The organism is Leisingera sp. ANG-DT (assembly GCF_000813785.1).
Lineage (GTDB): Bacteria > Pseudomonadota > Alphaproteobacteria > Rhodobacterales > Rhodobacteraceae > Leisingera.
In genome coordinates, this window is sequence record NZ_JWLE01000007.1 from 1 (window position 1) to 54873 (window position 54873).

Consider the following 54873-nt stretch of genomic DNA (forward strand, 5'->3'; position numbering starts at 1 on the left):
TGGCGCTGACGTCAGACAAGGCGTTGTGTGAGCCCATAGCGGCTGATGCCGTGGAACGGACAAATGTCTTAGTCGCATTATAAAGCGGTCATTCGGCCATCGTTCCGGCAGTGCTGCTGAATGGACTGTATTCATCTGACCGGGGTGCCCTCGTGCATTCGCGGGCTTGCTCAGAGTGACTTAGGTGCCGGGTCTTCCTCCAGAACCCGTCGCGCCACGCGGAAACACTCCAGTGCCTGCGGCACGCCGCAATAGATGCCGATCACGTGGATGATCGCTCGGATTTCATCCTGAGTGACGCCATTGTTAAGCGCTCCGCGGCAATGGATTTCCCATTCGTGCATCTTGCCCAGGGCGCCTATCATCGACAGGTTCATCATTGAGCGCGTCTTGGCGTCGATCACATCATCGCCCCAGCCAAAACCCCAGCACCAGGCCGTCATCGCTTCCTGAAAGGGGCGGGTGAAGTCATCGGCGGCGGCGAGGTTTTTTTCGACATACCCGGCCCCAAGCGTAGCCTTGCGCTGCGCGAGTCCCTTCAGGAACAGATCTTCGTCAAATGTGCTCATCTCTTATCCTTTCAACCGGATCGCGATATTCTTGGTCTGCACGTAGTTCCAAAGCGCCTCGCGGCCCTTTTCGCGGCCATAGCCGGATTTGCCGTAACCGCCAAAGGGGGTCTCAACGCCGCCTGCGTACCATTCGTTGACAAAAACCTGACCTGCGCGCAGTTGCCGTGCCGCGCGGGTTGCGCGGGCAAGATCGGCAGTGAAGACGCCGGCCACCAAGCCATAGTCGGTGCTATTGGCGATCTCGATGGCCTGCGCCTCGTCGCGGAAGGACAGGACAGACAGGACCGGGCCAAACACCTCTTGGCTGGCGATCTCCATGTCTCGTGTCACGCCCGACAGCACTGTGGGTTCTAGGAATGCGCCGGGGCGGTTGGGCTTGCGCCCGCCCGCGGCAACTTGTGCGCCTTGTGCTTCGGCGCGCGCAATCATCGAGACGGCGCGGTCACGCTGACCGTCGCTCACCATCGCACCCATGTTCGCGCCGAACCCGGGGCGGTCGATGCCAGGACCAACTGAAAGGGATTTGGCGACTGCCGCCGCCCGCTCGACCAGTTCGTCATGGCGGCTTTCGTGAACGATCACACGGGACATGGCCGAACAAACCTGGCCGGCGTTGAAATAAATTCCCCAGCGGATGTCATTCTCGAAGGCGTCCAGATCGGCATCTTCATGCACGATGGCTGCTGACTTGCCGCCCAGTTCCAGCACGCAGGGCACCACGTTCCGGGCGGCTGCGGATGCAATGGCAATGCCCGTCGGCACCGAGCCGGTAAACACGATCTGGTTCACGTCAGGGTGCCCGGCCAGCGCCGCACCCGCGTCGCGCCCCAGCCCGCAGACAACGTTCACGGCGCCGGGCGGGAAACCCGCCGCCTCAGCTGCCTGGGCCAGATAGGCATTGGTGAGCGGTGTCATTTCGGGTGATTTGATGACGCAGGCATTGCCGGTAGCCAGCGCGGCCGAGAGCGACCGGGCCGTCATCTCGACCGGATAATTCCATGGAATGATCTGCGCGGACACTCCGAACGGTTCGTATTCTGTCCAGTCCATATAGCCGGCGCCAAGGGGGATGGAGCGGCCTTCGACCGTGCTGGCCTGATTGCCGTAATACTCAAAATAGAGCGCAGCACCCTCGACCTCGACGTGGCTTTCCCAAAGGGGCTTGCCCTGCTCGAGTGTCAGAATGCGCGCGATTTCGTCCTTGTGGTCGAGCAGGTAACGGCCCATCGCCTGAACCATCCGGCCCCTTTCGATCGGGCGCATGGCGGTCAATGCGCCGGACAGATGAACCTGGCGCGCCGCTTGCACAGCGCGGTCCACGTCACCCGCATCAGCGAGGGCGTGCTCAGCGATCCGTTCGCCGGTCGCAGGGTCGGTCACGCTGATACGGCCCGCGCCGCCGTCGGCCCATGCGCCGTCTATATAGTTCTGCCAATAGGGTTTCACGTCAGTCATCAACGGCCTCCCGCATCCAGCGTTGAAGGTGCATCACAGAGTGTTCCGAATTGACACCGCAGGCGGGATCAACCACCAGCGGTCCGGGCACGTAACCGCGCGATTTCAGGCCGCGCTGCACACTTTCAACAAGGTGAATATCTTCCTCGACCGTGGTGGCGCGGTCCTGCTGCGCCATGCGGCGGACGGTTTCGTCGTCATAGCCGCCGGCAGAGTACCAGCCGCGCCAGACCACGACGTGATCTGCATCGACAGCCCGCCAATGGTAGGTGTTCAGCAGGTTGCCGGGATAGACCTGAAAGCTGAACATCGGCCACAGGAACCAGCTGGAATACTTGTCGTTGTTAGGGAACCCGCTGTCGATGCCGTAGGTCATCTGGCTCAGGTCATTGCATTCCGTCGTGTGGCGCAGGCAAAAGCCCTGCGGTTGGATATCGTAGGTTTCCGGCCGGATCACTCCAGTGGCGAAAGTCGGATGGTTCAGCGAGCAATGGTAGCACTCCGAGTAATTCTCGACCGAGACTTTCCAGTTGCAGTTCTCCGGGATTTCAACCCATTCCAATGGCTTCAGATCGGCCCAGTTGGGCACAAATGCCTCGATCTCGGCCCGCGCGTCCGGAAACCAGGCGTCCATCGGTTCGGCATCGGGATCAAGGTTGACGAAAACAAAGCCGAGGAAGACCTCTGTCCGAACCTCCGTCAGGCAAATTTCCGACGCGTCGAAGCCCGGCACGGATTTCGCGTTGGGTGCGGCGCGCAGCTTGCCGGTCAGCTCATAGGTCCATGCATGGTAGGGGCAAACTACGACGCGGGTGCTGCCGATCCCGCTGACAAGCTGATGCGCGCGATGCTGGCAGACATTGTAGAAGGTGCGGATTTCGCCATCGCGGCCCCTGATCGCAAAGAGGCTTTCATCACCCATCTCAAAGGCCACGTAGTCGCCGGGGTTTTCCAACTGGCTGGCGTGGCAGGCGAATTGCCAAGTGCGCGCCAGCAGCCCGGCCTTTTCGATCTCAAAAACCTGCGGGTCGGTGTAGTAACGCGCGTCCAGTGACCGGACTGGTGGTGTTTCGTCCTTCATTCCGGCTCCTCCATGTAAATGCCAAGCTGATGCCGGCGGCTGTGAAATGTCTCGACCCGGTCAACGATCTCGTCGCTGGCTACGGCAATCACGAAACTCAAAAGCGTTTCAAGAAATGCGATGGTTGAGACGGATGACGGGAAGAATTGCGGCGTGTCCACGGCGACGGCAAAGCCATGGTCTGCGGCCCTGATGATCGGGCTGGCCGGGCTGTCGCTGAGGCCGATGATGGTCATGCCCTGTTCGCGAGCCACCTTGATGGCGGCCATGACCTCGCTGCGGTAAGGGCGCATGGACATTGCAATCAACACGTCGCGGCTGTCGGCCCAGGCCAGATCATCTGTGGGGGTGGAGCCGGGGCGCGGGATGGCGTGGAACTGCACCATGCCGGTAGAGGCGAGGTAGGTGAAGTTGCGCGCGTTCGCATTGTTCACACCGACACCCAGCGTAAAGACCTGCCGGCTGGCCCAAATCGCCTCCGCCGCGGATTTCAGGGCCTCGGCGCCGATGCTTGCGAATGTGTCTTCCAGGTTGCGGATCGCACCTTCGGCCATGTCGGCATAGAGCCCGCCCAGATCGCCTGATTTGCGGATGTCCTGCAGCCAGCGCGCCCGGTCAGGAAAGCTGACGGCCCCATTGCGGATCGCCTCACGGAAGGGCGCGCGGAAATCCTCGTAGCCCTCAAAACCCACCTGCCGGGCCATGCGCACGAAGGTGTTGGGTTTGACGTTGGCTGCCTCGGCGATCTCCCGCACGGTTGAAACCCCCACATCATTGGGGTTTTCCAATACATAGCGCGCGGCTTTCTGCGCTTCGGGCGTCAGCGCGTCCCACACTTCGGCGAGGCGGTCCAATACACGGCGTGATACATTTGTGTCATTCATGATTGACAGTGATACATCTGTACTCTTAGCCTGTCCACATGTTTTGCGACTCCCGGACAAAGGAAGCGACCATGTCGGAAAAGCAGTTTCCCAGCCACGCCCGCGTGGTCATCGTAGGCGGTGGTGTGATGGGGGTCGGGCTTGCCTACCACCTCGCGCATGAGGGTTGGGGGCCAGAGGTAGTTTTGCTGGAAAAGGCTGAACTGACCTCGGGCAGCACCTGGCATGCAGCGGGGCAGATCACTCATTCCACCAGCAGTTTCGGGCTGGGGAAATGCGTCGATTACAATATCGGGCTCTATTCCGGCGCGCTGGAAGCGGAAACCGGTCAGGCTGTGACATGGCATGGGTGCGGGTCGTTCCGGCTGGCCTATACCGAGGATGAGATGGACTGGCTGCGCCACACGCTATCGGTCGGCCGGTCTTTGGGGTTCAACATCGAGCTTGCCAGCCCGGACCGCGTGGCGCAGCTGCACCCGTTTTATAACCTCGACGGCGTTTTGGGAGCGTTGCACACGCCCGATGATGGCCATGTGGACCCAACCAATGTGACAATGGCCATGGCAGCCGGCGCCCGCGCAAAAGGCGCGCGCATCATCCGCCGCTGCCGGGCCACGAATATCACTCAGGCGGCAAACGGCGAGTGGGTGGTTGAGACCGAGCAGGGCACGATCACCTGCGAACACGTTGTCAACGCAGGCGGCACTTATGCGCGGCAGATGGGCGAATGGTCGGGTCTGCAACTGCCAATGACGTCGATGACGCACCATTATTTCGTTACCGACGAAGTGCCGGAATTCCGCGATCTTGAGCAGGAATTGCCTGTGATCCGCGATGACCGAAAGGTCTCGGGCTACATCCGGATGGAACAGAAGAAGGGCCTGATCGGCATCTATGAAAAGGCCAACCCCAACACGGTGTGGGAGGATCACTGCCCTTGGGAGGCAGAGAACGAACTTTTCGCGCCGGACTATGATCGTGTCATGCCCTGGCTTGAGGAAAGCCTGAACCGGATGCCGATTTTCGCTGAACTTGGCATCAGCCGCGACGTCCATGGCGCCATCAGCCACCCGCCCGACGGTAACCCGCTGATAGGCCCCGCGCCTGGCGTGCGCAATTACTGGTGCTGTTGCGGCACCCAGATCGGCATCGGCTGGGGCCCGGGCCTGACACGCGAACTGGCGCGCTGGATGGTGCATGGCGCGGCGGATATCTCGATGCGCGACTATGACCCGCGCCGGTTTGGATCTTACGCTGACAAGGACTGGCAGGTCATTAAGGCCAAGGAGGACTACTGCCTGCGCCACGAAATCCCTTTCCCGCATTTCAACCGTCTTGCCGGGCGGCCGGTCAAGCCGTCACCGCTGCACGAGACGCTGAAGGCGAAGGGGGCAGTGTTTGAAGAAGTCTACGGTTTTGAGCGGCCGCGCTGGTTTGCCAAAGGCATCGAACAGCGCGATTACTATTCCTTCCGCCGCACGCCTGCAGACGGCATGGTCGCCGCAGAGATCAAGGCGGTGCGCGAGCGCGTTGGGATCATGGATGTCACGGCTTTCACCAAGGTGCTGATCGAGGGGCCGGAGGCCTACGCGCTGCTGGACCGGCTGACCGCAAACCGGATGCCGCAGAAGACAGGGTCGATCACGCTCACGCACATGCTGAACCGGCGCGGGCGGATCGAGTTGGAAACAACGATCGTGCGCATGGCGGAGGACCGGTTCTATCTCGTCTGCGCTGCGTTCTTTGAACAGCGCCTCCTGGATCATTTGGCTGCGCATCGCGATGGGGCGGATGTGACCATTACAGCCCTCTCGGACAGCTGGGGCGCGCTTTCGCTGAACGGGCCAAAGTCCCGCGATGTTTTAGCCGCTTGCACCGATACGCCGCTGGACAATGCATCCTTCCGCTGGCTCTCCGCGCAACAGATTACGGTTGCCGGGCACACTGTCTGGGCCTTCCGCATGTCCTACGCGGGCGAGCTGGGCTGGGAATTCCACATGCCCTTCGATGCGATGGAAGAGGTTTATGACGCGCTCTGGCAAGCGGGCCAGGCACATGGCATCGCTGACTATGGCAGCTTTGCCATGAATGTGATGCGCATGGAGAAAGGCTTTAAAGGCGCGGGTGAGCTGACCAATGAGGTCACCTTGGCTGAGGCAGACGTTTTGCGCTTTGTCCAGGCGGATAAAGATTTTCTTGGCAAGGACAAGACGCTGAACACCGGCCTGCCATGGATTTGCGCCTATCTGGAGATAGACCCCGACGGCGAGATCGACGGGCATGGCGGCGAGGCCGTTCTGCATGGCGGCAAAGTCGTCGGCTCAACCGCATCGGTTGTTTATGGCCACACGGCCGGAAAGATCCTCGCCTTTGCCTATATCAAGCCCCATGCGGCCGAACCCGGCACCGCATTGGAGGTGATCATCCACGGCCGGCCGCGCGCTGCTCGTGTACTGGGCGAACCGGCTTATGATCCGCAAGGCTTGCTCCCCCGCGCGAATGCTGTTCAGGAGCCCGCCGAATGAACCCGCTTGCCTCTCCAGCGCTCGCGCCTGCCGGTACTGGGCCGCGCATCACGCGGTTGCGTCTGTGGCATATGCCGCTGACCAGCCACACGGCCTACTACATGGCCGATGGCAAGACGTGCGACACGGTCGAAACTGTTGTGATCGCAGCCGACACCGATGCCGGTCTGACCGGCTGGGGTGAGGTTTGCCCGATCCCGCATTACTTGCCTGCCTATGCCCGCGGCGTGGCACCAGCCCTGCAGGAGCTGGCGCCGGTAATCCTTGGGGGTGATCCTATCGGTGCCGAGGCGCTCATGGCCAAGGCCGATGCCTATTTGCCAGGGCATGTTTATGCGAAATCCGCGCTGGACATCGCGCTATGGGATATTACCGGGCAAGCTGCGGGATTGCCGATCCATGCCCTGATGGGGGGGCGACGGCAGGACACTCTGCCGCTGTATCATTCCATCACCTGTGTCGATCCGGAAGAAATGGCCCGCATCGCTCGTGAGGCGCAGGCGACGGGGCTTAGCCAGTTCCAGGTCAAGCTCGGTGCATCGGGCGATTGGCAAACGGACGTCGAACGGCTGACAAAGGTACGTGAGGCGGTTGGGCCCGGCCCGCTGGTTTACGGTGATTGGAACTGCGGCGCGACCACGCTGGACGCGATCCGCACGGGCCGCGGGGTGGCGCATCTGGATGTTATGCTGGAACAGCCCTGCGCCACGCTGGAAGATTGCGCGCGGGTGCAATCGGCCACAGGTCTGCCGATGAAACTGGATGAACTGGCGCATGATACTGCCACGCTTCTGCAGGGGCACCGGCTGGGCATCATGGACGCAGTTGCGCTGAAGCTGTCAAAGTTCGGCGGGCTTTCGGCTGCGCGCCGCGCGCGCGACCTGTGCCTTCATCTTGGGGCAAAGATGTGCATCGAGTGCACCTGGGGCAGCGATATCGTCACTGCGGCAGCACTGCACATTGGGGCTGCAACCCCGCCCAGCCGTGTTCTGAACGTTTGCGACCTGTCGGGCTATGTCAGCCCGCGCCTCGCCCCCGGCGCGCCAACGCGCGCCGATGGCCGCATAACTCCGCCCGATGGCCCCGGTTTGGGCATCGCCATCGACCAAGACCGTCTCGGCACGCCCGACCTGATACTGGATTGACCACATGAACCGCCTTCACTCCCAAGCCGATTGGATCACCCGTGCGCGCGAGGTTCTTCCCGCCGCCGGTTTCGGTAACTTCGACGCTTCCACCGTGATTGCGAGGGGCGACGGGAGCCGTGTCTGGGACGAGGATGGCCGCGAATACGTGGATTACCTGATCGGCTCCGGCCCGATGCTTTTGGGCCATGGCCATCCGGAAGTCATGGAAGCGGTGCTGGAACAGCTGCCCCAGGGCATGACCTTTTTTGCCAACAATGCAAAAGGCATCGAACTGGCCGAGGCTATCGTCGAAGCAGTGCCCTGCTGTGAACAGGTCCGTTTTGTCACGTCTGGCAGCGAGGCGGACATGTATGCCATCCGCCTCGCCCGCGCTTATACCGGCAAGCCGAAGATCCTCAAATTCGAGGGCGGCTATCATGGCATGTCCGCTGAGGCGCAGATGAGCCTGGCCCCGGCCCGCGAGGTCAACTTCCCCTCGCCCGTGCCAGACAGCGCAGGTATCCCGCAAGGTGTGGCCGACGACATGCTGATCGCGCCGTTTAACGATTTGGAGGCGGTCGGGTCGCTTTTGGCCGAACATCAGGATATCGCCGCCATCATCGCAGAACCCTTGCAGCGTATCATCCCTGCCCAGCCCGGCTTCCTGCAAGGCTTGCGCGATTTGTGCGACAGGCACGGCGTGCTGCTGATTTTCGACGAGATTGTCACCGGCTTCCGCCTCGCCTATGGCGGCGCCCAGGAACGTTACGGCGTGACGCCGGATATCTGCACGCTCGGCAAGATCATCGGGGGCGGCTTTCCTTTGGCGGCGCTCGGTGCCAGCACCGAAATCATGTCGCATTTTGACAAGGCGGCCGTGGGGGCAGAGCGGTGGCTCATGCAGCTTGGCACGCTGTCGGGCAATCCGGTGGCTTCTGCCGCTGGCCTCAAAACGATGGAGATCCTGCGGCGTCCAGGACAGTATGAGCGGCTGCGCGAACTGGGGCAAACCCTGATGGACATGCAATCCGCCGCGCTCAACGAGCAGGGTATCGCCCACCGCATTTGCGGTGATCCGGCATTGTTCGACATCTTCTTCACAAATGCGGAGCCGATCGATTACCGAAGCGCAAAGCATAGCGATCCGGGGCTTAATGCGCACTGGAACAGCACATTGCGCGCCAACGGCGTCTTTAAGTCGCCTGGGAAACTTTATCCGTCTCTGGCCTTGAATTCCGGCGACTTGGAATTGACCAATTCAGCTTTCCAGCACGCAGCAAACGCTTTGTCAGAATATAAAAATATGGCGACGTAGCCTTCACGAACGCGACCGTCTTGCGCACGGACAACAGGCAAGGTCTGGTTCGGCATTTCCCTCTTCCAGAGCGGCGGCCTCTCGCCCCATTATCGAACGCTGCTACTTATGACCTTAGAACAGCAGCCTCTCACCATCGGGTTGGCGCTCCCGCGTGAGGCTGAGCAGGCGATTGCCGGAAAGCCAGTTCCACTAGGGCAAATACGCGGCCACAAAGCTAAGCTGTTTCCGTATTCACTGCGCTGAGTCGGACCTAACTCTGGTAATCTAGTGTTTTTTCGATCGTCGGGAGCAAAAATGCCGAAGCGATTGCACTACTAGACGCTTGTGATGAAGTTGACTGGATCGGATTGTGACGTATGCGAGTCTCTTGCAGCATGCGATCGCCAAAGACGACCTGAGCCGCCGCTCAGCTTGATCGTCAGCGAGAGGCACCGCGGAGGATGCGCAAGATAAGCGCCAGTGCGAAGAGCACCAGAAAAAGGAAGAACAGGATCTGTGCGATCCCAGCGGAGGCCGTTGCGATGCCGCCAAATCCAAAAATGCCGGCAACGATGGCCACGACCAAGAAGACGAGGGCCCAATAGAGCATGCCGTGTCCTTTCAGTTGCGAGTTGCTGTTGAGAAAACTATTGACGCCGCCAAAAGTTCCACGCCAGCGTCAGGAAATCGCGTAAATGGCCGCTTGCATGCCGCAGTAAGTCAGAACAACTGTCAGTGCGGTCGATTGCCCATAATGCAAGTACGACATTCAGGGCGTGTTTCGTGGCGTTGTTCCGATAGCGGCTTCACGAAGCCTTGGGCTGCCGCAGAGATTCAAAACTGAGAATGGATCGAACTGGCGTCCGATCTTCAAGGAGGCTGCATTAGATCAGCGGCCGCCGTTCTGGTGCGGCCAATTCGATCATTGCCATTTCCGCCAGCGCAGGCAGGTTTCTGACTTTCAGCATTCCATTTTGCCATTTTGCCATTTTGCTCTCCCGCAGTGTTTTCAGCATCTTATTGGTATGCACCAGAGACAGGCCAAGTGCATCTGCGAGGTCCTGCTGGCGATAGGGCAGCGGTACCGTGTCCTTAACATCCATGCCGACTGATCTGAGCCGTTCAAAAATCCTCACTAGTGCCCAGGCAATGCGCTGTGAGGCATCACGCTGACCCAGAGACGCAATGGTTTCACCCAGAAAATGCTCCTCCACTGCGGCAATCCAGGTCAGATCATACGCGCGCTCCGGATGGTGCTGGAAAAGCTCGTACAGCGCGGCCCGGCGGAACACGCACAACGTCATAGAGGTAGACGCTTCGACTGAATGCTTCATTTCTCCCATCAGGCTGGCCTGCAGCCCGGCAAAATCGCCGGGAAAAAGAAAATTGATGACCTGACGGCGGCCATTTTCCAGCGTTGTGTAGCGCGTACCCATGCCTTTGAGCACCGTGTAGAGTTGCGGGCTGTTCGAGCCTTCCAGAAGGATAGTCGTGCCTGCATCCACTGTCAGCTCGCCGGTTTTGAACTCTTGGGTAAAGGCGACTTCCTCACGCGACATTGGTGTGAACACGGGCCGCTTTCGCAACGGGCAGTTCTGGCAGGTTGTTGGCGGCATGGCCCTCTCCCTTCGTACCTATGTCATAGTTAAATGCGCCTGCGCCGAAAAAGTTCCAGTATGTCCCATTGTAGGGGGGCGAAAGCAATGGAAGAGCCCAGTCAAGACCGAGCACACATTTATCTTGTGGTGTCCAGAAATTACCTGATCACTTGCGATATCTGCGATACCATCTCGGATGTCGATCCGGTGGCTGAAATCAGCGTGCAAGAGGGGCATGAACACGCTCTTGTTACGATCACGCCTTTGCGGCGGATTGCAGTAGCTTTCGTGGAGGCGGGGTCCGAACAGGTGACTAAGCTCAAGATAGATCAGGCTGTTCAGGGCCGCGGCGGCCGGCTTGTCTTGATGGGAAATGCGGCCGAAGATGAACTGGACGGGCATTCCCCGCGCTTGAGGTGGCCGGTGCTTGCCCGGCCAGTTTCCACCCGGATGATACTGAAACAGCTGGCGCTGCCGCAGCACAGTATTCGAAGTAAACGGTGTTTTGCAGGCCTGAGATAGGGGTTGGACTGGCTGCGCGTGTGGGTCCAACTGGGCTGTTTTACTTTGCCAGCTCATCCATGGCGCGGCCGACCGTGAAGCCGTGAAGCATAGTCGACAGCAGGATGGTCAAACCGATTAGAGCCCATAGCTCAGGTTCATTGACAAACTCCAGATGCGCACCGGCATAACAAAGATAGTAGACTGAGCCGATCCCCCGGACTCCAAATACGGATACCACCAGACGGTCACGCTTACGCAGACGCGACCCGGCTAAAGAGATCCAGCCTGCTAGAGGGCGTATCACAAGGATGAGCAGAAATGCCAGCAGCAGGTGCGTCCATGTGAAGTCCTCCAGAACAACTGGAAGGACGTGACCAAGCGCGACCAGCAGCAGCGCTGTCAAAGCGTGTTCGATAGTTTCGCAGAAGTCGTGCAGCCTACGGTGAAACCGGTGTTCATTTTCGATCCGGCGCAGTGCCAGGCCCATAACGGTGACGGCTATGAACCCATAGCCTTCGACCAGTTCGGTTGAACCGTAGCACAGCAATACACCTGCTATCGCTACCACACCTGAACCCGTGTCGGCCAGAACTGCCGAACGGGGAAACAAAAACAGCACCTGCCCCAGTGCCCATCCGCCGCAGGCGCCCATCACAACACCAGCTGAGATCCGGTAGGCGACGTCAATCATCAGCCAATCGGCCAGCCAGGCCTGAGGGTTCAGCCCCTGAACGGCAACTATGAGACCGAGATAGACAAAAGGAAAAGCAAGCCCGTCATTGAGCGCCGCTTCCGTTGTCAGCGTAAAGCGCACCGGATGCTCGTTGCCTTCCATAGGCGGACCAACCTGCACGTCACCCGCAAGCACCGGGTCTGTCGGGGCCAGCACGGCCCCCAGAAGAATTGCCCCCGCAGCCGTCATGCCGCCCAATCCCCACCCCAGTAAGGCAACCGCCAGAATTGTGAGCGGCATCGCGATGAGGAGGAGTCTGGCTGTCGGAGCCCAATCTTTCCACGACCTCAAGCTGTCCAAGCGGAGGCCGGCAGCAAAAAGCGCCACTATCACGGTCAGCTCGCTGACGACTTCCCAAGGCTTCGGGTGAACGCGCGGATCAGGAAGCTCAGGCAGGCCCGGGACCAGCCAGTATGCCGCCATGCCCAACAGCATGAGAAGCGGCGCGGCGGCGGGTTCCCTTGTGGAAAAAAGGCGCGGCGACCAATGGGCGAGAATGATCACTACACCCACCGCCGCAAGCATGAGGTGATAGGGGGCTAAACCGAAGAATTCAGATCGATCCATGAGCACCATCGAGCAGAGTATACGGCCTTTGGCGCTGCTGAGTGCAGCAAAATAAACGGGCCAGCCGTTAACATGCCGAGGAGCGTGCGGCCTGGCCCGCCACTACGTCAACCTGTCAAAATTTTCGGATCAGGTCTTCAGGCTTCGGTTGCCTGCCGCGTTTCTTGCACCTCCTTTTTTAATTTAATGCTGAACCAGACCAGTTGGAAAAGCCCATTTCTTATCTAGTCTGCGCCCCCATTGCTCTCGCTCCCGGGCTTTCCTGCCTGGTCAGATGCTGTCCAGGATCCGGTCGACAGTCTGGCGGACTTCATCCTTGGTCTTGCCCAGTTTCTGCTGCAGCAGCCCTTCCAGCTGCTCGCGTTCGCCCTTCGCCTGCTCCAGCTCGTCATCAGTCAGGTCGCCATAGGCCTCGCGAAGTCGGCCTTTGAGTTCGGTCCATTTGCCGGTGAACCGGTCGTCATCCATGAGTCGTTCTCCTTTGAAAATCATTTGGAATCCGGGTCAGTCGCGGTGCGGCGCCCTTGGACAGAAAACGCGCCAGCGGCTGCTTGGTTCCGGTATCACGCCGTGTCCGTGTCCGTGTCCGTGTCGGAGGCGGCACCTAGAAGCATGGCAAAAGCCGAAAGCGACAACCAGGTTAGCCGGATATTGACGCCGCACGATACGCCGAAGACCTGATTGTAGGAGTCGAAGGTTTCAGTATGAACCGTGATCCCTGCGCTGGCGGTGAACCACAGCAGGCAAGCGGCAGCGGCTCCCCTTGGTGATCCAAGGCTGGTCGGCAGCCGGGCGGTTTTGGCCGTAGCCGCACAGAACTTATATCCCGAACGCACCGGTCAGCATCAGTACCGGCAAGCGGGCCAGCCCGAACAATTGCTCAAGCAAGAATCTGCAGGTCCAGCGGGCAAAGGCTGGCAGGGCGCGTCACCGTGCCCGCCACGATCAGCAGCATGATTGCGAACAGAGACAGCCCCAGTTTCAGGGCGGACAGCACCGCAATGCTGCGGGATTCCTTGCAGTCCAGAACCTCTCTCAGCCCGACCATCGCACTCCGGCGGCTGCGGATACCCGCTAAGCCGCCGACAGCAGCACATAGGTGTTCTCGGTAAACTGGTGATCGGGATCATAGTCCGGGAACGCCCGCCTTGCGTTGCGCTGAGGAGCCCTTATTCGCCGACCATCTCCATAACAGCATCAAGATGGGCGGTTTTGAACGGGCGGGTAAGCATGGGCAATGCCTTCAATTCTGGCTCGGCCGTATCCCCATTGACCAAGATGACCCGCCACTTCTTAGATAGCGCGTCGGTAAGCCAGTCCCGAGCAGCAGGGTTGCTGAGCGGGAAGGCAAAGAACACCAGTCGTGGCGGCGGCAATCCGTCTTCCAGAAAGCCAGTGCAATGCTCGACTTTACTTTCGGTCAAGATGGCGTTCAAACCACGGCGTGTCAGGTAATCGCTGATATCAACTGCTTCAAACGCGTTGTTGGTAAGGATCAGTACGGGTGCTTCCGCACCTTGAGTTTCGCTGCCCATATGGCCTCCATTTTTTGGAGGAACTTTGGCACCGTGCCAGGCGTCATGCATTAAACTGTGACATAGTTCTGGGCAAACCATGCCATTGAAACGTTTTATTTCCAAAGCCCCCTCCAAAAGGAGAAAACAAAAAATAGCTAGACAAAAACTAGCCAGATATTTGATATATATAAATAATTTGCTGTTTCTCCGGGGAACCGCGCCCAGTGACGGAGAAAATCCGAAGCAAATTTCAGTCCGATCGCCCTGAGAAGTCACTTGTCGTGTGACAATCCGATCTTGCAGCCGCTCCTTTCAGCTTTGGATCCGAAGGCCTAGCGAAGTGCGAAACGGCCGTTGGCAGCAATGGTAACGCAGTCTCGGCCCTGCGACATGGCGGAAACCAGGCGTATTTGAAGCGGGCATCCCGGATTGGTGGGGGCCAAACGCAACCCAGCGGGAGGTGTTCCTCTGCTTTCCTGCTGAACACTTGCAGAAACTGGGGGTAGACAACGCATCGTCATGGCGGGTGAACTGCCTTTATCCGCGCAACGCGGACCTGTCTTTTGCAGCGGGTGCGAATTTGATCGGGAGAATGCAAAAATTGGAACTCGTAGAGTGTTTTGCTGAACCAAGCAGGGAAAGCACCGTTGCCCCGCTAAGCAAACTGCGGTTGTTCTTGCATTGCGTGGCTGTATCGGCAGCGCTGTTCTTGGGAACTGTGGCCGGTCAAGCGGAGATAGCTCGTGAACCGGTGCAGACCGACAGCCTGATCGAAGTTGGTGATGCGGCCGTACGGGATGGTGAGATTCTGAGCAGAATTGAAAACCTGCTGGCTGAAATCAACGGCTATGGAAGCGTGAAAGTGTCAGTTTCCGAAGGTGTTGTTCGTGTTTCGGGTCAAGTAATCGACAATGCGGCGCAAGACCGGCTTACGCAGATCATCAACCGCGTGGCCGGTGTTGTGGCTATTGAGAATGAAACCGAAATCAGCGGCACCCTTGAAGAACGGCTGGCTCCGGCCATGGAGCGGATTGCTGCCCGCACACGCAATCTGCTGGCAAACGGTCCGATCTTCCTGGTCGCAATGGCGGCCTTTCTGCTGGTGGCTGCGGGCGGGTGGCTGCTGACGACGCGGATAGGCATCTGGACCCGGCTGGCACCCAACGCTTTCATTGCGGATGTCTACAGGGCGGTTGCACGCATCCTTTTCATCCTGACCGGACTGGTTCTGGCTCTGGATATCATGAACGCAACAGCGCTGATCGGGGCAGTTCTGGGTGCGGCAGGCGTGGTTGGCCTCGCGCTTGGCTTTGCAGTGCGCGACACGGTTGAGAATTTCATTGCCTCCATTCTTCTCAGTCTTCGCCAACCATTCCGGCCAAATGATTTCGTCGACATCCAAGGGGATCAAGGAACGGTGGCGCGGTTGACGTCGCGGGCGACCATCCTGATCTCACCCGATGGCAACCATATCCGCATTCCCAATGCCACAGTGTACAAGGGGCGTATCGTGAATTTTACCCGTGATCCCCATCGCCGGTTCTGTTTTGACCTAGGGGTAGATGCAGATGCCGACTTGGCCGCTGCGCTGGCCACCGCCGTTGCTGCGCTAGAGGCTCAGAAATTCGTGCTGAAGGAGCCGGAGGTCGGCGCCTGGATCAATGAAGTCGGAGACTCCAATGTGATCCTGACTTTCACCGGCTGGGTGAACCAGACGGAAGTGAATTTCGCCAAGGCGCGCGGTGAGGCGATCCGGGCTGCCAAGATGGCGCTGGAAAGCGCAGGATTTGGTCTGCCGGAGCCGATTTACCGGGTGCGGCTGGATGGGGCGAGCGCCACTGCGGCGGCAAAGCGAGACTCCGTTGAAGAAGAGCGGGCTCCTAAACCTGAATTGGCAGCATTGCCCGAGGCTGCCGATCCAGCGCGGGCAGAGCCGGCAATCGCGGATGCCGCGGAGCGGGAGCGTGAAGTGCTGGATGGCGGGGAAAACCTTTTAGACGATCAACAACAAGCGGAGTGAAGAGTTTTTGCACCCCTGCGGTGCCGGACAGCGGTCAAATCACCTTGTTTAAGGGGTCCTGCGCAGGTTCGTCCGCGGCCCCGGGCTGCGGGGCTAGCAGAACCCCCAGCCAAAGCAAAAGCGGCAGTGTGACAAATGCTCCGACCGGTCCCCAAAGCCACAGGCCAAATACAATTGCCAGGAATATCAGCAGCGGGTTTATTGCCATGCGCTGCCCAACAACAAGAGGTGTCACAATATTAGCCTCTGTCAGGTTGATCAGCAAAAACGCCAGTGGTGGCAAAACAGCAAACAACCCATGGAACTGAAGCATTCCGGCGATTGCCAGACTGACTGCAATCAGTAAAGGGCCAAGGTACAGGACGTAATTCAGCAAAGCTGCCGCCAGCCCCCAGATCAAAGCATATTCAACGCCGAGCGCAATTAGTGCAGCCGCGGTGACGGCACCCAGTCCGGTATTCACCAAAGTGATGGCAGCGAAATACTTGGCGACGACGGTGTCGGCGTGTTTCAATCGGATTTCCAGTGGCCCTGTCAGGCGGTACAGGTCATTGCGTGTCAGAGTGAAAAAAAACAACGTTCCAACAAATATGAACACTTGGGAGACGAAGCTGGGGGCCAGCCAGAGTGCATCCCCTACCGAAGGGATCGCAGTTTGTGGTTCCACGGCTTCGGCGCCTACGCTTTCCTCAATTTCCTGGCTGATTGTCTCGATTCCGCGCAGCAGAGACGATGCTTGGTCGATCAAAGCTCCCATCACGGACTTGATGCGGGGTAGCTCTTCGATGAGGACATTGATCAGCGGCTCAATCAGCAAAAGAATGACTGCTACGAACAGCGTAGAAAGGATTAAAAGCGACAGGGCGATCGCCAGCCGTGGCACTCCATACCGGGCCAGTTTGTCGGCGAGCGGCGAAACCACTACACCCAAGACTAGCGCAAAGCTCATCGGCGCGAGGACTTGCTGTGCCAGGTGCAGGGCTGCAGTGATGCCGATGATTGTCAGTATCATCAGCATCACACGAACCCCCCGGCCGCTGAGGACATTTTCTAGAATTCCGGACATTATTAGCTGGCAGCGGTGTGCAGTGATTTTTTGCTGGCAGATGGATCCAGCTTGGCGTTGGCTGTTTGATACAGTTTGTCCATCTCGTCGCGCAAAGCCTTTTCAGCTTTTGCCGCCAGCGCATCTCGATGCGCTCCTAGAACTTCATCCTCCCGGCGAGTGGAAGGCAGCAGGGCGCCGATCAGCGCACCAAGGCCAAGCGCAATCGCGCCGGCAGCAAGTGGGTTCTCTTCAAAAAAGGTCTGGCCTCTGGCCGCGGCTTTGGATGCGTGTGCCTCAAGCTTCTCCTGCGCCTGCAGAGCTGCCCCGCGGGCGTTGAGCACACGTTTCCGGGCGGCCTCAGGCAAGCCGTCCAGTCCTGCGTTCAAAGTCTCGCGCATATTGGTCGAGCGGAAGCTTTCTTTACTCATCCCGGTCATCTCCTTTTTCATAGCAGCATCCGCGGCGGCGACGCGGTTATCAAAACCGGCAAAGGAGTCCTCCAGCGGAACTGCTGTTGGATTGGCGACGGGGCTAGTCGGACGGCGGCCGGTCCCCGCAAACATCAGGGCAAGCCCCGCGCCGGTCAGCACCAGTGCCGCTGGGTTGCGTTTGGCTGCGGCCACTGCCTGCTGACTAAGCTGGCCGCCGTACCCGTGAGCCGTGGCCTTGAGCTGCTTGGTCACCGATTGCGGAGCGAGCATATCTGTCACTCCCGACAGCGAGGCAGCCAGTTTGCGGCGGTCTGCATCCACCTTTTTTTCGAGGTTGTCAATTTCCGGCATTTCCAGCCTCCCTGATACTGGCAGCGTCCTGCTTGATACTGCGAATGGTGCGCGACGGCAGAAGCGCCTTGCTGCTGAGGCGGGACTTGCCCGCCAGAAGCAAGCACACAGCCGCGGTCAGAAGAGCGCCGCCTACTACAAGGGCGGCAAGGCCTGGGGATAGCCCGGCGGCGGTAATCCAAGCGACAAGTGCCGCAGCAAGGACGTGCAAACCTGCCAGAGCGGCAATGGCAGCGGCAGTCATGAAGGCGAGCCCGGTTCCAGCCTGCGCGGCCTTCTCCTTTAATTCACCTTTGGCTAGCTCCGATTCGCTGCGCAACAGGGCAACGAAGTTACGGAGAGTGCCAAGGAACAGCTCTGGGGCCGCGCGTAAATCAGGATGCGTCATGGCCACTCCCTTCACGCGCCGGACTCAGCATTCCTTCCTGAGCAAATGAGGCGGCATCCGCCGGTGCACGCGACTTCAGAAAGCGGGTGGCCGCGAACCCGGCAAGGGATGCGGCACTGAGAAACAGCAGTGGGTTATTGCGAGCAAATGAACCGATATCCCGTACCGTCTGTTCGAAGTCCATTGAGCGGACACGGTGCGCGGTATCCTCCAGATGGCCCGCAATCATCTGCGCCGCCTGCGCCTGAACGGTGCCCGGTTCAAATGCATCTGCGGCGGCATCCGCGGCATCTGCAGTCGACTGCACCTCTCGCGCAGCGTGCTCTTTTGCGGCGCCGGCGGTGTTGCGGACGGTGTCTGCAACTGCATCCTTTGCCTTGCGGCCCAGATCCGCGGCCTGCGCGCGAGCCTGCCTTTCCAATTCAGAAGTATCGGTCATGTCATCAGCCTTTCCGGTATCGGGGATACAAAGAGGACGCGTGCGCTGGCGTTGTTTGCTCTCTTGGAACAAACGGGGCCCGGCCTGTAACTGCCGGACCGCTTCAGGCCAATGCCGGCTGGTCAAATCTTTGCGGCAGAGGATTTCGGGCCTGCAATAAGCCAGATGATAAAGCCCACGACGGGCAGAATGAGAATCACAAGGGTCCAGAGGATTTTGGCTGCGGTGGAGGCGCCGGAGGACAAGATTTGAATGATTGCGTAGATATCTGCGGCCAGCACAAGCAGGCCAATCAGCCCATATTCCATGATAGTCTCCCTTCAGTTTCCTGTTCTGATCAGAAAACGCACAGGGAAGAAAAATGGTTCCCTTACACCGGGTAATTTTCCTTGTCGCGCTACCGGCGATGCCGTTTTCAGACCGCTTGGAAAAACCAAAAGCCGCGCCATAAAGCGCGGCTTTCATTTACTGTTTTGAACCGTTGTCTTAGAAACGGCTGCGCATGGCCAAACCAAGCAATACGCCGGCCCCCAGAGCACCAGCGATGGCAAGGCCAGGATTTTCTTTTACAAATGCCCGCCCCTGTGAAGCCACACGCTGAAGTTCACCAGAACTGTACTGCAGCCCGGCACCAATTTGCTCTTGCGCCTGCTGGACAGTCTCTGCGGCCTGTTCTTTCACGCGACCGGTCAGGTTGCCGTTTGCCGCTTCTGCTGTGGCTCCGGTGCCCTCAGGTGAATGCTTTTTTGCTTCGGCTGTGTTGGTCATGTGTTGATATCCTTTTTTTAGCTGCCGTTCTGCAGTCCGCGGGAGCTCTGCCGCGTCAGCGCTTGATAAAACGAACAATGATCGAGAGAGCGAAGAGCACCAGGAAGATCACAAACAGGATCTGAGCGATCCCGGCGGAGGCTCCGGCGATGCCGCTGAAACCAAGAATTGCGGCCACAAGCGCGATTACTAGAAATGTGATTGCCCAGCCAAGCATGACTCTTCTCCTTCAATGTTTACGCGCTGCTGTGCGCCATCTTTAACATCAACGGCTTTGCGGGCGATTGGTTCCGGATTTCCTTGCCGCCGGTGCTGTAATAGCTCCGCTGGATCAGGAGAAAGCGCGGCTGCCAAGCTGCGTTTCAGGTATTCCAGCACCTGATCAGCTGCCGCTGCGGATCTCTTTTTCAGGTTTTTGGAACTTGATTTCGGGGAAAGGTAACCGACACATCCTCTATGCCGAATTCGATGCTTTCAACTCCGGCGTCAAATTCGAGAAGCTGGCCGCCTTCGTCCAAGGCGACGATGTCTGGAAGGCGGGTTTCTTAGACTCTGGCCGATGCCGCTCGTGCAGATGCCGAATACCAGCAAAGGGATGCCCGCATCGAAGGCAATTGAAGCAGGAGGATTCTTGACACAGTTTTTTAGGCTGCAAGCCTCATTCAATGCGGCCGCGGACGGAAGGGGACCTGAACAGCGGCCAAATACGGTGGAGACCTGCTTGTCTCGGTTAGGCAAAACTGGGTGACACAAGAGAAAATGACCCCCGCCGCAGCAATGTCGGGAGCCCAGTGGAACGACCAAGTTGGGGAAAAGTCGTGCAGCGCTTTAAGGCTGCCAGCAGTTGTAAGACGCACAATGCCGGGTTCGGTTCCGAAAAAGTCCTTGAACGCAAACATATTTCCTTATCGACTAGCCCAGCAAAAAAGGCATTGGCCAGCCCCCGCTCTCGAAAACATGTGCATCGGCTGAAAACTCATTCAATTTCTTCAGGGCATGGATGGGGAGCGTAGCGTTGTCCCCATTTGGTAATGCCCAGAAATGAAAACAGGCCCGGGCCACGATTGCGTGGCCCGCAAACTAATCGGGTCAGAAACCGGCAGAGTCCTCAGTTGACTGGGCCATTGGACAGAATTCCCGCAGTTACACTGTCTGTGAGTTCCAGCGCCTCGTCATCTTGAAGGCTAAGCAAATCAGCAAGCGATGCACGCGCGCGTCCAACCCGGCTTTTAATCGTCCCGACAGCGACACCGCAGGTTTCAGCAGCTTCTTCATAGGAAAACCCGCCTGCACCGACCAAGATCAACGCCTCGCGCTGAGTGTCCGGAAGTTTTTCGAATGCCTGCATGAAATCCCGCATGTTAAGGCGGCCATCGTGATCGGGTTTTGAAGCCAACGCCAAGGCCAGCGATCCGTCAGCATCCTCAACCTCGCGCTTGCGCTTGCGGCGCAGCGAATAGAAAGTGTTACGCAGAATGGTAAACAACCAGGCCCGCATGTTCGAGCCGGCATTGAACTTCTCGATATTACTCCAAGCTTTGATCAGAGTGTCCTGCACAAGATCATCTGCAGTTGCCGAGTTCCTGGTGAGACTGAGCGCAAAGGCACGCAGCGCGCCCAGATGCTCAGTCAACTCATCTCGCGGATCAGCTGTCATTGGATGTCCTTCTTGTGAAGTTCAGCTTTGCGCAGCTGCTCAAGCAGATCAGTGAACCGCTCCGGCAACGGTTCCGCCGCCAGCTCGTCAAAGGCATGCTTTAGGCTGCGGTCGATATGGTCCGCTTCACGGGGGACGCGGTGGATGTTCTTTTGCTTCGCCATTGTTCCCTCTGCTCGACGCTCACAGGTTCTCAACGCGTCAAGCAGCGAAATGGTTCCTGCGATGCTGAAAAGAGGATTAGCCCGGACAATTGCTCACCTCATGCAGAAATCAGTTGGCGCGTCGCTGTCATCATCTGACCCGGAAAGTTAGTTCATGTCGGGCCGGTCATCTGCGCCACGGTGTGCCATCAAGCGGCTGACGGACAAAAGCAGTGCTGCCAACCCTGCAGTAAGAAAGGCCATCACTGTGAAGCCGAGCCCTGCTGCCATTCCAACCGCTCCAGAAACCCAGATGCTGGCAGCCGTGGTGATACCGCCGACACGTTTGTCGCCCTTGATGATCGCCCCTGCGCCAATGAAGCCTATCGCACCCATCAAGCCCTGGGTCACGCGGGTCGGATCTGAAGACAGGCCCTCGGCCTGCATCTGACGGCCAAATTCCAGACCTACGATGATGAAAGCCGCTGCACCAAGTGAAACCATCATGTAAGTGCGGATGCCTACCCTGCGGTGGCGCAATTCCCTGTCCAGTCCCAGCAGTGCGCCGCCGGCCAGGGCAACGGTCAATCGCAATGCCCAGTCCAGCTGTGTTGAATGGCTTGCTGCGCTCGCGAAAAAGTCCACTCTGCCTACCCTCCCGGCACCACTGCTTTTCCCTGCGCGGCTGCAGGGATCTGCACGACAAACACTTGAACCGGCAAAGAGTTCCCTAGCCTGGCATATCTTCGGGTGAGCTGCCAGGAAACAATTCGGGGGCTTTTCCACAGACCGCAATCGCGCATCCATGCTTCGTCTTCCAAATTTCAACACTTGTTCTTCAGTGGTAATCAGGAGCGAACCTGAGCGTTTCCAACTTTAGCCAATCAATTTAGGAACCGTTCAAGAAGCTCGTGCGTTTCTCCGTTGCATCCCCATTCGGGGCAGAAATGTAAGGAGCAATAAGATGACTCAACTGATCCGAACCGCCGCCCTCGTTTCGGCCATGGCGACGGCAGCTGTGGCCGGCCCCAAAGTCTCCGAAATCGACGTAACAGCAGATCTGAGCGCGATCGAAAACCACTCAGCCGCCGCAGTTTGGACCAGCCTGGAAACCGACCTGGAGACGGCGCTCGCTGAGCGTCTGATCGGACAGATCGCGGATGCTGATACTGAGGGCGCGGAAATTCATGTCGAGATTGACTCGGTTCTGCTGGCCAGCAACTTCGAACAGGCGCTTGGTGTCGGCGAATGGGTGCTGAAGGGCGATGTGGATATCGACATGCCTGATGCATCCAAGGACATGCGATACGATCTCACGGTCTCCGCGGATCAGCTTAATGCCTACTACCCTGAGGGCACCGATCCTGCGACTGTTACCGTTGACAGCGAAGCGTTCTATTCCGCCATCATCGGTGCCTTTGCCGGTAACGTGGCATCCAAACTGAAATAAGGAAAACGTTATGCGCATCATTCTCGCGTTCTTTGCGCTGGTCGGTCTGGCCGCATGTGAAACTGCCGAGGGCTTCGGCAGGGATGTTTCGAACCTCGGCAATGAGATCACCGAAGAATCTCAGGAAGCGCAGTAAAGCCTTACTTGCTCTTCCAAAACTGAATGGCTCGGCTCATTTGGGTGCCGGGCCATTTTTTCGTCCGCAGCAAAGCACCTGCGGGCCATCCTGACTGCTGGCGGTTCAAACGATGTCTTCGGTCGCCCCGGGCAAAGGTTGCTGCAAATCCGACATCCTGTCCTGATCATGCAACACTAGTAGACCGCGGCGCGCTTCCGGGCGCCGCACGTTGTTGCGGCGGATCTCATTTTGCCACCATGGAGCTGCTGTTGCCGGGTTCAGCGCTTCAAGCGGCAGATCCTCTTGCCACCAGTGCCGCGCCAGCGCATGCCACAGCTGTCTGACCCTGTCCTTCTGCGGTATCCGCAGAGCCGCTTCGGTATCCCATCGCATTGAGCGCCCATTCAAATTGGCTGAACCAACCATAGCAAAGCACCCGTCAGTGATTAATACCTTGCTGTGGAGATAGATCATGGGGGATCCCGTCAATACAGAGGGCGCATCGCGGGCCGCCATGCGCGGCTGAACCGGGCTGGCAATACAGGCGCGTGTGCCAAAGGCTGTGCTGATCTCCTGCAGTGCTTCGGCCTGCAATGCCATGCCATAACGCGCATCCAATTCACGGCTGCCCTCAAAAGCAACCTCCTCGGGCAGCGCAGGCAAAATCAGGATCAAGGACAAATCCGGGTTGCGGCGCGCCGCATCGGCCAGCCCGCGGGCAATTACGCTGGAGCGCAGGTATTGGGTTTCCAGGTAGACCAGATGCCGGGCCTGTGCGAAGGCCTCTAAGTGATCGTCCTCAATTTCTTTCAGGACCGTCCGTGGCGACAACGCCCAAAACCCGCCGCGGCGCGGCACAGAAAGCGTTCGACGGATGTGTTTGCCTTCGGAGGGGCGCTTGCGCAGGGCGATTTCCTCCTGGAACTGCTCAAGATGGTTTGCTGCCTCAGCGGCTTCTGGCCCACGCACCATCAGCTGCACATCAGCCCATGTTTCGTGCGCTGGTTGGTCGTGCTTCTGAGTGTCGAACCGGCGCCGGTTCAAATCCAAGCCGCCGATGTAAAGGATTTTACGGTCGATCACCGCAATTTTTTGGTGTTGAGAAACCGGGTGAAGCTGCGGCAACCCCTGACGGCTGGCCGCTTGGGGCCGCAATCGTTTGGGCAGGTTGCGCAGTTTTTGCAAAACGAAAGGTGAAAAGGCTATCCGCGGCAACAGCCCTGCTCGCGCGGGATGCATCGCGGCGGAGACCGAGAGCAGGGCCGCCTGCTCAGGCCCGAGAGAGTCAGCAATTTGCTGTGCTTGCTTCAATGTCTTCTGTGCAGCTGCATGCAGCGGAGTGGCCATGACCGGATCAAAATCGCTTACCACCAGCCTGACACGGACACCGCGCCGAAGCGCATCGGAAATGAGATCTGCCCAGGTTTCCCCGAATTGCAATGTTTCCGGAGAAAGAAGAGGCGTGGCAAAATCGAACAAGCGGAAGCTGGCAATGATCTCCTTGCGGGCTTTCAGTACTGCCCGTTCGAAGGCGGGCCAGGCCTGCTCGGCGGTGATCAGTACCTCAAAATCCCCGCGGCGGTGTTCATGCGGCGGGTTCTTTTGCATCTTGCTCCTGCTCCGTCATTGAGGCCTCTGGCGGTGATGCCCCTGCAACGGCGGGGAACCCCAGACGGTATGTATACCTGCTCTCTGTTTCATGGGTGGTGGCATCACCATCAAGCTGTGTGGCAAAGGCTGCCATCAGGCGTGCGCCGATACCGGTGCCCCCGATTTCCTCGTCAGGGTCCAGCATCGGTTGCCCCTTGGTATTGGTCACCTCAAGCTCCAGCCAGTTTTCTGCCGTTTCGCGCAGGCTGACACTGATTGCCGGCCGTCCGCCCTCCGGTACGCCGGTGTATTTCACAGCATTGGTCATTGCCTCCGAGACGAGCATCGAAAGGGTTACCGCCTGATCCTGGCTGAGCGGTCTTTGCGCAACGTCGGTCTCGATTGCTACATCCTGTCCGGTGCCAGAACTCATGGTGCCGATCTCTTCTATCAGCTCGTTGATAAGTTCGCGGCTGTCTACGGTGGAAACGTCCGGATTGGTGTTAAGACTGCGATGGATGGTGGCCAAACCGCGCACCCGCCTCTGCAGCTGTGACAGCATCCGCCGGGCCTCCGGTGTTTGGGCGTTCCGGCCTTGCATGTTCATGATGGATGCCACCAGCTGCAGGTTGTTCTTCACACGATGATGCACCTCGCGCAGCAACATTGTTTTTTCTTCCAGATCAAGCTCGCGCCGCCTTTCTGCTTCACTCAGGATCGCCACCATGCGATTGAAGGATTGCTGCGCCTCCCCAAACTCCCGTGGGGGCGAATTGAGTTCAAGGGTTGTGTTCTCTCGCTCCCCCAGCGCATAGCGGCGCATTGCTCTTCGCAATGCGTTAAGATGGCGGATCACCATCTGCTGCAAGCCTAGGACAGCGACTGATATCCCAGCAATCCACATCAGCACCGGGAAGGCCAGGGTCATCCAGGAGGTCGGGCTGGTGCTCACGGACAAGGCATTCTCCACTGGCCAGCTGCCGACAACTGCTACTTGGCCGGGAAGGATTTGGCTCACGGCAAAAAAACGCTCCTGGCCGGAACGCGAATCTTCAAAGAATGTGCTGCCGGCGCGCTGCAGCAGTTCCCGTCGCGGGACCGAAACCGGCAACGCCTGTGCGGCCTCCTGCTCCGGTACGCTTGCGGACAGGATCTCCCCTTGCGCGTCCAGGGTGACAAACCGGATGCCCTGCTCGGCCCATCTGGTGCCAGCCAGCGATTTGGTCAACTGGTGCGGAATTGCGATGGAGATATATCCTAGAAGGGTGCCGGCGCGTTGCACCGGGCTGGTTGCTACCAGTTGGGGGCCACCAGCGCCGAGTATCCCGTCTCCCACTGCAAACGAGAGGCGCGCGGCTTGCTGGCTCTTGAGAAACATCCACTTCTCGGACACATCCGCCGTGCTGCCATCTGATGAGCATTCCATTTTCCCCCCAGGGGTGATGAAAGCTGCAAAGGTGAAGGGATTCTGGCCTTGAACAAATGCCGTCATCAAGTCTGTGCAGCGGTCGCCCTCGCCGTAAATAGGCAGGATCGCGGCAGCCAACCCCTCAGTGGCGCCGCCAGCCCGCTGTAGCAGTTCGCGTTCCTTGGCTGCGGCTTGCTGGGTATGTGCCAGCAAAGACGCATGGGACAACCGGTTGGCTTCCTCGACCACGGCGTTGGTCTGGTACAGCGCAATCAGGCCCAGCGGCAGCAGCGCAAACGTCATCAGCGCGGCCAGCCGTGTAAGAAGGCTCCCTTGAAGCCGTGACCCTGCGATCATGCGGCGCTTTGCTGGGCAACGATCCCAGCTGTGACAGTATCAGTCAGTTCCATTTTGTCTTCGCCTTCCAGACCCATCAGCTCCGTTAGACGGGCACGCGCACGGTTCACACGGCTCTTGATCGTTCCTGTCTTCACGCCGCACATCTCTGCGGCTTCGTCATAGGAAAAACCTCCCGCGCCAACCAGAACCAAGGCTTCACGCTGCTCGTCACTTAAGTGCTCAAATGCCGCGTTGAAGTCCTGCATGTGGAGCCGCCCGTCATGATCGGGTTTCTGGGCAAGGGCACCAGTGAGCACACCATCAGCGTCCTCCACTTCGGATTTGCGTTTGCGGTTAAAAGAATAATAAGTATTGCGCAAAATGGTGAATAGCCAGGCCCGCATGTTCGAGCCGGGATTAAACTTCTCGATATTAGCCCAGGCCTTGACGACAGTGTCTTGCACCAGGTCATCGGCAGTGGCGCTATTGCGGGCAAGACTGATGGCAAAGGCGCGCAGTGCACCCAAGTGGTTGACCAACTCATCTCTGGGATCTGGCGCGGCCTCAGTCATCGGAAGATTTCTCTTCCAGCTGATGTGGATTGTGCGCCTCGAGCGCTTCCTTTTCCTTCAGTTTCTTCAAAAGATCAGTAAACCTGTCGGGCACAGGCTCACTTGCGATCTGATCAAAGGCTCGCTTAAGGTTCTCATCAATTTCGCGGTCGGCCTGTTCGTTGCGCGGCCGGGCGTGTTGTGGTCGTTTCATGCAATCCAACAGTTTTCTGCGCAGCTTTTGGAACTAAACGCTTTGAGGCGCGTTTGGTTCCATATCTATTGTAAAAAAAGGGACTACGCAAAATGACCGCTCAATCGGGAGAACTGATCGCCAGTCAGATCGGCGCTAACCTGCCCTATTTGCGCCGCTATGCCAGGGCGCTGACCGGCAGTCAGGACACCGGTGACAAGTATGCGCTGGCGACGCTCGAAGGCATTCTTGCTGGCGAAGAAGATTATGACAGCACGCTGTCTCCCAAATTAGCGTTGTTCCGCGTCTTTCATGCTATCTGGTCCTCTTCAGGAGCTCCCGCCGCGGAAAATGAAGACGAGCCCAGTCTGGCAGCCAAGGCACAGAAACACTTGCGGCGGCTTACACCGAACACCCGAGAAGCGCTTCTGCTTCACACCATCGAAGAGTTCAGCGCAAAAGATACCGGCAGAATCATGGGCGTGAGTGAAAAAGAAGCCTCTGAACTGATTTCAATTGCTTACGAGGAAATGGCTCGCGCCACCTCTGGCCAGGTTATGATCATCGAAGATGAGGCGGTTATTGCAATGGATCTCGAAGCGATCGTGACCGGAATGGGCCATAGCGTGACGGGTATCGCCCGCACAGGAACCCGCGCGAAGGAGGTGGCCGCACAGGTTTCGGCGGACCTCATCCTGTCTGACATCCAGCTGGCAGACAACTCCAGCGGCATCGACGCGGTGAATGGGATCCTGGCAACTCATGGCGAACGGCCAGTGATTTTCATCACGGCCTATCCTGAACGCCTGCTGACAGGTGAGGGGCCGGAACCGGCGTTCTTGATTTCAAAACCTTATACTGAGGAGCAGGTGCGTTCGGCAGTGAGCCAGGCGATGTTCTTTTCGTCCACCGAAACGCTGAAGGCCTGATTAAGCTTAGTGGAGAGAGGTGCTCAGTCCAGGTCCGTATTGGCAACGGAGCAATAAATGCTCCGTTAGTCATGCACAAGCTAAGTCCATTGGGCAGGTGCTGCAAACAACGTTGTATTCTAGACGTTTAAAGCAATCTGTTTGCTGCTGCTTCGCTGTCTTGGATTCTGCTGGCGCAATGAAGACTAGTCTTCAGCGCCAGCTAAAACACAGATTGACAGTTTGGGCACCTTTCATACCAGTTTAAGCCAGATACCGCGCGCGGATGAGTGGGGGTTCACGCCAGTGTGGCAATCCGGCTCTGACTTGGTGGAACCGGCAGACTCGCAAAATTTGGTTGCTGCAAGCGCTAACGTAATTTGTGCTCTTTTTCCAAATTCAGTCGCCGAAGCAGCAAATGCCCCATTAGTTTTGCTTATCCATGAGTTTCATATCGTGTGTTGACAGAAGGCCGCGAAAGGGCCCGCATGCACCAGCAGCTGTTTGTAACCGCCTCCTGTGGCCGGTATTTTCCCGGCGGCGGTCAAGAGCTCCTTCCAGCCGATCAGGGCTGAAACCGCGGAAATGTCCTGCACATCAAGCTAGTTGTTATCTCTAGAAGTGCAGCGGAGTTTGGAATGAGCAGTACCCCTCTTACTTTCGCAGACCGTCACCAACGATTGAAGTTCTTCCGGTTTGCGCCATGGCAATGCTCAATTCTTCGCTAAGGGCATTCCAAAGTTGTTCCAGCCCCGGCTCACCAGCAGCCGCTATCGCGTATTGCAGAATCCGGCCGATAAAGACGAAGTCCGCACCCACTGTAAGAGCTTTGAGAACATCCTCGCCTGACCGGAGGCCGCTGTCATAGAAAACTGGGGCCTCCGGACCCACCGCCGCACGTATTTTCCTGAGCATCTCTATCGGTGCCGGAGTTGCTTCCAATTGGCGCGCGCCATGGCTGGAAACCTGGATGGCATCAACGCCTGCAGCGACCAGCGTGCGGGCATCTTCTACGTCGAGCACGCCCTTCACCACCAGCTTGCCGGGCCAGAGATCGCGCAGCCGCGCCAGTGTGTCCCAAGTGGCGCGCGCCCGGCTTTCGGTTCGGTCGAATTCGTAGCCCTCCATCTCGAAATTCGCCATCACTGGCTTACCTTTCATCAAAGTGGTCAGAGACCAGCGCGGATGCAGGGCAAAATCAATGAACTGCCGCGGGCCGATGCGGAACGGCATCTTGAAGCCGTGGCGCAGCTCGCGCGGGCGGCGGCCGACCTCGGGCACATCGACCGTGAGCACCAGCGTCTGATAGCCGGCCGCGCGGGCGCGCTCGGCCAGCTTGAAGGTGCCAGTGCCGTCGCCGCTGAAATAGAGCTGGAACCAGGCATAGCCCTCTGACGCCGCCAGGATGGTCTCCAAAGGAGTCGAGGCGACGGTGGAAACCCCATGCGGCACACGGTAGCGCGCCGCCAGCCGGGCCAGCATCAGGTCGGCCCCGGGGGCCGACAGGTTGCACATGCCCATGGGGGCAATGCCGAAGGGCCGGTCCGCCTCGGCACCGAAAACCCGGGTGGCCAGCGAGCGCTGGCTGACATCGCGCAGGATACGGGGCCGCAGGGTGATGGCGTCCAGGGCAGCGCGGTTGCGCGCCGCCCCGGTTTCCTGTCCGGCGGCGCCGTCGATATAGTCAAACACCATCCAGGGCAGCCGCCGCCGGGCCAGGCGCCGGGCATCCTCGGCGGAATGGATGGCGCCTGCGCCCATCAGCCGGCCACGGCCTTCATGAAGCGGTCGCGGATCACCACTGGGTCCATCGTGATCACCGGCATCTTGGCGTTGCCGCTGTCGCATTTGACCACCAGCACGGTGGCTTCACCGCTGGCGAGCGCTTCCTCCAGCGCCGGCCCGGTGTCCTTGTCCTGCACCTCCACCACCCGGGCGCAGCCAGCGGCGCGGGCCATGCCCGCCAGATCGGTGCGCTGGCTGGTATAGGTTGGCTGATCACCGGTGGAGCCATAGGAGCCGTTGTCGATGATCATCAGGATGTAATTGCCGGGGGCATTGTTGCCGATGGTGGGCAGGGTGCCGAGATTGGTGAGGATCGAGCCGTCACCGTCGATCACGATCACCGGTTTCGGCTGCGCCAGCGCCAGCCCCAACCCGATGGAGGAAGCCAGCCCCATGGTGCCCAGCATATAGAAATTTGTCGGCTGGTCGTCGATCGCGTGCAGCTCCTGGCTGGGAATGCCGATGTTACAGACCACCAGCTGGTCCCGCAGGATGGGCGCGATCTCTTTCAGGATTTCGGAACGGATCATTGGTCGCCATAGCCTCCCCAGAAGTTGGCGTCGGTCAGGATGGCAACGGGCTTGTTGCACATGAAGGTGTATTTCAGGATGTTGTCCAGCTCCTCGACATCTTTCTGCCAGTGGAAGTGGTAGGCCGGGATATTGAGCTGGGCCAGCAGCGCCTTGGTATGCACCGCCATTTCAACCTGGCAGGCCACCGGCTCGCGCAGCTCGCCGCGGTAGGAAATCAGCATCGGCAACGGCATCCGGTAGTATTGGATCAGCGTTGCCAGCGTGTTGATGGTGACCCCGATGGCGGTGTTCTGCATGATGATGGCGGGACGCTTGCCGCCCATCCAGGCGCCGGCGCAGAGCCCCATGCCCTCGTCCTCCTTGTTGGAGGGGATGTGAAAGATGTCGTCGCGCTGGTCGATCTCCTCGATCACGCCGGCCAGTTGCTTGCAGGGCACGGTCGTGACGAAGGAGACGCCGTTGGCGGCCAGATCGTCAGCGATCCTCTTGTCTATGTTCATGGTGGGTAGCCTTTGCTTCGGAGGTCGTGTTTCTGAGTCAGGAAGTGCGGCAGACATGCACCGCGCAAGGTGCGTGGCGGACCACGCGGGCGGCTGTCGAGCCGAGGAAAAAGTCGCTAAGCCCCGGTTTGTGGGAGCCGACAACGATGCAGTCCATGCCGTGCTGCTCTGCGTATTCGACAATGGCGCGATAGGACCGGCCTTTGACGATTTCCGCCGTCACATTGTCCAGGCCTGCGGTCTTGGCCGCGAGCAACTGGCGGGCCTTGTCGAAGCCTTCGCGCACGGTGTCTTCATCCAGGTAGGCGGTGACCGAACTGTGCACCGCCTCATAGACATGCAGCGCGGTGATCTGCCCGCCCGGATTGCACAGGGTGGTGGCGGCCTTCAGCGTGGTCTCAGAGACCCCGTGATCCAGGGCCATGGGAACCAGGATTTTGTCATACATGGTTGCTCTCCGTTTGCTCCGTGCGCGGGCTCATGCCCAGGGGTCGAGGATGATCTTGGGTGCCGCCACCGCGCCGGACCGCAGGTCGCGGAAGGCAGCTGCGCCGTCCGACAGTGGCCGCTGCTCAGTCCAGTCTATCGGGCCGAGACGGCCGTCGAAGATTGCCTGCGCGGTGTCGCGGAAATCCTGCGCGGTATAGGTGTAGGTGCCGATGAACGTGATTTCCTGCAGCGTCATGCGGCGGATTTCCAGGCCGCCCGCGTCCTCGCCCAGTCCGACATGGGCAATCACCCCGCCGGGCGCGGCAGTTGCTGAGGCTGCGGCGCGGGTGGCGGCATAGCCCACGGCGTCCACCACCAGCGTCGTCATGCCCTGAAACTCCGCCACCACCTTTTGCCCGCAGCGGTCCGTCAGGAAGGCCCGGCGCGCTTCGTTCGGCTCCTGGATGGTCACCTCCGCCACCCCCATCGCCCTGAGCGCCAATGCTGATGCGAGGCCGATGGCGCCGCCGCCGATCACCAGCGCGCGGCGTTCTGTGCTTGGATGCAGCGCCTCCAGCGCCAGCCGGGCGGCGTGCCAGCTGACCGCCAGCGGTTCGGCCAGAGCGGCCTTTTCCAGAGGCACCGCCTCCGGCACGGTCACAAGGTTGCGCTCCGGCATCGCCACGAACTGGGCAAAGGCGCCCTCGCGCGGGGGCATGGAGATGATCTGGCGGCTGGCGCAGAGGTTTTCGCGCCCCGACGCGCAGGCAGCGCAGCTGCCGCAGGTCACCAGAGGATTGATCGTCACCCGGCGGCCCGCCTGCGGTCCGTTCTCGATCACCCCCGCGGCTTCATGCCCCAGGATCAGCGGCGCAGGCCTGCGGTTGTCGTGGCCCAGGTAGGCGTGCATGTCCGACCCGCAGATGCCGGAGGCGCGGATGCGGATCAGATGCTCGCCGTCGCGGCCCGCGGCCATCGGCACGTCGCGGAACGCCAGCGTCTCAACCCCTTCATAAACCAAGGCTTTCATTTCGCCGTGAACCCCCCGTCAACCATCAGGATTTGCCCGGTGACATAGGCCGAGGCCTCCGAGCACAGGAACAGAAGCGGCCCGTCGAGATCCTCCAGCCGGCCGTTTCGGCCGATGCAGGTCTGCGCGGCATTGCGGGCGGCGCGGGCGTCATCCCCGAACACCGCCTGGGTCAGCTCGGTCGGGAAGAACCCCGGACCGATTGCGTTGGCTGTGATGCCATGGGGCGACCAGGCCTCTGCCATGGCGCGAGTCAGCTGGCCGATCCCGCCCTTGCTGGCGCCATAGGCGATGCCGCCGGGAAAGGCGCGGGTGGTCTGGAGAGAGGCGAAATTGACGATCCGTCCCCAGCCCCGCTCCTTCATCGCCGGCACCAGCGCTTGGCTCAGGAAGAAGGGCGCCGAGAGGTTCAGCGCCAGGGTCTGATCCCAGCCCCCCGCTGTCACCTCATCCGCGGTCTGCCGCGGGTTGACACCCGCCGCATGCACCAGGATGTCCGGCGCCCCGAAGGGGGCGGAGACCGCCTGCCGCAGCGCTCCCAGCTTGCTGCGGTCCGCCACATCCGCGGCCGCATATGCGGCCGCTGGCCCGATCTCCGCGCAGAGGCTCTCCAAAGCCTCCGCCCGCCGCGCCACCGCCACCACCTGCGCCCCGGCTGCGGCCAGCGCGACCGCTGCCCGCCGGCCCAGACCAGAGCTGGCGCCGGTGATGCAAGCGGTCCGGCCTGCCAGATCGAACAGGGTTCGCGGGTCAGCCATTGGCGGTCAGGTCAAAGGTTTCATCCGGGAAATACTTGGCCAGCCGCACGTCGGCCGCGCGGGCGTGGCCCTCCATCCCCTCCAGCCGGGCAATCCGGGCCGTGGCCTCTGCCACCGGCTTGGAGCCCTCGCGGGTAGCGCGCTGCCAGGTGACGATTTTCATGTATTTGTGGACACTGAGACCGCCGGTATAGCTGGCCGCGCGCGAGGTCGGCAGCACGTGGTTGGTGCCCGCCGCCTTGTCTCCGTAAGAGACCGTGGTCTCCTCGCCCAGGAACAGCGAACCGTAGCAGGTCAGTTGCTCCAGCCACCAGTCCAGGTCCTCTGCCTGCACGGTCAGGTGCTCGGGCGCGTATTCGTCGGAACAGGCGGCCATATCCTCGCGGTCCGCACAAAGGATCACCTCGGCATAGTCGCGCCAGGCCGCGGTGGCGTTCTCGCGGTTCACCTCGGGCAGATCGTCGATGTAGCCGGGCACTAGCCGCATTACTTCTTCTGCCAGGGCGCGGTTGTCCGTCACCAGCCAGACCGGAGAGTTGTAGCCATGCTCTGCCTGGCTCACCAGATCGGTGGCGACGATATGGGCATCCGCGGTGCTGTCGGCCAGGATCAGGCTGTCGGTGGGGCCTGCGATCATGTCGATGCCGACACGGCCGAACAGGATGCGCTTGGCTTCGGCCACGAACTGGTTGCCGGGGCCGACCAGGATGTTGGCCTTGGGCAGGCCAAAGAGGCCGAAGGTCATCGCAGCAACCCCCTGCACGCCGCCCATCGCCATGATCTTGTCGGCGCCGCAGATGTGCGCCGCATAGATGATCGCAGGAGCCACACCCACGCCCGGGCGCGGCGGCGAGCAGGCGGTGATGTGATTGCAGCCGGCCACCTTGGCGGTGGTCACGGTCATGATGGCGCTGGCGATATGGCTGTAGCGGCCACCCGGCACATAGCAACCCGCCGCATCCACCGGGATCACCTTCTGCCCGGTGACAAACCCGGGAGAGATTTCGGTCTCCACATTCTGCATTGTGCTTTTCTGCAGCTCAGCAAAGCGGCGCACATTGTCGTGGGCGAACCGGATGTCGGCCTTCAGCTTCTCCGGCACTTGCGCACAGGCGGCCTCGATCTCCTCGGCCGTCAGCAGCACATTGCCTTCGTACCGGTCGAATTTGGCGGCATATTCCAGAGCCTTGGCATCGCCGCCGACCTCAATATCATCCAAGATGCCGTGCACGATCTTATGAGTCTCGGAGGCATCCGACTTGGGGGTCAAGGCGGCTTTTTTCAGGTATTCACGGGTCATTTCCGGGGGTCCTACTTGTAGATATCAGGAAGCAGCGTGGTCGAGATCGGCGGGAAATAGGCGATCAGCAGCACCACGATCAGCATGGTCAGCACGAAGGGCACGGCGCGGGCGGCGATCTTGAGGATGGATTCGCCGGTGATGCCGGAGACAACGAACAGGTTCAGCCCCAGCGGCGGGGTGATGAAGCCCACACCCAAAGCAGTGATCATCATGATGCAGAACTGGATTTCGTTCATTCCGATATTGTCCGCCAAGGGCTTCAGGATCGGTGCCAGGATCACGATGTTGGGGGTCGTCTCCATCACGCAGCCGGCGGCAATCAGGATGCAGATCATCAGGAGGATCAGCAGCGAGGGATCATCGGTCAGCCCGGTCACCGCGGTCACGAAACCCTGCGGCACGCCCATGATGGCCAGCGCCTCGGCCAGCGGGGCGGAGAAGGCGATGATCGGCAAGATCACCCCGTTCACCTTGGCAGAGCTGACCAGCATCGCCGGGAAGTCCGACAGCTTCAGGGTGCCGAGCAGGAAGCCCATCAGGATGGTGACGACGACCGCGGTGGCGCCGGCCTCGGTCGGGGTCAGGCGGCCTGAGAAGATGCCGTAGAAGATGATGCCCGGCACGATGAAGGCATACCAGCCGGATTTTAGCGCATGGCCCAGGTTGCCCAGCCACTCGCCCAGTCCCATATTGCCGCCGGTCTCATAGGTATAGAGCCGGTTCATGATGATGTTGGTGACCAGGATCGACACCAGGATCGCCAGACCCGGGATCAGCGCGGCCAGAAACAGGGTGGATGCGGAAATGCCGAGTACCAGACCGATGATGATATAGGCGATGGAGGGCGGGATCAGGATGCCGGTGCAGGCGCCCGCCGCCACCAGCGCGCAAGCATAAGGCCGCGGATAGCCGCTTTCGACCAGCCGCGCGATGGTCATCCGGCCCACGGCGGCAGCACCGGCGGCGTCAGAGCCGGAGATCGCCGCGAACATGCCGCAGACCAGCACCGTGGCAGAGCCGAAGCCGCCCCGCGTCCAGCAGGTCAACGCCTCGGCCACATCCAGGAACTTCTTGCTGAGGCCGGTCCGGACCAGCACGTCGCCGGTCAGGATGAACAAGGGCACCGCGGTCAGCGCAAAGGCGTCGATGCCGGTGAACAGGCTTTCGCCGATGGCGCTCAGCGGCAGGTCGCCGGACATCACCAGCATGGTGATCGCCGCCGCGCCGATGGCGGCCCAGACCGGCACCGCCAGCGCAATCAGCGCCACGAACATGATCACCGGCAGGTAGAAGTCCCAGCCCAGTTCGACCGTTTGATTGAGTGAATTCCACAGCATCGCTCAAGGCCCCTCAATCAAACAGCTTGTCGCCTTCAAAGACGGGGGTGCCGTCGCGAAGGCTGCGGTAATCGCGCAGGAAGGATTGCAGCAGGCGCCAGATCATCAGGGCAAAGCCCGCGGGCACCGCCATCAGGAACCACACCATCGAGATGCGCAGCCCGTGGCTGACCGATCCGAATTTGGCGGAGACCAGCACCGTCTCGAACGACCAGTAAAGCGCGACCAAGGCCACGATGAACATCACCAGGTCGCCGAAGATGTAGACCAGCGCCTTGGTGCGAGGCCCCAGGTAATGCAGGATCACGTCGATACGGATGTGGGCGCGCTCCTTGACCGCCGCCGCGGCGCCGATCCAAGCCAGGTAGATAAAGGAATAGCGGACGATTTCCTCGCCCCAGATCGAGGAAAAGGCAAACAGCTCGCGCCGGATCACCTCGACCGCCATGGTGATGACCAGCATCACATAGAACACCAGGAGCAGCCAGCGTTCTGCGTTCTTGTCGATGTTTCGCAGGATGTGCATTGCCATTCCCGGGGTTCAGGCACACCCCCACAGCCAGCCCGGCGGGCTGTTGCGAAGGCTGCTGTTGAAAAATGCGGGGGCTGGATGAAGGCGCTCCCGCCCTCTTAGGCTCAGGCGTCGTGGACGTAGTATTTGCCCTGGGTGCCTGCGGCCTCTTCCAGCTTGGCGAAGTTGTCCATCGAGCCTGCCAGCTCGGTCTTGAAGGAATCCCACTCGCTGCGCTGATAGCCGCCGGCTTCCTGCCACTCGCCCAGTTGATCGTCGCTCAGAGCATGGAATTCGACACCGGCCTTGGTCAGTTCCGCCATCGCATAGGCGCGGGCGGAGGGCACTTTGGACAGGTTCTGATGCGCGGTCATTTCCGATCCCCACATCACGCCGTCCTGCACGTCGGCAGGCAGTGAATTGAACCATTCCAGATTGCAGGAATAGACCTGACTGTCTGGCACCGCCTGGGTGAAGGTCACATGGCTCAGGATATCCTTGAAGCCAAAGACATAGAGTGCCCCGACGGAGGGATCGAGCGCATCCGCCACCCCCTGCTTGATGGCGGAGGGCGTCTCGCCCCAGGCCACCGGCGTCGGGTTGGCACCGACCATGCGGTAATACTGCTGCAGCATCTTGGATCCCGGCACCCGGAATTTCACTCCGGCCATGTCGCCCGGCGACATCACCGCGTTGCCGCCCTTGCGCACCGCCACGACGCGGGGGTCGATATTGACATAGAACAGCGCCTTGAAGCCTGCGGCCTCCACTTTTGGGTGCACTTCCGCGTTCCAGAAATCGGAGGTCACCAGATTGGTGAAACGCTGGTTGGAGCCGCAGAGATAGGGCATGTTGATCAAGTCAACAGTGGAGGCGAAAGGCGCAAAATTCGACAGCGAATGCTGCGCTGCCTGAATGGTTCCGCCCTGCACCTTCTGCACCAATGCGCCGCCCGCACCCAGCTGGCCGCCAGGGGCCAGCTTGACATAGATCTTGCCATTGGTGGCGTTTTGGATGTTCTCCTTGAGATCCAGCTGCATGATCGGATAGCTGCGCGACGCGCCCAGCACATAGGCCGTGGCAACGGTCATGATATGCTCCGCTGCACGTTCCCGCTCTTTCTCTTCCTTGGCGGTTTGCGCGGCGGCTTCGGACGACCAAAGAACCCCGCCGGCGCCGGCCACCAGCGCCGCGGTGAAAGAGCCGGTCGAGGCCAGTTTCAGAAAATTGCGGCGCTCAGCAGATTTGAGGCCATCCTTGCCATTCGTCATTGTCTTCCTCCCTAAAGATCCGTCAGCTGCCGTTCTTGTTCTTGTGGTCAGCCTCGCGCTTGAGAATGGCCGCCACGAACAGGATCGAGGCAGCGAACAGAACCAGCATCTCTCCGACATCGCCCAGGAAGCCGCCGCCGCCAAACGCACCCATGGCGACATTGGCAAAGAACACGGCAAAGACGGCAGCGGCAGCCCAGAGAAACATCGCAAATTCCCGGTTTGTTATCCCAATCCCATTTGTAAGCGCTTACATTAATAATGCAAGCGCTTACATTGATAGCTGGCAAGCGCTGCATTTTGTGGTATGACGAGGGGCAAAGGAAATGGCAGACGTCACATGGGAAAAACCCGCTCAGCTCCGACACTTAACGATGTTGCAAAGGCCGCGGGCGTTTCCACCGCCACGGTGTCGCGCTGCCTGAATTCTCCGGATCGGGTGATCGAGGCAACCCGCCAGAGGGTGATGCAGGCGGTCGAATCACTGGGCTACACGCCGAATTTCGCGGCGCGCGTGATGGCAGCCAAACGCAGCTTCACCATCGGCGCCATCATTCCGACCATGGACAACGCCATTTTTGCCCGCGGCCTGCAGGCCTTTCAAGACCAGCTGCACGAGAAGGGCTATACGCTCCTGGTGTCCAGTTCGGTCTACGACCCTGAGGCGGAACGCGAGCAGATCCGCACCCTGGTGGCCCGCGGCGCCGACGGGCTGCTGCTGATCGGGCACGCGCGCGACGCAGAAATCTACGAGTATCTGGAGCGCCACCAGATCCCGTCACTGGTCGCCTGGTCCTACGATCCCGAGGCACAGCGGCCCTCTGTCGGTTTCAGAAACACAGACGCAATGTGCGAACTGGCGCGGAGCGTGATTTCGGCCGGCCACCGGCGGATTGCCATGATCTCGGGCATGACACAGGGCAACGACCGGGCGCAGGGCCGTTTGCAGGGCGTCAGGCAGGCAATGGAGGAGGGTGGACTGGACACCAGCGACTTAAAAGTGATCGAAACAGCATATGAAATTGACAAGGGGGCTGAGGCCTTTGCCCAGTTAATGGACCTGACGCCTCGCCCAACAGTGGTTATATGCGGCAACGATGTACTGGCTGCAGGGGCCGTGCACGAAGCACGAAAGTTGGGGATTAAGGTACCAGAGCAGGTATCCGTCACGGGCTTTGATGATATCGAGCTGGCGGAGATCGTTAGCCCAGCCCTGACCACCGTTCACGTTCCGCACCGAGAAATGGGACGCAAGGCAGCGTGCGAACTGACAGCAATGGTTGAAGGCAAGTCGGAAGGCAGAACAATCTGCATCAGTACAAGGCTTGTTACCCGCGACTCTTTGGCAATGCCGCCTTTTCTTTCATAAAGAAAGACTCGCAAAATAGGTTAGTGCACCTGACACTTACGGAATAGCAAATTCCAAATGGTCCGCCCGAGGCTCACCTGATCGTTTCATTTCCGGCACCACCGCTCCCTGTCGCCCCAAATGAGGACAGTCTGATTGGAGCATTTTCCTCCAAACATGACACGGTGAATTGCCAAGCCGGAAAATTACCTCACTTCCGCTTCAAGAAACATCAGGTTTCGGACTGGCTAATGAGTTTTGCACCAAAACGTGTCAGATCAATTTCCCAAGAGCTCTGGCTCCTTTTTGCAAGGACGGCAGAAACTCCATCAACTCAGACAAACTGCGGCGCTGCACTGGGGCATGAACCGAGAGTGTGGCTAGCAGCCGGTTGCGGGCATCCCTGACTGGAACAGCAACGGCGGCCATTCCAGCTATGAATTCCTCATCATCAGTGGAATAATCGCGGCTTTCGATCGTCTCAAGCTCTGCGCTGAGCGCATCAGGATCCGTACAGGTCTGCCCGGTTAACGCTTCGAGAGTACGCGCACGCAAGACAGCTACCCGTGTGCTTGGTTTTAGAGTAGATAGATACATCTTGCCACTTGCTGTGCAATGGAAGGGAACCTGAGTGCCTATTGGCAGTTGAATACGCAGTGGCCATTTGGTTTCCACCCGGTCCAAATAAAGCATCCCCTCACGGTCCGGGATTGCCAGATTGCATGTTTCTCCCAATTCTTCAGCAACGCCTTTGAGAATGATCAAACGCGCTGTGCTCAAATGTTCCGACGACATAGTAGCAAGTGCCAGCTTGCGCAGCCTCGGCCCGGGCCCGTAGGCCCGCCCGTCGAGGTCGCGCTGCAGGAAACCCTCGGCCTCGGCTGTTTGCATCAGCCGGTGCACGGTGGGCTTGGGCAGGCCCATCGCCTCGATCATCTCGGCCGGCTTCACCGCGACGCCGCGGCGGGCGACCTCCTCCAGCAGCACCAGAAGGCGCAGGTTGGTGGGGATCTGCCCCTCTTTCTTTTCCGGCGCATCTGCTGCCATCGCCGCCTCATCGCTACTTGTTGGGCAGCAGCACCAGCGCGAAATCAGGAACCAGTGAGACCAGTACCCAGACCCCGATCAGGGCTGCAAGGTAAGGAACCGTATAGCGGAGCAGGCGGAAATACGGAACACCGGTCACACCGGATGCGACGTAGAGGTTCAGCCCGTAGGGCGGGGTGATGAAGCCGATGGAGGCGCCGACTAGGAAGATCACTGAGAAATGGATCGGGTCGACCCCAACAGAGGCCGCGATGGGGGCCAGGATCGGCGCCAGGATGATGGTCACCGGCAGGCTTTCCAGCACCATGCCGGAGAAGAACACGATGACCATCGAGGTGAACAGCACCGCATGGTAGCCACCCATTGAAGTGACAAACCCGCCGATCGCCTGCTGCGCCCCGAGGAGCGACAGGATCTGCTGCATCACCACGGAAATCGCGATCAGCGGCGCCAGAATGCCAGTGATCTGGGCCGAGCGCACCACGATGCCGGGGATCTGCGGGATGGTGAAACCCTCAACCACCAGCATTTCAGCATAGGATTTTTCTTCCCACGTCTTGTCACTGCGGGCACCGGTGATTTTGGTCACCACCCAAGACAGCACGCCCGCAATCACGCAGAAACCAACGGTAACGCCCGCCGCCTCAGTAGGGGAGAACTTGCCGGTGTAGATGCCCCACAGCACCAGCCCGATGGCAAAGAAGCCAAGCCAGGCGCCGAAGGCTGTTTTCAGGACCCGGTTCAGCTGCAAGGGGATCAGGAAGCCCCAGCCGTTCTTGCGGCAGATGATCCAGCAGGCCAGCTGCATGCCGATGACCATCATCGCGCCAGGCAGGATGCCCGCGACGAACAGGTCGGAAATCGGCAGGTTCATCAGGAACCCGTAGACGATAAAGATGATCGACGGCGGGATGATGATGCCCACGGTGCCGCCCGCGGCGGCGGTGGCCGCCGAGAAACGCTCGTCATAGCCGCCCTTGACCATTTCCGGGTGCAGCATCGAGCCGATGGTGGCCGTTGTCGCCGAGTTAGAGCCTGAAATGGCGGCAAACAGCCCGCAGGCGCCGAGCGAGGCCATCGCCAGCCCGCCGCGCATCCAGCCAAGGCAGGCATAGGCAAAATCCGAAAGGCGCCGGGCGATGCCGGACTGGTTGATCAGGTCGCCGGTCAGGATGAACAGCGGCATCGCCAGGAGCGCAAAGCCCTTGTTGAACACATTCAGAAGCTCCGCCCCCATGTTGTCGAGCGTCAGCCCCAGCACGAAGGAGCAACCGATCACCCAATAGCCGATCACCAGCAGCACCGGCACGCCCAGCATGAACAGGAAGGTGACCCCAATCGAGATCAGCGTGACCCAGGTTCCCGTATCCATTACACGTCTCCTCCGATCACAGCCTGTTTGATCAGCGGCGCGCCGCTGCGGTAGTTGCGGATGTCGTCGGCCAGGTTTTCAAACACCCGGGCGATCATCAGGACAAAGGACAGGGGCGCGGTGATCAGGAACCACCACTGCAGCACGCTGTCGGTGCCCAGCACGATCTGGAAGTTCGAGGCCGACAGCGCCGTCAGCCGGGTGGTGGTGACAAAGACGATCACCGCAAAGCCGAACCACAGGACCGCATCCAACGTCAGGCAGCCCATCTGCGCCCAGCGGGGCATGACGGTGCGGAATTCCGAGAAGCTGAGATGGGTCCGCAGCCGCACGTTGAAGGCGGCCCCGAACCAAGCCATGATCATGAACAGCAGCGGCGGAATGGTGGTGGACCAGGGCTGCTGGTTCTTGAACACGAAGCGGTCAATCACACCCCAGAAAATGATGAAGGCAATCGCCAGGTAGCTCCACACCATGATGGTGCGCTCCAGGTGCCGGTCCAGCAGCGGCACCAGCCGGTAGACCAGCATCACCAGAAGGCCGCCGAGCGCGGCGGCGGCGGTGCCCAGCACCCAAGCGGCATTGCTTTCCAGGGCATTGCGGATTTCCCAGCTATCCTGGGACGCGAAGGCGCTGAAAATGGCAGCGATATCCGGCCAAAGCTGCATGTGTTCCTCCCCTCATTGCCCCTGTGATCCTGCCGGATCCTGTCGGGCAAACAAGGCCGACGCAATCTGGCACCGGCCCTATGCTCATTGTTCAGGCCTTTGTCAGCCCTTCCACCAGCGGCGCGGTTCTACGTTTTCGGGCTTCATGTCTTTGTCGACTTCGCGCGCGATGGTGTAGATTTCCTGGTAGGTGTCGATGCCGCCAGCCCATTTGTTCAGGCGGTCGCGCCACTGCTCCCACAGCTGCGGCTGGAACTCGGGCGAGCACATTTCCTCGGCCATGCGGATTTCGCTGTCTGGCAGGAAGGCCGGGCGGACGCCGTGTTCCGCAAACACCGTGCCCGGCAGCTGCGGGTCGGAGAAGCCGACGGTCTTCACCAGCGCCGCCTCGTTTGCAGCCTGCACATGGGCCTGTGCCCAATAGGCGCTCTCCATCACCGCGTCCTGCAGATAGCCCTCGAGGCCGTCGAAGACCTTCGCCGACATCGAGGTATGCTCGGTGCCGCAGAAGAACTTGAGGTCAACGGACTGCGAGACCACTGGCGCCATGTTGGCATAGGCCACTGCGGAGGCCCAGGTTTCGGCGCCGTCGATCAGGCCCTGCTTCAGCCCGTCGAGGGTTTCTTCCCATGCCACTGGCACAGGGTTCAGGTTCAGGGCATTCATCGCAATCCGGCCCAGCTGGGTGCCGGTAACGCGGTTCTTGGTCCCGAACAGCTGCTCCAGCTTGGTGATGGTCGGCTGGTCCTTGTATTTCAAGCCCAGCTGGATGCCGCGCAGCTCGCAATGGCTGAACAGGAACTTCAGGCCGTGGCGCTTCTCCAGCGGGTCGCGCAGGATTTCCTGGCTCTTCGGGTGATAGAGGAAATGGTACTGGGACGCGCGGCCTGGGAACATGAAGGCATAGTCCAGCACGTTCAGGTAGGGTGCGCCGCCGGCCGAGTTCTGGGTTGAAGCGGCGTAGATGTCGACAATCCCCTGCTGGGTTTTCTCGACGCAGCTCAGCTGGCCGCAGATCTGGTTGTCGCCGATGAACTCTATACGGATCTCGCCGTCGGTACGGGCCTCAAGGTCCCGGGCAAACTCCAGCGCGCCGGCCCGTTCGATCAGCAGGTTGCGCGCGTTGAAGCCGGAAGCGCCGAACTTCAGCGTGTGCTTGGCGGGCTTAGCGTAGCGCTTCTCATAGGTCGATTCCGCAGCCGAGGCGAGATTCGCCAGGCTCATCGCGCCGCCGAAACCGCCTGCTGCCAGCAGCGTCGAGCTCATCCCGTAAGTACCTGCAACGCGGAACAGATCCCGCCGCGAAATACGGCTCAGTTTGTTAGTAAGCCCCATAATTCTCCTCCCTAAGATCAATTATTGAGACGTTTCGTATCAAAAAAGCCTAGATTATTTCCTGCGATCTGTATAGAAGTTTTTTCCACACAAGCCGGAGAGAAGGTCGTGGAAGCAGATTTCATTGTTATCGGAGCGGGGTCATCGGGGTGCGTCATCGCCAACCGGCTGAGCGCCAACCCAAGCAACAAGGTGGTGCTGCTGGAGGCAGGCGGGCGGGATATCAATCCCTGGATCCACATCCCTGTTGGCTACTTCAAGACGATCCACAACCCCTCGGTCGACTGGTGCTACAAGACCGAACCGGATCCGGGCCTGAACGGCCGTTCGATCGAATGGCCCCGCGGAAAGGTGCTGGGCGGCTCGTCTTCGCTGAACGGTCTTTTGTACGTTCGCGGCCAGCCGCAGGACTATGACCGCTGGCTACAGATGGGTAATGCCGGCTGGGGCTGGGAGGATGTCCTGCCGCTGTTCAAACGCTCCGAGAACAATGAGCGCGGCGAAGATGAATTCCATGGCACCGGCGGTCCGCTGTCGGTTTCCAACATGCGCATCCAGCGCCCCATAACGGATGCCTGGGTCGCGGCTGCGCAGGCGGCGGGATACCCGTTCAACCCGGATTATAACGGCGCCACCCAGGAGGGCGTCGGTTTCTTCCAGCTCACGTCCAAGAAAGGCCGCCGCTGCAGCGCCGCCGTGGCCTTCCTGAATCCGGTGAAGAAACGCGAGAACCTGCAGATCATCACCCGAGCGATGGTGCAGAAGGTCGACATCCAGGACGGCCGCGCCGTGGCGGTTCTGTACAAGGACAGGTCGGGGCAAATGCAGCGCATCACCGCGCGGCGCGAGATCGTACTGTCGGGCGGCGCCATCAACTCGCCCCAGATCCTGATGATGTCGGGCATCGGCGAGGCGGCACAGCTTGCCGAACACGGCATTGAGGTCAAAAAGGACCTCTATGGCGTCGGCAAAAACATGCAGGACCATTTGCAGGCGCGGCTGGTTTACAAATGCAATGAGCCGACGCTGAACGACGAGGTCCGCACCCTGTTCGGCCAGGCCAAGATAGGCCTGAAATATGCGCTATTCCGGGCCGGTCCGATGACAATGGCCGCGAGCTTGGCCACCGGATTCATGAAGACCCGCGACGACTTGGAGACCCCGGACGTCCAATTCCACGTGCAGCCGCTGTCGGCCGAGAACCCGGGCAAGGGGGCAGATCCCTTCTCGGCCTTCACCATGTCGGTCTGCCAGCTGCGCCCTGAAAGCAAAGGCGAGATCCGGATCGTGTCCGCCGATCCGAACACCTATCCCAAAATCATACCGAAATACTTGTCGGCCGAAACCGACTGCCAGACCATCGTGGCCGGGGTGAACATTGCCCGCAAGATCGCCCGCCACGCGCCGCTGACCTCGAAGATCTCTGAGGAGTTCCGCCCAAGTGCGGATCTGCCGATGAACGATTACGAGGCGACGCTGGACTGGGCACGCAGCAACACCGCGTCGATTTATCACCCCACCGGCACATGCAAGATGGGACAGGGCGGCGACGCGGTGGTTGATGCGGAACTCCGCGTGCATGGCATTCGGGGCCTGCGGGTGGCGGACTGCTCAATCATGCCGGAGATCGTGTCGGGCAACACCAACGCGCCCGCGATCATGATCGGGGAAAAGGCCAGTGAACTGATATTGCAGTAGTTTCGGTTCACCTAGAACCAAGAGTGCGACTTACCTTCCTGACGTCAACCCAAGGATGCACAAGGTTTTCCTCCAAACACAGCCTCAGCAACGTACAAGCGGCATTTGCAATCCTCTTAGACTGTCCGGTTCTGATAGAGGGGCTGATGGGAGAATAGAGAATGGGACTATTTCCTTGTGCTGCCGACCACAGTGAACCAGTCGTGCGCTACAGCGATTCTGAGCTTTCAAGAAAATGCATGCAGCTGGAGGCGGATATGCTCGCAGAAAATTTATAGCAGCACCCAGTTCATCCACCGAATTGCTGTAAGCGTATTTCGAAGCTGGTGTCTGACGCCACAGAACAGAGCGTGGCACGGCTGACCCTCAAGTTCGCTCAGATACCAAATTCCCAGGCATCCGGAATGCCGCGGCCGACACGGTCATGGCGAATACACTCCCTTTCTTAGTTATGTCTGGTCGCTCAGGAACGAGCCAATAAAATAGTTTCCAACTGGAAGAACTGTAGGAAGCAGTATCTCCCCGACTGGCTTTGCACTGCTGACATGCGGGTGCCGGGCCCCGTTACCTTCACGAATTACAGCCAGTTAGGACCCATTGCCACTCCTTCCAAATTGCGACGCGAGGAAACCTTATCATCTGGCGGCGACGTTACCGTTTCAGATCCTATTCTGGTATTGGTCCGTCGTCGCGCTGCATCCAACTAGCAAGTCCTGCCTGACGCTTCTCTCAGCTGCTCTTCCCGGCCACGCGATCCGTGATCTCCTCAAGGATCCTGTTCCGCTGGATCTTACCGGATGGGCCTTTGGGGAGGTCGTCCAGAATGTGGACCTCGTCAGGAGACTTGAAATTACCGAGCTGGGACCGGCAGATTTCAATCAGCTCCAGCGCGGTGAGACTGGAGCCGTCGCGGATTTTCACCGCCGCTTCCACTGTTTCACCGTAGGTATTGCAGGGGCGTCCGTAGGCGGCGGCCTCTATCACGTCAGGATGAGAATAAAGCGCCTCGTCGATCTCGCGTGGCGCGATGTTTTCGCCGCCCTTGATTATCAGTTCCTTGAGCCGCCCAGTGACATAGACGTAGCCATCGCCGTCGATACGGCCCAGATCGCCGGTGCGCAGCCAGCCGTCTGGGGTGAAGGTCGCGGCCGTGGCTTCCGGGTTGTTCAGGTATTCCAGCATGACGTTGGGGCCGCGCACCGCCAGTTCGCCCTCGCTGCCATCACTGACGGGCTGCAGCCGGGCATCGAGGATTGTCACCTCGTTGCCGTAGGCAAAACCGGGCGAACCAATCTTGCGGATGCCCGGGGGCAGGGGGTTGGACAGGATCTGGGCCGCGGTCTCAGTCAGGCCCATGGTCTCGATGATCGGGACTCCAAAGCGATCCTCAAACGCGCGCTGAACGTCGGGAGCCAGTGCGGAAGAGGCGGAACGGCCGAAGCGCAGCCGCGCCTTAGTGCTGTCAACGGGGTCCAGATCCGAGTGCAGCAAATGCGAGATGATGGTGGGGACCACAGAGAACCAGGTGGCCTGCGACCAGCCGGCATGGGCCCAGAAGCGGCTGGCGGAAAAGCGTTCGCACATGGCCAGCGAGCCGCCAGAGGTCAGCGCGCCCATCACCGTCACGCAGAGCCCGTTGATATGGTAGATGGGCAGCACGCAGAGGCCGCGGTCCTGCGGTGTCAGCTCATGCGCCACGGCGGTGGTCCAGCCGCCCGCCAGCAGGCTGGCGTGCGTATGCACCACCCCCTTGGGCTGGCCGGTTGTGCCTGAGGTGTACATCAGCAAAGCGTGGTCACCGGCAGAAAGCGGGTGCAGCTCTGCCGGTGACCCGCCGGTTGCTGCCGCCTGGTCCAAAGGGGAGAGAAAGGGCAGGCTGGCAGTCTCTTGAAACAGGTCCGTTTGGCTGGGGTGGACAAAGGCAAAGCGAGCGCCGCTGTGCTGCAGGGCGTAAGACACCGCGCTGTTGCCGGCAACAAGGTTGATCATGGTGGCGCGGAAGCCGCCGTAGAGCACGCCGAAAAGGCATTCAAGCGCTTCGCGCCCGTTGGGGTGCAGGATGGCGATGCTTTCGCCCTTGGCGATTCCCTTGGCGGTCAGGTAGCGGGCGATTGCCTCTGCCGTCTTGCGCAGCTCCTGCCAGCTCAGATCTGGGCCGCCGTCCGGAAAGACAAAGCCGGTGCCGCCTTCTGCTGCGCGTGTGTCGAGCCAGTCACGGGTGGTTCCCTTGGGCGGTTCCATCATTGGCCCACCTCCGCCCAGTAGGTGGAAAAGATGTCGTCCAGCGCCGGTTCGCGGGCGGGAATCTCGCGTACAATCTTGGTGGACTGGACGAAGTGGCGCCAGTTGAGGTTGGTGTCGATGGAATTGCCGCCCCAGCTGCCGCAGCCCATCGACAGGGAGAACGGCATGCCATTGGTAAAGGCGCCGCCGGTGGCGAAAGTATGCGCCTGGTTGACGATCACCCGGCAGGTGGGCAGTTCGCGGCCAAGTTCGACGGCGCGCCCGTCCAGGGCGGTGTGGATGCCGATGGAGTGGCCGGCGCCCTGATGGGTGAGGATGCGGGTAGCGATGGCCTTGGCATCTGCGTAATCCGCGGCCCGGTAGACGGCGAGGATGCGGCTCAGCTTCTCTCCGGACAGCGGGTGATCCGGGCCGATGCCCCTGGTTTCCACCGCCAGGAATTTGGTGTCTGAGGGGACTTTGCCGGCCATGCCCAATGCGCCCAGCATCTTGCTGGCATCCTGGGCGATGACCGCGCGGTTCAGATGGCCGTCCGGCCAGAGTCTGGCGATGATGCCATCTGCCTCAGCCTCCGGCACCAGCGCGCCGCCTTCCTGGGCGAGCGCTGCAATGAACTGGTCATAGATGGAATCCACCACCACGACGGAATTTTCCGAGGAACAGGAGGTGGCGTTGTCGAAACACTTGGAAGCGGTGATCTTGGCCGCGGCATCGGCCAGATCCGCGGTTTCTTCCACGATCACGGTCACATTGCCGGCCCCCACGGCCACGGCAGGCGTGCCGCAGGACTGGGCGCGGTGGACGTTGTTCTGGCTGCCGGTGCAGATCACCCGGTCGGCGGCCTCCATCAACGCCTGGGTTTTGGCTTTGGAACCGGGTGCAGGGATCATCTGCACCAGATCAGGATTAAGGCCCAGCTTGGCAAACTCGGCGTGGATATAGGCCAGCAGCAACTCGCAGGAAGCGACGCCCTTGGGGGAGGGGGCCACGACGATGGCATTGCCGCCCTTCAGCGCGTTGATGATGTTGTTGGCAGGCGTCGCCGCCGGGTTGGTCGAGGGAACAACGGCGCCGATCACGCCGATGGGGCGCATGATCTCGGTGATGCCAGTTTCAGGGTCGTCGCTGATGATGCCATGGGTCTGGACGTCCGCGATGTCGCGCAGCAGTCCCAGCGTCTTGCGGTGGTTCTTGGTGATCTTGTCCGGCACATTGCCGAGGCCGGTGCTTTCCACCGCCAGCTCGGCCAGGGCGCGGTTGCGGGCGGGCTCCATGATGGCCCATCCGGCCGCCAGGGCAGCTTTGTCATAGAGAGCCTGGCTTCCCTTGGCTTCAAAGTCCTGTTGGGCGGTGCGGGCGCGCACCACGATCTGTTCCACCTCGGCGGCGCCGGAGGCGAGTGCGTCCTGAGCGTTCATGTCTTACCTCGATTTCTAGGCCGGGGCGCGCTGCGGCTGTGCGCGCCCCGGAGGAGTTCCGGCTGGGATCAGAGCCCTGCCAGAAGCTCTTTCAGTGTCTGTTCGCGGGCGGCCCACATCTCCTTGACCTCGTCGCGGGTCATGATGTGCATGGGTGAGCCGCCGGCCGCCATCTTCTTGGAGACCCGGTCATTGGCGAACATCGCAGGCACGGTTGCAGCGAGCTTGTCGATCACCTCTTGCGGCGTGCCCTTGGGCACCATCACGCCGCGGAAATTGACGGAGGAATTGTCGACCTCCAGACCTTGCTCTTGCATGGTGGGCACGTCGGGCAGGAAATCGGAGCGCTGCAGGTCGGCAACCCCCAGGATCCTGACGTTGCCGGCCTCCTGCGCACGGTAGGCATCCGACAGGTTGTTGATGCCGCCCATTACCTCACCGGCGATCACTGCCTTCATCGCAGCGGCACCGCCGCCCTTGGTCGGGATGTAGGCCATTTTCACGCCTGCGGCCTTTTCGATCTGCAGCGCCGCGATGTGGTGGCCGACAAACAGGCCGGCGCCGGAAAAGGTCAGCTTGCCCGGGTTTTCCGTGGCATAGGCAACCACATCCGCCATCGAATTGAAGGGACTGTCAGCACCGACCACAAAGACCGCCGGGTCTGCGCCCCAGTTGGCGATGGGTTCAAAGCTGTCTGCGGAATAGGACACACCGCCCTTGATCGACTGCGCGATGAAGTGTGGCACGTTGTAGGCCGCGAGCGTGTAGCCGTCGGCATCGGCCTGGGTCGCAAACCAGTTCCAGCCGACACGGCCGCCCGCGCCGGGCTTGTTGATGATGGCGATGGGCATTCCCAGCGCATCCTCGTTGCCGGCGGTCATGGTGACGATCCGGGCCTGGAAATCGGTTGCCCCGCCGGCCCCGTAAGAGACCATCATCATGATCGGGCGTTCCGGGTACTCTTCGGCCATGGCAGCGCCTGCCAAACCCATCAGCGCGATGGCAGCGCCTGCAATCAGTTTCTTCATTTTCTTCTCCTCCTTATTGGTTTCGGACCGCGTTCCGGTGGTCAGAACAGAATTTCCCGCGGCGTGTAGACACTCAGCAGTTTTGCAAAGAGGCCGTACATCACCGCCACGAAGACGGCGGTGACCAGCATGCGTTTTACCCAGGTTTTGCCTTCGGAATGCGGCGCCGGGTCGTAGAGCGACAGCAGGATGAAAAATCCGATGGCGGTGGCGGTGTAGAACCCCAGCGCCTTGGCTGCCCAAAAGACATAGATCAGCATCACCGCCAGACCCGGAACCATGTTCAGGAACATTGTCCGGGACACGCCGGAGCCGACCTTGCTGAGGCCGAGGGCAGCCTTGCCGAAGGTCCAGCCCGCCAGCACCACAAAGACGGATGCGATCAGGCGCGGAAACAGGAAGGCCTCGGCAGGCTGCTGGGTGTAACTGACCCAGGCGACCCAGATGCCGACGGCAAAGACCAGACCGGAGCCAAGGATGTGCTGAGACCGGTTCATGCTTGCGCCTCCTCTTTGGTGGTGTAGCGGCGGCTGCGCAGTTCCATCCAGGCCGAGTAGGCGATGGAGGCGACGACCACGGCGATCAGTAAGATGTTCAGCCCGCCCGACAGGAAGTAACTGGCCTTGCCGACGGTGGCGTCCGCGATCATGCCGCCTTGGATGAAGTTCGCCTCAGCGATTGGACCAAGGATCAGGCCCAGCACCAGCGGCGCGGCGGAAAAGCCGAAACGTTCCAGAAAGTACATGCCGATGCCGAGGCAGGCCATCACGTAGACGTCGCCCATCGAGCTTTGCACCGAGTAGGCGCCGAAGGCGGAGAGGGCGAGCACGATGGCGGCCATCACCGATTGCGGCACCTGGGCAACGCGGGCGGCGAGGCCCGCCACATAGAGACCGAACAGGCACATCAGGACCTGGCCGACCAGCATCGAGTTGATGAAGGTCCAGGCCACATCCGGGTGATTGTCGAACAGATCAGAGCCGGGGAAAATGCCGTGGATCAGCAACCCGCCCAGCAGCACCGCGGCGGTAGGGCTGCCGGGGATCGACAACGTCAAGAGTGGTACCAGCGACGGGCCGACCATGGCGTTGTTGGCGGCCTCTGCGGCGATCACGCCTTCGCTGTGGCCCTTGCCGAACTTCTCCTTCTCGGAGGAGAACTTCTTGGTCTGGTCATAGGCCACCAGCCCGGCGATCTGGCCGCCGACGCCGGGTATCAGCCCGATGATGGAGCCGGTGATGGTGCCGATGCTAAGGGCGCGCGGGCGGCGCAGCAGTTCGCGGGTGGCGTCAAGCACGGAATGCTTCTGCACCTCGATCACCTCGGCGCCGTCCGCACGGCGGCCCTTGGCGAACATGGTAAGCACCTGCGGGATGGCAAAGAGGCCGATCAGCGCCGCGATGATGTTGATACCGCCGCCAAGCGACGGATGGAAGATGAACCGCTGGGCGCCCATGATGTCGTCGAACCCGATGGTGGCCAGCCACAAGCCGATGCAGCCCGAGAGCAGCCCCTTGACCACGGAGGCCGAGTCCAGCGAGCCGATCACCGTGACGCCCAGGATCGCCAGCCAGAACAGATGCGAGGGGCCGAAGGCCAGCGCCCACTGGGCTAGCAGCGGGGTCAGGAAGATCAGCAGCAGCACGCCGAAGATGCCGCCGACGGCGGAGGCCAGGAACGACAGCTGCAGCGCCTTGGCGCCCTGGCCCTGCTTGGCCATCTTGTGGCCGTCCAGCGTGGTGGCGATGTTTGCGGGTGCGCCGGGGATCTTCAGAAGGATCGCGCTGACTGCGCCGCCGGCCACGGTGGAGGTATAGGCGGCGCCCAGCAGAATCAGGCCCTGAACGGCCTCCAGATGGAAGGTGAAGGGGATCAGCAGCGCCACCGCCATTGTCGGCGAAAGCCCCGGTGTTGCCCCCAGGATAAGCCCGCCGATTGTGCCGCCCAGCAGCAGCAGGAATGACAGCGGCGAGAACACATCTCCGAAGTAAAATATGAAGTCCATTCGGGGCCTCCCAACCCGGCTGATCGCGCTTTTACATTTGTTGACAAAACAGGTTAGGCTATGAAAATAGTATTGCAAACGTTTTCATGAATCTTGCCGGGGGAGGGGAGATTATGGCGCCGAAACAGAAGGGTAACGTGGATATCGTTGCGGTAGCAAAGGCTGCAAAAGTGTCGCCCTCAACGGTGTCGCGCACCTTCAATCACCCCGATCTGGTAAGCCCGGCGACTCGCAAGAAGATCACCCGTGCGGTGCAGAAACTCGGATATGTCAGAAACCGCGCGGCGCAGATGATGCACGGCAAGCGGTCGGGCACCATCGGGCTGGTGGTGCCAACCATCAACCATGCGATTTTTGCCGAGGTGATCCAGGCGTTCTCGGATGCGATCGACCGGGCCGGCTTTACCCTGCTTCTGGCCTCGCACGGCTATGATCTGGAGCGGGAATACGAGATGGTGCGCAAGCTGATGGAGCACCGGGTGGATGGTGTGGCGCTGATCGGGCTGGAGCATTCCGAGGCTACCGCGCGGCTGATTGCGCAGCAGGAAATGCCGACAATGGCGATTTGGAACTATGCAGAGGATGCCGATCTGCCCTGCGTCGGCGCCGACAACAAACTGGCCGGACGGATGGCAGCGGAGCACTTGGTAGCCCTGGGGCACAGGGACATTGGCCTAATCTTTCCCGACACCAGCGGCAACGACCGGGCACGGCACCGGCTGGAGGCGGTTCTGGAAACACTTGAGGCCGCAGGCGTGGCGGTGCCGGAGGGGCGCAAGTCGGAAGCGCCATACAGTGTTTCGCAGGCCAAGCAGGCGGCCCTCGCGCTTTTGTCGGCACCGTCCCGACCGAGCGCGCTGCTATGCGGCAATGACGTGATTGCCCAGGGCGCGCTTTATGCAGCGCAGCGCTGTGGGCTGCGGGTGCCGGAGCAGCTGTCGGTCATCGGCATCGGCGATTTCAAAGGATCCGCCGAAGTCGAACCGGGGCTGACAACGGTTCGCATCCCTGCTGGCACCATCGGGACGCTCGCCGGCGAGCAGTTCACGGCCTTCATAACCTCGGATGCGCCTAGGCCGTTCAGAATCTGCTGTAAACTGGAGCACATCTTGCGCGGAACAACCGGTGCGGTTTGAATCCAACAACGCCAGTTGGACAAGCCCGCTCCACCACAAGCAACAGCTTTTCATACAGAAGCATGCTGCATTTGAACCGGAAAACCTGATCCTAAGGACCTGATGGAGTAAGCGCTCCGAAAAAAGGGGGATTACCCATCCAGCTGAACTATGATGACCCGTCACCGAAGAATTCCTCCAAGGCACCAAAAATCTTGCCGAGAGCATGGCCCAGAACCTAGTTGTTGTCCGGAATATCTGGACCCAAGAGGCCGGTACCGAACACTTTGGCTCCACCTATCTGATCAAAGCCCTAGAGCACCTGGAAGCCTACAAGGCCATGCATATTCCGCACCTGGCCTCGATCGGCATCGAAATCGTCAGCGACCACGTATTTGATGTGAGGGAATGACCCAGCCAATTCAACCGCACCCCGTTTCAGACTGTTTTTTTAAAGGCTCTATTAATTAAACGTCCTCTCCTGTCAGCATCAGAAGAGGCACTCTCCAGCTTCGATAGCAGGTTACAGCTGAAGAAGTTTTTTGGACAGTCAAGAAAGCCGCACCCGGCGGAAGCCGGGTGCGGTGTCTTCAGGTCATCGTTTGCCTGCCACGATCCGGTCGAGGATCAGGGCGCAGAACAGGATTGCGAGACCTGCCAGGATGCCTTGGCCGGCGGCGGCATATTGCAGCGCTTCCAGCACGTCCTCTCCCAGCCCCTTGGCGCCGATCAGCGAGGCCACGACCACCATCGCCAGTGACAAGAGGATGGTCTGGTTGACGCCGGCCATGATCGTCTTGCGCGCCAGCGGCAGGTCCACCCGCCACAGGAGGTAACGCGGGGTGGCACCGAAGGCGAGCGCGGCCTCGCGCACGGTTTCCGGCACCTGCTGCAGGCCCAGCACGGTGAAGCGGATCACCGGCGGGCTGCCGAAGATCATGGTGGCGACCACGCCCGCGGGCTTGCCGGAGCCGATGAAGGCTACCACCGGGATCAGGTAGACGAAGGAGGGCATCGACTGCATGAAGTCCAAGACCGGGCGCACCACCGCAAAAACCTTGGGGCGGCGGGCGCAGTAGATGCCGAGCGGGATACCCAGGGTGATCGAGATCAGCGCCGCGGCGCCCAGGAGGGCAATGGTGGTCATCGCCTTTTCCCAGAAGTCCAAGAGGCCCAGGTAGGCCAGCGCCGCGCCGGTGAAGATCGCCACCCGGGCGCCTGCCGACAGGTAGGCCAGCATCACAATGACCAGCGCCACCACCGGCCAGGGGGTATCGACCAGCACCACCTCGATCCAGTCCAGAAGCGTGCGCATGCCGGCGGTCAGCCCGTCAAAGAAGCCGCGCCCGGAGGTCTTGGTCCAGTCGAACGCCGCCTGCACCCCGTCGCCGACGTTCAGCCGCCAGTCGCGGTTGGTGGGGAAGGCGTTCAGCAGCGAGAAGGCATCGGGCATCGCGAATTTCAGCGCCGACAGCACGACCACGGCGGCGGCCAGCACGGAGGAGACGATTAGCCGCGGCAGTGACCAGCCGCTGGCGACCCGGCGGTCGGAGCGCCAGCGGGCAAACTGCCCCTCCAGCGTCCAGTTCGCCAGCGACGCCGCCAGGAACTTGACCGCCAGCAACAGCGCCGCGCCGGCGATCAGGTAGATGGTGCCGCTGGCATTGGCGGCTGCCGCGGCCTGCTGTGCGCCGGCCATCGCCGCCTCCAGCGACTCTGCCGCGCGTTTCAGGGACTCGAGCGAGGACGCGCCCGAGGCCTCGGCTGCAGCGATCTGCTGGTGCCGCAGGTCCAGCGTCTGGGCAATCTGTTCCGCGCGCAGGCGGGAGACCCGGCCGAGGTCACCGAACAGCCCCATCGCGATCTGGATATAGGCCAGCGTTTCCAGCAGCAGAAAGCCCAGGAACCAGGACCACAGGCCCCGGGCGCCGAACCAGACTGGCCCCAGCAGCGCGGCGGCGCGGTTCAGGGTGAAGCGGTAACCGGGCGCCTCCATCATGTAGGAGAAAACGCGCTGGTAATAGGCCTGCGACTGACCGGTGAATTCCGCCACCAGCGCATTCAGGCGTCCGGCGGTCTCCGGTTTGATCTGTGATTGGTCGATGTGTTGCATCACCCTTCTCCTTACGCCTGGCTGTCCTGAATCGCGCGGATCAGGCCCGCGCGGTTGATCACCCCGACGGTGGCGCCATCATCCGCCACTTTGACGATGCCGTGGCCGTCCACTGCCAGTTCCATCAGGCCGCTTAGGTCCATGTCGGGCCGCGCCTCCCTGGCGTCGGCGGGCAGGGCGCCGTGGGTGGCTTCGAACTCCGCCACCGGCTTCATCACCGAATGGGCGAAGATCATGTTGAGCTTGGAGATGCCAGCCACGAAATCCGCCACGTAGTCATCAGCCGGGTTGAGGATGATCTCCTCCGGCGTGCCGATCTGCACGATGCGGCCGTCCTTCATGATGGCGATGCGGTGGCCGATG

The 54873-nt window shown here is 60.4% G+C and carries 59 protein-coding genes and 1 pseudogene (1 of these 60 only partly in view); 13 read left to right on the top strand and 47 right to left on the bottom strand.

The features are described 5' to 3' along the window. Window positions 1-170 precede the first annotated feature (170 nt). Genes RA21_RS08745 through RA21_RS08760 form a run of 4 tightly spaced genes read right to left on the bottom strand, consistent with a single transcriptional unit; the run spans window position 171 to window position 3992 of the window. Window positions 171-569 (bottom strand): carboxymuconolactone decarboxylase family protein, encoded by a 399-nt coding sequence (locus tag RA21_RS08745; RefSeq protein WP_019296322.1) that lies wholly within the window; start codon window positions 567-569, stop codon window positions 171-173. A 3-nt stretch (window positions 570-572) separates the two neighbouring features. After that, window positions 573-2027 carry an aldehyde dehydrogenase family protein gene (locus tag RA21_RS08750; RefSeq protein ID WP_039147903.1) on the bottom strand — a complete coding sequence of 485 codons (1455 nt, stop codon included), beginning with the start codon at window positions 2025-2027 and terminating at the stop codon, window positions 573-575. After that, complete coding sequence (locus tag RA21_RS08755; protein WP_019296324.1) at window positions 2020-3108, bottom strand: aromatic ring-hydroxylating oxygenase subunit alpha; 1089 nt, start codon at window positions 3106-3108, stop codon at window positions 2020-2022. The genes RA21_RS08750 and RA21_RS08755 overlap by 8 nt, the downstream gene beginning before the upstream one ends. Further along, window positions 3105-3992 (bottom strand): MurR/RpiR family transcriptional regulator, encoded by an 888-nt coding sequence (locus tag RA21_RS08760; protein ID WP_029204827.1) that lies wholly within the window; start codon window positions 3990-3992, stop codon window positions 3105-3107. Before RA21_RS08760 ends, RA21_RS08755 begins: the two co-directional genes overlap by 4 nt. A gap of 71 nt (window positions 3993-4063) precedes the next feature. On the opposite strand from RA21_RS08760, the gene RA21_RS08765 reads away from it, so the two are divergent. The 3 genes from RA21_RS08765 to RA21_RS08775 are packed head-to-tail and all read left to right on the top strand — an operon-like array spanning window position 4064 to window position 8959. Further along, window positions 4064-6517, top strand: coding sequence for an FAD-dependent oxidoreductase (locus tag RA21_RS08765; RefSeq protein ID WP_039148146.1), 2454 nt, complete (start codon window positions 4064-4066; stop codon window positions 6515-6517). Then, window positions 6514-7662, top strand: coding sequence for a mandelate racemase/muconate lactonizing enzyme family protein (locus RA21_RS08770; protein WP_052257622.1), 1149 nt, complete (start codon window positions 6514-6516; stop codon window positions 7660-7662). The genes RA21_RS08765 and RA21_RS08770 overlap by 4 nt, the downstream gene beginning before the upstream one ends. A gap of 4 nt (window positions 7663-7666) precedes the next feature. Then, complete coding sequence (locus tag RA21_RS08775; RefSeq protein ID WP_039147910.1) at window positions 7667-8959, top strand: aspartate aminotransferase family protein; 1293 nt, start codon at window positions 7667-7669, stop codon at window positions 8957-8959. A 421-nt stretch (window positions 8960-9380) separates the two neighbouring features. Here RA21_RS08775 and RA21_RS22260 read toward each other — a convergent pair whose 3' ends face one another. Together RA21_RS22260 and RA21_RS08785 are read right to left on the bottom strand one after the other, a co-directional pair. After that, on the bottom strand, window positions 9381-9551 hold the full coding sequence (locus tag RA21_RS22260) for a DUF1328 domain-containing protein (protein ID WP_039147913.1): 171 nt from the start codon (window positions 9549-9551) through the stop codon (window positions 9381-9383). 274 nt (window positions 9552-9825) lie between these two features. Next, window positions 9826-10557 (bottom strand): Crp/Fnr family transcriptional regulator, encoded by a 732-nt coding sequence (locus RA21_RS08785; RefSeq protein ID WP_039147917.1) that lies wholly within the window; start codon window positions 10555-10557, stop codon window positions 9826-9828. A gap of 87 nt (window positions 10558-10644) precedes the next feature. Between RA21_RS08785 and RA21_RS08790 the strand changes: the two genes are divergently transcribed. After that, a complete protein-coding gene (locus RA21_RS08790) occupies window positions 10645-11061 on the top strand; it encodes a hypothetical protein (protein ID WP_039147920.1) in 417 nt (138 codons plus the stop codon). 40 nt (window positions 11062-11101) lie between these two features. On the opposite strand, the gene RA21_RS08795 is transcribed toward RA21_RS08790, so the two are convergent. The 5 genes from RA21_RS08795 to RA21_RS08805 all read right to left on the bottom strand — a co-directional run bounded on the left by RA21_RS08795 (window position 11102) and on the right by RA21_RS08805 (window position 13878). Further along, entirely contained in the window at window positions 11102-12343 is a 1242-nt protein-coding gene (locus RA21_RS08795; RefSeq protein ID WP_039148151.1) for a cation:proton antiporter, read from the bottom strand. A gap of 270 nt (window positions 12344-12613) precedes the next feature. After that, a complete protein-coding gene (locus RA21_RS08800) occupies window positions 12614-12811 on the bottom strand; it encodes a CsbD family protein (protein ID WP_019296333.1) in 198 nt (65 codons plus the stop codon). Between the two features lie 95 nt (window positions 12812-12906). Next, a complete protein-coding gene (locus RA21_RS23500; protein WP_082008914.1) occupies window positions 12907-13179 on the bottom strand; it encodes a YhjD/YihY/BrkB family envelope integrity protein in 273 nt (90 codons plus the stop codon). 44 nt (window positions 13180-13223) lie between these two features. Then, window positions 13224-13391 carry a hypothetical protein gene (locus RA21_RS22835; protein WP_019296334.1) on the bottom strand — a complete coding sequence of 56 codons (168 nt, stop codon included), beginning with the start codon at window positions 13389-13391 and terminating at the stop codon, window positions 13224-13226. 121 nt (window positions 13392-13512) lie between these two features. Next, window positions 13513-13878, bottom strand: a complete 366-nt coding sequence (locus tag RA21_RS08805) for a hypothetical protein (protein WP_019296335.1) — start codon at window positions 13876-13878, stop codon at window positions 13513-13515. A gap of 469 nt (window positions 13879-14347) precedes the next feature. Here RA21_RS08805 and RA21_RS08810 point away from each other — a divergent pair, with 469 nt between their 5' ends. After that, on the top strand, window positions 14348-15880 hold the full coding sequence (locus tag RA21_RS08810) for a mechanosensitive ion channel domain-containing protein (RefSeq protein ID WP_241483492.1): 1533 nt from the start codon (window positions 14348-14350) through the stop codon (window positions 15878-15880). Window positions 15881-15914: 34 nt separating this feature from the next. Here the strand turns inward: RA21_RS08810 and RA21_RS08815 are convergent, their stop codons facing one another. The 7 genes from RA21_RS08815 to RA21_RS22270 all read right to left on the bottom strand — a co-directional run bounded on the left by RA21_RS08815 (window position 15915) and on the right by RA21_RS22270 (window position 19522). Beyond that, entirely contained in the window at window positions 15915-16898 is a 984-nt protein-coding gene (locus RA21_RS08815) for an AI-2E family transporter (protein ID WP_241477407.1), read from the bottom strand. A 50-nt stretch (window positions 16899-16948) separates the two neighbouring features. Next, window positions 16949-17710 carry a hypothetical protein gene (locus RA21_RS08820; protein WP_039147923.1) on the bottom strand — a complete coding sequence of 254 codons (762 nt, stop codon included), beginning with the start codon at window positions 17708-17710 and terminating at the stop codon, window positions 16949-16951. Continuing rightward, window positions 17697-18098: a phage holin family protein gene (locus tag RA21_RS08825; RefSeq protein ID WP_039147925.1), complete on the bottom strand. Its 402-nt coding sequence runs from the start codon at window positions 18096-18098 to the stop codon at window positions 17697-17699. The genes RA21_RS08820 and RA21_RS08825 overlap by 14 nt, the downstream gene beginning before the upstream one ends. Further along, window positions 18085-18609 carry a hypothetical protein gene (locus RA21_RS08830; RefSeq protein ID WP_152610523.1) on the bottom strand — a complete coding sequence of 175 codons (525 nt, stop codon included), beginning with the start codon at window positions 18607-18609 and terminating at the stop codon, window positions 18085-18087. The genes RA21_RS08825 and RA21_RS08830 overlap by 14 nt, the downstream gene beginning before the upstream one ends. A 50-nt stretch (window positions 18610-18659) precedes the next feature. Beyond that, window positions 18660-18845, bottom strand: a complete 186-nt coding sequence (locus RA21_RS08835; RefSeq protein WP_019296341.1) for a PLD nuclease N-terminal domain-containing protein — start codon at window positions 18843-18845, stop codon at window positions 18660-18662. Window positions 18846-19023: 178 nt separating this feature from the next. After that, the gene (locus RA21_RS08840; protein ID WP_039147928.1) at window positions 19024-19305 is read right to left on the bottom strand and encodes a hypothetical protein; all 282 of its coding nucleotides are present in this window, start codon (window positions 19303-19305) and stop codon (window positions 19024-19026) included. Window positions 19306-19360: 55 nt separating this feature from the next. Beyond that, window positions 19361-19522: a DUF1328 domain-containing protein gene (locus tag RA21_RS22270; protein WP_019296343.1), complete on the bottom strand. Its 162-nt coding sequence runs from the start codon at window positions 19520-19522 to the stop codon at window positions 19361-19363. 67 nt (window positions 19523-19589) lie between these two features. On the opposite strand from RA21_RS22270, the gene RA21_RS23005 reads away from it, so the two are divergent. Continuing rightward, window positions 19590-19940 carry a hypothetical protein gene (locus tag RA21_RS23005; protein ID WP_206540053.1) on the top strand — a complete coding sequence of 117 codons (351 nt, stop codon included), beginning with the start codon at window positions 19590-19592 and terminating at the stop codon, window positions 19938-19940. Between the two features lie 473 nt (window positions 19941-20413). On the opposite strand, the gene RA21_RS08850 is transcribed toward RA21_RS23005, so the two are convergent. The 3 genes from RA21_RS08850 to RA21_RS08855 all read right to left on the bottom strand — a co-directional run bounded on the left by RA21_RS08850 (window position 20414) and on the right by RA21_RS08855 (window position 21912). Next, complete coding sequence (locus RA21_RS08850; protein ID WP_019296345.1) at window positions 20414-20962, bottom strand: RNA polymerase sigma factor; 549 nt, start codon at window positions 20960-20962, stop codon at window positions 20414-20416. Further along, window positions 20959-21126 (bottom strand): NepR family anti-sigma factor, encoded by a 168-nt coding sequence (locus tag RA21_RS22840; RefSeq protein WP_019296346.1) that lies wholly within the window; start codon window positions 21124-21126, stop codon window positions 20959-20961. The genes RA21_RS08850 and RA21_RS22840 overlap by 4 nt, the downstream gene beginning before the upstream one ends. 147 nt (window positions 21127-21273) lie before the next feature. Continuing rightward, on the bottom strand, window positions 21274-21912 hold the full coding sequence (locus RA21_RS08855) for an MgtC/SapB family protein (RefSeq protein WP_082008916.1): 639 nt from the start codon (window positions 21910-21912) through the stop codon (window positions 21274-21276). Between the two features lie 157 nt (window positions 21913-22069). Here RA21_RS08855 and RA21_RS08860 point away from each other — a divergent pair, with 157 nt between their 5' ends. Both RA21_RS08860 and RA21_RS08865 read left to right on the top strand, forming a co-directional pair. Beyond that, the gene (locus RA21_RS08860) at window positions 22070-22555 is read left to right on the top strand and encodes a hypothetical protein (protein ID WP_039147930.1); all 486 of its coding nucleotides are present in this window, start codon (window positions 22070-22072) and stop codon (window positions 22553-22555) included. Between the two features lie 10 nt (window positions 22556-22565). Next, the gene (locus RA21_RS08865) at window positions 22566-22691 is read left to right on the top strand and encodes an entericidin A/B family lipoprotein (RefSeq protein WP_019296349.1); all 126 of its coding nucleotides are present in this window, start codon (window positions 22566-22568) and stop codon (window positions 22689-22691) included. Window positions 22692-22796: 105 nt separating this feature from the next. Here the strand turns inward: RA21_RS08865 and RA21_RS08870 are convergent, their stop codons facing one another. From RA21_RS08870 to RA21_RS22275, 4 genes are read right to left on the bottom strand one after another with little or no spacing between them, the layout of a single operon-like run. After that, window positions 22797-24281 carry a phospholipase D-like domain-containing protein gene (locus RA21_RS08870; protein WP_019296350.1) on the bottom strand — a complete coding sequence of 495 codons (1485 nt, stop codon included), beginning with the start codon at window positions 24279-24281 and terminating at the stop codon, window positions 22797-22799. Next, entirely contained in the window at window positions 24259-25974 is a 1716-nt protein-coding gene (locus RA21_RS08875; RefSeq protein WP_241483493.1) for a sensor histidine kinase, read from the bottom strand. The genes RA21_RS08870 and RA21_RS08875 overlap by 23 nt, the downstream gene beginning before the upstream one ends. Before the next feature lie 50 nt (window positions 25975-26024). Further along, window positions 26025-26582 (bottom strand): RNA polymerase sigma factor, encoded by a 558-nt coding sequence (locus RA21_RS08880; protein WP_019296352.1) that lies wholly within the window; start codon window positions 26580-26582, stop codon window positions 26025-26027. Continuing rightward, window positions 26575-26775, bottom strand: coding sequence for a NepR family anti-sigma factor (locus RA21_RS22275; RefSeq protein WP_082008917.1), 201 nt, complete (start codon window positions 26773-26775; stop codon window positions 26575-26577). Before RA21_RS22275 ends, RA21_RS08880 begins: the two co-directional genes overlap by 8 nt. Before the next feature lie 92 nt (window positions 26776-26867). Between RA21_RS22275 and RA21_RS08890 the strand changes: the two genes are divergently transcribed. Then, on the top strand, window positions 26868-27683 hold the full coding sequence (locus RA21_RS08890) for a response regulator (protein ID WP_039147935.1): 816 nt from the start codon (window positions 26868-26870) through the stop codon (window positions 27681-27683). Between the two features lie 633 nt (window positions 27684-28316). Here RA21_RS08890 and RA21_RS08895 read toward each other — a convergent pair. The 11 genes from RA21_RS08895 to RA21_RS08945 all read right to left on the bottom strand — a co-directional run bounded on the left by RA21_RS08895 (window position 28317) and on the right by RA21_RS08945 (window position 37327). Next, window positions 28317-29423, bottom strand: coding sequence for an alpha-hydroxy acid oxidase (locus RA21_RS08895; RefSeq protein WP_019296355.1), 1107 nt, complete (start codon window positions 29421-29423; stop codon window positions 28317-28319). Beyond that, a complete protein-coding gene (gene comE / locus RA21_RS08900) occupies window positions 29423-29977 on the bottom strand; it encodes a sulfopyruvate decarboxylase subunit beta (RefSeq protein ID WP_019296356.1) in 555 nt (184 codons plus the stop codon). The genes RA21_RS08895 and comE overlap by 1 nt, the downstream gene beginning before the upstream one ends. Continuing rightward, a complete protein-coding gene (comD, locus tag RA21_RS08905) occupies window positions 29974-30480 on the bottom strand; it encodes a sulfopyruvate decarboxylase subunit alpha (protein ID WP_019296357.1) in 507 nt (168 codons plus the stop codon). The genes comE and comD overlap by 4 nt, the downstream gene beginning before the upstream one ends. Before the next feature lie 37 nt (window positions 30481-30517). After that, on the bottom strand, window positions 30518-30928 hold the full coding sequence (locus RA21_RS08910) for a universal stress protein (protein ID WP_039147939.1): 411 nt from the start codon (window positions 30926-30928) through the stop codon (window positions 30518-30520). A gap of 30 nt (window positions 30929-30958) precedes the next feature. Continuing rightward, window positions 30959-31939: a zinc-dependent alcohol dehydrogenase gene (locus tag RA21_RS08915; RefSeq protein WP_039147942.1), complete on the bottom strand. Its 981-nt coding sequence runs from the start codon at window positions 31937-31939 to the stop codon at window positions 30959-30961. Beyond that, window positions 31936-32697 (bottom strand): SDR family NAD(P)-dependent oxidoreductase, encoded by a 762-nt coding sequence (locus RA21_RS08920; RefSeq protein WP_039147945.1) that lies wholly within the window; start codon window positions 32695-32697, stop codon window positions 31936-31938. The genes RA21_RS08915 and RA21_RS08920 overlap by 4 nt, the downstream gene beginning before the upstream one ends. Continuing rightward, entirely contained in the window at window positions 32690-33997 is a 1308-nt protein-coding gene (gene hisD, locus RA21_RS08925; RefSeq protein ID WP_039147948.1) for a histidinol dehydrogenase, read from the bottom strand. Before hisD ends, RA21_RS08920 begins: the two co-directional genes overlap by 8 nt. Window positions 33998-34008: 11 nt before the next feature. Beyond that, window positions 34009-35337 (bottom strand): TRAP transporter large permease, encoded by a 1329-nt coding sequence (locus tag RA21_RS08930; RefSeq protein ID WP_019296362.1) that lies wholly within the window; start codon window positions 35335-35337, stop codon window positions 34009-34011. A 13-nt stretch (window positions 35338-35350) separates the two neighbouring features. Continuing rightward, entirely contained in the window at window positions 35351-35863 is a 513-nt protein-coding gene (locus RA21_RS08935; RefSeq protein WP_039148163.1) for a TRAP transporter small permease, read from the bottom strand. 110 nt (window positions 35864-35973) lie between these two features. After that, the gene (locus RA21_RS08940) at window positions 35974-37119 is read right to left on the bottom strand and encodes a TRAP transporter substrate-binding protein (protein ID WP_039147951.1); all 1146 of its coding nucleotides are present in this window, start codon (window positions 37117-37119) and stop codon (window positions 35974-35976) included. Between the two features lie 22 nt (window positions 37120-37141). Then, window positions 37142-37327, bottom strand: coding sequence for a hypothetical protein (locus tag RA21_RS08945; protein WP_019296365.1), 186 nt, complete (start codon window positions 37325-37327; stop codon window positions 37142-37144). Between the two features lie 132 nt (window positions 37328-37459). Here RA21_RS08945 and RA21_RS08950 point away from each other — a divergent pair, with 132 nt between their 5' ends. Continuing rightward, window positions 37460-38488, top strand: coding sequence for a LacI family DNA-binding transcriptional regulator (locus RA21_RS08950; RefSeq protein ID WP_039147954.1), 1029 nt, complete (start codon window positions 37460-37462; stop codon window positions 38486-38488). 252 nt (window positions 38489-38740) lie between these two features. Here RA21_RS08950 and RA21_RS08955 read toward each other — a convergent pair whose 3' ends face one another. The 4 genes from RA21_RS08955 to RA21_RS08970 all read right to left on the bottom strand — a co-directional run bounded on the left by RA21_RS08955 (window position 38741) and on the right by RA21_RS08970 (window position 42889). Then, window positions 38741-39514, bottom strand: coding sequence for an IclR family transcriptional regulator (locus tag RA21_RS08955; protein WP_019296367.1), 774 nt, complete (start codon window positions 39512-39514; stop codon window positions 38741-38743). Window positions 39515-39527: 13 nt separating this feature from the next. Further along, window positions 39528-40886: a TRAP transporter large permease gene (locus RA21_RS08960; RefSeq protein WP_019296368.1), complete on the bottom strand. Its 1359-nt coding sequence runs from the start codon at window positions 40884-40886 to the stop codon at window positions 39528-39530. Next, window positions 40886-41554 (bottom strand): TRAP transporter small permease, encoded by a 669-nt coding sequence (locus RA21_RS08965; RefSeq protein WP_039147957.1) that lies wholly within the window; start codon window positions 41552-41554, stop codon window positions 40886-40888. Before RA21_RS08965 ends, RA21_RS08960 begins: the two co-directional genes overlap by 1 nt. A gap of 102 nt (window positions 41555-41656) precedes the next feature. Continuing rightward, window positions 41657-42889 (bottom strand): TRAP transporter substrate-binding protein, encoded by a 1233-nt coding sequence (locus RA21_RS08970; RefSeq protein ID WP_039147959.1) that lies wholly within the window; start codon window positions 42887-42889, stop codon window positions 41657-41659. A gap of 108 nt (window positions 42890-42997) precedes the next feature. Here RA21_RS08970 and RA21_RS08975 point away from each other — a divergent pair, with 108 nt between their 5' ends. Then, the gene (locus RA21_RS08975) at window positions 42998-44587 is read left to right on the top strand and encodes a GMC family oxidoreductase (RefSeq protein ID WP_019296371.1); all 1590 of its coding nucleotides are present in this window, start codon (window positions 42998-43000) and stop codon (window positions 44585-44587) included. A 729-nt stretch (window positions 44588-45316) separates the two neighbouring features. On the opposite strand, the gene RA21_RS08980 is transcribed toward RA21_RS08975, so the two are convergent. From RA21_RS08980 to RA21_RS09000, 5 genes are all read right to left on the bottom strand, one after another. Then, on the bottom strand, window positions 45317-46831 hold the full coding sequence (locus tag RA21_RS08980) for a class I adenylate-forming enzyme family protein (RefSeq protein WP_039147962.1): 1515 nt from the start codon (window positions 46829-46831) through the stop codon (window positions 45317-45319). Beyond that, the gene (gene sauS / locus RA21_RS08985) at window positions 46828-48249 is read right to left on the bottom strand and encodes an acylating sulfoacetaldehyde dehydrogenase (RefSeq protein ID WP_039147966.1); all 1422 of its coding nucleotides are present in this window, start codon (window positions 48247-48249) and stop codon (window positions 46828-46830) included. The genes RA21_RS08980 and sauS overlap by 4 nt, the downstream gene beginning before the upstream one ends. 68 nt (window positions 48250-48317) lie before the next feature. After that, on the bottom strand, window positions 48318-49277 hold the full coding sequence (locus RA21_RS08990; RefSeq protein WP_019296374.1) for a Bug family tripartite tricarboxylate transporter substrate binding protein: 960 nt from the start codon (window positions 49275-49277) through the stop codon (window positions 48318-48320). A 41-nt stretch (window positions 49278-49318) separates the two neighbouring features. After that, window positions 49319-49774 (bottom strand): tripartite tricarboxylate transporter TctB family protein, encoded by a 456-nt coding sequence (locus RA21_RS08995; protein WP_019296375.1) that lies wholly within the window; start codon window positions 49772-49774, stop codon window positions 49319-49321. Beyond that, complete coding sequence (locus RA21_RS09000) at window positions 49771-51282, bottom strand: tripartite tricarboxylate transporter permease (RefSeq protein WP_019296376.1); 1512 nt, start codon at window positions 51280-51282, stop codon at window positions 49771-49773. Before RA21_RS09000 ends, RA21_RS08995 begins: the two co-directional genes overlap by 4 nt. 113 nt (window positions 51283-51395) lie before the next feature. Here RA21_RS09000 and RA21_RS09005 point away from each other — a divergent pair, with 113 nt between their 5' ends. Both RA21_RS09005 and RA21_RS09010 read left to right on the top strand, forming a co-directional pair. Then, window positions 51396-52418 (top strand): LacI family DNA-binding transcriptional regulator, encoded by a 1023-nt coding sequence (locus RA21_RS09005; RefSeq protein ID WP_039147969.1) that lies wholly within the window; start codon window positions 51396-51398, stop codon window positions 52416-52418. 169 nt (window positions 52419-52587) lie between these two features. Continuing rightward, a pseudogene (locus tag RA21_RS09010) lies at window positions 52588-52809 on the top strand (YdhR family protein); the annotation flags it as partial. Between the two features lie 183 nt (window positions 52810-52992). Here the strand turns inward: RA21_RS09010 and RA21_RS09015 are convergent. Further along, on the bottom strand, window positions 52993-54510 hold the full coding sequence (locus RA21_RS09015) for an ABC transporter permease (RefSeq protein ID WP_039147973.1): 1518 nt from the start codon (window positions 54508-54510) through the stop codon (window positions 52993-52995). 11 nt (window positions 54511-54521) lie between these two features. Continuing rightward, window positions 54522-54873: the 3' end of a quaternary amine ABC transporter ATP-binding protein gene (locus tag RA21_RS09020; protein WP_039147976.1), read on the bottom strand. Its footprint extends 698 nt past the window's final position; 352 of the gene's 1050 nt are visible here — the last part of the coding sequence; its start codon lies beyond the right edge, outside the window; it ends in the stop codon at window positions 54522-54524.

Coding starts and splice junctions, on each gene's coding strand:
- RA21_RS08785 (WP_039147917.1), bottom strand. CDS start 10,557: ATGCCGCCAACAACCTGCCAGAACTGCCCGTTGCGAAAGCGGCCCGTG.
- RA21_RS08795 (WP_039148151.1), bottom strand. CDS start 12,343: ATGGATCGATCTGAATTCTTCGGTTTAGCCCCCTATCACCTCATGCTT.
- RA21_RS08755 (WP_019296324.1), bottom strand. CDS start 3,108: ATGAAGGACGAAACACCACCAGTCCGGTCACTGGACGCGCGTTACTAC.
- RA21_RS08865 (WP_019296349.1), top strand. CDS start 22,566: ATGCGCATCATTCTCGCGTTCTTTGCGCTGGTCGGTCTGGCCGCATGT.
- hisD (WP_039147948.1), bottom strand. CDS start 33,997: ATGACCCGTGAATACCTGAAAAAAGCCGCCTTGACCCCCAAGTCGGAT.
- RA21_RS08825 (WP_039147925.1), bottom strand. CDS start 18,098: ATGACGCATCCTGATTTACGCGCGGCCCCAGAGCTGTTCCTTGGCACT.
- RA21_RS08890 (WP_039147935.1), top strand. CDS start 26,868: ATGACCGCTCAATCGGGAGAACTGATCGCCAGTCAGATCGGCGCTAAC.
- RA21_RS08995 (WP_019296375.1), bottom strand. CDS start 49,774: ATGAACCGGTCTCAGCACATCCTTGGCTCCGGTCTGGTCTTTGCCGTC.
- RA21_RS08935 (WP_039148163.1), bottom strand. CDS start 35,863: ATGCACATCCTGCGAAACATCGACAAGAACGCAGAACGCTGGCTGCTC.
- RA21_RS08840 (WP_039147928.1), bottom strand. CDS start 19,305: ATGACCAACACAGCCGAAGCAAAAAAGCATTCACCTGAGGGCACCGGA.
- RA21_RS08775 (WP_039147910.1), top strand. CDS start 7,667: ATGAACCGCCTTCACTCCCAAGCCGATTGGATCACCCGTGCGCGCGAG.
- RA21_RS08815 (WP_241477407.1), bottom strand. CDS start 16,898: ATGCTGATGATACTGACAATCATCGGCATCACTGCAGCCCTGCACCTG.
- RA21_RS08765 (WP_039148146.1), top strand. CDS start 4,064: ATGTCGGAAAAGCAGTTTCCCAGCCACGCCCGCGTGGTCATCGTAGGC.
- RA21_RS08760 (WP_029204827.1), bottom strand. CDS start 3,992: ATGAATGACACAAATGTATCACGCCGTGTATTGGACCGCCTCGCCGAA.
- RA21_RS08870 (WP_019296350.1), bottom strand. CDS start 24,281: ATGCAAAAGAACCCGCCGCATGAACACCGCCGCGGGGATTTTGAGGTA.
- comD (WP_019296357.1), bottom strand. CDS start 30,480: ATGAACATAGACAAGAGGATCGCTGACGATCTGGCCGCCAACGGCGTC.
- RA21_RS08860 (WP_039147930.1), top strand. CDS start 22,070: ATGACTCAACTGATCCGAACCGCCGCCCTCGTTTCGGCCATGGCGACG.
- RA21_RS08750 (WP_039147903.1), bottom strand. CDS start 2,027: ATGACTGACGTGAAACCCTATTGGCAGAACTATATAGACGGCGCATGG.
- RA21_RS08835 (WP_019296341.1), bottom strand. CDS start 18,845: ATGGAATATGGGCTGATTGGCCTGCTTGTGCTGGCCGCAGATATCTAC.
- RA21_RS09005 (WP_039147969.1), top strand. CDS start 51,396: ATGGCGCCGAAACAGAAGGGTAACGTGGATATCGTTGCGGTAGCAAAG.
- RA21_RS08850 (WP_019296345.1), bottom strand. CDS start 20,962: ATGACAGCTGATCCGCGAGATGAGTTGACTGAGCATCTGGGCGCGCTG.
- RA21_RS09015 (WP_039147973.1), bottom strand. CDS start 54,510: ATGCAACACATCGACCAATCACAGATCAAACCGGAGACCGCCGGACGC.
- RA21_RS08990 (WP_019296374.1), bottom strand. CDS start 49,277: ATGAAGAAACTGATTGCAGGCGCTGCCATCGCGCTGATGGGTTTGGCA.
- RA21_RS22270 (WP_019296343.1), bottom strand. CDS start 19,522: ATGCTTGGCTGGGCAATCACATTTCTAGTAATCGCGCTTGTGGCCGCA.
- RA21_RS08895 (WP_019296355.1), bottom strand. CDS start 29,423: ATGGGCGCAGGCGCCATCCATTCCGCCGAGGATGCCCGGCGCCTGGCC.
- RA21_RS08930 (WP_019296362.1), bottom strand. CDS start 35,337: ATGCTGTGGAATTCACTCAATCAAACGGTCGAACTGGGCTGGGACTTC.
- RA21_RS08960 (WP_019296368.1), bottom strand. CDS start 40,886: ATGGATACGGGAACCTGGGTCACGCTGATCTCGATTGGGGTCACCTTC.
- RA21_RS22275 (WP_082008917.1), bottom strand. CDS start 26,775: ATGAAACGACCACAACACGCCCGGCCGCGCAACGAACAGGCCGACCGC.
- RA21_RS08965 (WP_039147957.1), bottom strand. CDS start 41,554: ATGCAGCTTTGGCCGGATATCGCTGCCATTTTCAGCGCCTTCGCGTCC.
- RA21_RS08855 (WP_082008916.1), bottom strand. CDS start 21,912: ATGGATGCGCGATTGCGGTCTGTGGAAAAGCCCCCGAATTGTTTCCTG.
- RA21_RS08920 (WP_039147945.1), bottom strand. CDS start 32,697: ATGGCTGACCCGCGAACCCTGTTCGATCTGGCAGGCCGGACCGCTTGC.
- RA21_RS22260 (WP_039147913.1), bottom strand. CDS start 9,551: ATGCTCTATTGGGCCCTCGTCTTCTTGGTCGTGGCCATCGTTGCCGGC.
- RA21_RS08790 (WP_039147920.1), top strand. CDS start 10,645: ATGGAAGAGCCCAGTCAAGACCGAGCACACATTTATCTTGTGGTGTCC.
- comE (WP_019296356.1), bottom strand. CDS start 29,977: ATGATCCGTTCCGAAATCCTGAAAGAGATCGCGCCCATCCTGCGGGAC.
- RA21_RS08970 (WP_039147959.1), bottom strand. CDS start 42,889: ATGGGGCTTACTAACAAACTGAGCCGTATTTCGCGGCGGGATCTGTTC.
- RA21_RS08875 (WP_241483493.1), bottom strand. CDS start 25,974: ATGACGTTTGCGCTGCTGCCGCTGGGCCTGATTGCGCTGTACCAGACC.
- RA21_RS08880 (WP_019296352.1), bottom strand. CDS start 26,582: ATGACTGAGGCCGCGCCAGATCCCAGAGATGAGTTGGTCAACCACTTG.
- RA21_RS22840 (WP_019296346.1), bottom strand. CDS start 21,126: ATGGCGAAGCAAAAGAACATCCACCGCGTCCCCCGTGAAGCGGACCAT.
- RA21_RS08770 (WP_052257622.1), top strand. CDS start 6,514: ATGAACCCGCTTGCCTCTCCAGCGCTCGCGCCTGCCGGTACTGGGCCG.
- RA21_RS09000 (WP_019296376.1), bottom strand. CDS start 51,282: ATGGACTTCATATTTTACTTCGGAGATGTGTTCTCGCCGCTGTCATTC.
- RA21_RS22835 (WP_019296334.1), bottom strand. CDS start 13,391: ATGGTCGGGCTGAGAGAGGTTCTGGACTGCAAGGAATCCCGCAGCATT.
- RA21_RS08805 (WP_019296335.1), bottom strand. CDS start 13,878: ATGGGCAGCGAAACTCAAGGTGCGGAAGCACCCGTACTGATCCTTACC.
- RA21_RS08910 (WP_039147939.1), bottom strand. CDS start 30,928: ATGTATGACAAAATCCTGGTTCCCATGGCCCTGGATCACGGGGTCTCT.
- RA21_RS08820 (WP_039147923.1), bottom strand. CDS start 17,710: ATGCCGGAAATTGACAACCTCGAAAAAAAGGTGGATGCAGACCGCCGC.
- RA21_RS08940 (WP_039147951.1), bottom strand. CDS start 37,119: ATGACGAATGGCAAGGATGGCCTCAAATCTGCTGAGCGCCGCAATTTT.
- sauS (WP_039147966.1), bottom strand. CDS start 48,249: ATGAACGCTCAGGACGCACTCGCCTCCGGCGCCGCCGAGGTGGAACAG.
- RA21_RS08915 (WP_039147942.1), bottom strand. CDS start 31,939: ATGAAAGCCTTGGTTTATGAAGGGGTTGAGACGCTGGCGTTCCGCGAC.
- RA21_RS08980 (WP_039147962.1), bottom strand. CDS start 46,831: ATGATGGAACCGCCCAAGGGAACCACCCGTGACTGGCTCGACACACGC.
- RA21_RS08955 (WP_019296367.1), bottom strand. CDS start 39,514: ATGGCAGCAGATGCGCCGGAAAAGAAAGAGGGGCAGATCCCCACCAAC.
- RA21_RS08950 (WP_039147954.1), top strand. CDS start 37,460: ATGGGAAAAACCCGCTCAGCTCCGACACTTAACGATGTTGCAAAGGCC.
- RA21_RS08745 (WP_019296322.1), bottom strand. CDS start 569: ATGAGCACATTTGACGAAGATCTGTTCCTGAAGGGACTCGCGCAGCGC.
- RA21_RS08945 (WP_019296365.1), bottom strand. CDS start 37,327: ATGTTTCTCTGGGCTGCCGCTGCCGTCTTTGCCGTGTTCTTTGCCAAT.
- RA21_RS08800 (WP_019296333.1), bottom strand. CDS start 12,811: ATGGATGACGACCGGTTCACCGGCAAATGGACCGAACTCAAAGGCCGA.